We start from the raw sequence: 55,122 nt of genomic DNA, 5'->3' as shown, positions 1-55,122 counted from the left end.
CCTCGCGACCTGGGTCCTCTCCGCCCTGAAGAAGTCGGTGGCCTACGCGCGGAACCCGGTGGTCCGGGACCGGCTCGACGCCGCTTTGGCGGATGCCGTCACCCTGGACATGCCCGATCCCGGTCTCGTGTACGACCGAGTCAGCGGAGCGGGCATGATCTACGGCCGGGTGGCCGACGACCATGGGCGTCGGCGGTTCTGGGAGGCGGCGAGCCTCTTGAAGGAGGCGTGTCACGACGAGCCGCGAGTCGCCGGTTCGTCCCAGGACCGGATCTGCTCCGTCATCGCCGATGCCGTCTCCGATCTGCATGCGGGACGCTTCGCCGCCGCCTGCGGCACCCTCCGCGCGGCCGCGAGCGAACGGCTCGACCGCCGCCATGGCGACCCGCATGCCATCCGGCGCGCGATCGCGGAGCTGGACGCGATCGTTCCCGAGGACCCGGAAGAGGAGACGGCCCCTGGTCCCAGACCCTGAGACCAGGAGTCGGCAAGCAACGACACGCCACGGGATCGACCGACTGATCGAACATGCGTCCGGGGCCCGGATACGTAAGGAACGAGGGCAATAATTTCTTGACGGCACCCCTGAGGGCGGTAAGGTACTGCGTTTGTTCCTTCTCTCGAGGGCGGCATGCTCAATCACGGCACCGGCGGGGAGACGGTCGGCTCCTTTCCGTCGACTTCCGCGGCCGAGCGTCCGGATCGTCCCGCCGAGCACGGCCGGCGTCCGGCCAAGGCACCCCCTTCCGTCGAGGATTCGACGCCGCCCAAGGTCTTCCCGAGGGGTTTCAAGACGTTCACCACCGACATGGTCCTGGAGACGCTGCGGAAGTCCGGGCCGAGCACCCGCATCGAGATGTTCGAGACCGTGTTCGGACCGGACAATCTCGGCGCCTGCGACAATCCGAGCTCATATCTGCACAAGGCCATTCGGGCTCTCATGCCCGGGAGGGTCGCGGAGTGCGGGTATCGGAACGGATCGAAGATCTACCAGCTGACGGATCAAGCTCCGCCGCCCGCCGGCGGCCTGTTCTCGCCACCCCCTGCCGTGTTGGCCGAAGGCGAGAGCGTGAACGGAACCGCCCTCCCGCCGCAGGATGCCGACGGGTCTCTCCCCAGGGCCGGAGCTGCGACGCTGCTGCCGGTGCCCGCCGACGACATCATCCGGCGCGGCTCCAGGTCTCCTGTCGACGCCCCCCTTCGCGAGGAGGCCCGTCGCTTCGTCGAGATCTCGGTCGCCGGCGCCTTCCTGTTCATCCGCTGCAGCGACGCGGCGGAAGCCGAAACCCTCGTCGCAGGCATCTTCGCCGCTCCGACGGCGCCGCTGCCGGATGGTGCCCTCGTCGCCGGCTGGCGCGCGGACCTCGCAGCCATGGCCTTCGCATCCTCTCCGGAACGACGGGCCGTCCGGTTCGCGGGGCTCGACGTCGCCAGGGCCGAAGCGGCGTTCACCCGGATCGTGACGGACTACGAGCTCGGGATCGGCGAACACGCGACCGCGATGCGGGTCGTGATCGACGCCCTTTCCGGCGCCTCCATGCCTTGCAGCTCCGACAAGGCATGGGTCGAGGATGCGTTCGGCGCCTTGCGCATGCAGATCCCCAAGGCCGTCGCCGCACCCGGCCCGCCCCCGGACCAACGGCTCGACGCAGACCAAGGGGCAGGGGTCTTCACGCCGAAATGTCCGTCCGAAGCGCTGAAGTCGCTCGCGCTCCGGGCCTACAGGGCGGACAGCCCCGCTGGCCAGATCATGGGGCGTTACGCCCCGCTCGTCCGCGCACTCTTCGACGGCGGCCATTCCTCTCCCGAGATCGCCCGGACGTTCATCGACGAGGGCATGCGGATCCCCGTCGACATGGCCATCGCGCTCGTCGAGCGCATCCGCACGCGAGCCGATTAGAACGCCGATGACCTGCAGCGGAAACCCGCGCCCCCGGATCGCGATGATCTCCCGGGCCGAAGCCTTGGCGTCGCTCGCGTCCGCCCCGCCGGAAGGCCTGACGGCGAAGGAAGTCTACTTCGCGGCCCGACCGCCGACCTGCGATGTCGACCACGCGATCAGCGGCTCCTCATACGCGCACCGGACCCTCGAGGCGCTCGTCGACGAAGGTCTCGTCGAGAAATGCGGTCTCGAGGCGCGCCCTCGGCGCTTCCGCGCGAAGGCCGGCATGATCCCCCGGGAAGCGGACGGCCCCCCGATGGGCCGGCCGGCGGCATCGCCCGAACGGAGCCGGCGCCTTGCTGCCGCATCGGCGGCCCCCGTCGCCGGCCCATCCGTCGGGCCGCGACCGGACCGTCCGGCAGACAACGGGCCCGACCGGATCGCCGACGCCCTTCTGCGCATGCTCCAGGCGCCGAAGCCGGGCTCCCGAGCCGAGATCGTGAAGATCCAGGCGGCCGAGGGCATATCCTGGGCCCGGGCCGCCGGCCTCGACGACCTCGCGATCGCCGCCGAGATCGTCGCGGCAACGGGCCTTGCCGCGAGCCCAGGCGAGATCGTCCACCTCGTGGCGGGCATGCCGACCCGCGCGGATCGGATGGCAAGCTAGAACAGGCGCGTCAGCATTCTGGGTCGGTCGGATTCCGCTGCGATGCGGTAGAGCTGGCTCGGCCTCTTGCCCGTGCCCGAGGAATTCGTGCCACCCTTCTTGGCGCCCTCGATCTTCACGAGGCCGGGGATCGCGTCGAACTTCTTCCGGAACGCGCCGTCGTCGATGATGCGGCCGGTCACCTGTTCGACGACCTGCTTGTACTCCGCCAGCGTGAACGCCTCGGGCAGCAGGAAGGCCGGCAGCGTCGAGTAGGATGCCTTGGCCCGCACCCTTTCGACGGCCGCGGCGACGATCTCCGCGTGGTCGAACGGCAGTGGGGGGAGCGCTCCTACGAGGACTCGCTCGAACCGTACGCCCGATCGCCGTTCCGCCTCGTCCGCGATCGACGTCTGGATGAGGGCGACGTAGGCGACCGCGATCGACCAGCCGCGCGGGTCCCGCTCCGCTCCGCCGAATGTGCCGAGCTGCTCGAGGTACACGCCGTCGATGCCCGCCTTGTCGCGCAGCGCACGCTGGACCGTATCCTCGAGCGTACGATCGATTTGCGGCCTGACATACGCGCCGATGAGCGTGGCAGTCCCCGCGAAGGGTTCCTTGTCCCGCGGCAGGAGAAGCACGCGAAGGCCACCTTCGCCCAAGGTAAGCAGCACGCAGTCGACGCTCGTATCCGGCTTCTCGTAGTCCGTCGCCAACCGGGACCTCCCGTTCCAGCCGCCCCGCACGAGGGGCTTGACGGTGCTCGCATACGGCCTCGCCGATAGCAACTTCCAAATAGCAACTTGCTTTTTGGAAGTTGTGGATCTACGTCTCCGTCAAGGAGGACGCGAGATGGCCGCGACCGAAACAGCCTCGGCGGAGGAGATCCTCGCCGTACCGAAGGAATGGCCGGAGCGGCTTTTCAGCGCCGCTGCGACCGTGGACACCGAGTGGCGTGGCTTGGCGAAGCGTTGGCACCCGGACCGCAATCCCCGCGACCCGCAAGCCGGGCCGGTGTTCCGCCACCTCTGCGACCTCCATCGCGAGGCGGAACGCAGGATCGGCGGCGGCGTCTGGCGGACGCCGGGAATGGTCCGGTTCGAGTCCCTCGACGGGCGCGTCTTCTCGATGCGCTACCGCCGCTGCCGGTCCATGGCGATCGGCGACCTCTACGCCGGCCGCACCAACATCGTCTTCGCGGTGGAGCGCGACCACGCCGACCTGTTCGAGAACGCTCGCCGCACCCTGACCGCGCTCCGCTACGCCGACGGCGCCATGGAGGCCGAGTTCTCCCGCAACGTGCCGCGCGTCGTCGAAAGCTTCGAAACCGCGGACCGTCTCGTGATGGCGGTCACCGTCTCGGCGGACCTCGTCCTTCTCGACGACCTCGCCGCGCATTTCGAAGGTGCGCTGGAGCCGCGCGCGGCGGCCTGGATCGTGTCGGGCCTGTCGAACATCGCCTGCTGGCTGGCGTGGTCCGGTCTCGCCCACGGTGCGATCTGCCCCGACACCGTCATGGTCAGCCCCCGGCATCACTCCGTCGTGCTCGCCGGCGGCTGGTTCCACTCCGTTCCTTTCGGAGCCGCGTTGCTGCCGTCGCCCGAATTCGCGGTCCGCCACGGCCGTGCGGCCGTCGGGCACGACAAGAAGGCCACGCCGCGGCTCGACCTGGAACTGGTACGCGCCGTCGGCCGCGCAGCCCTGGGCGACCCGGACGGCAGCCGTCTTCTGACCGATCCCGCCGTTCCGCGCCCGATGGCCGAATGGCTGGTCCTGCCTCCGGCCGACGACGCCTTCGAGGACTACCGGTCCTGGGAGCGCGCCCGGGAGGCGAGCTTCGGAGCCCGCCGCTTCGTCGAGATGGACGTCGACGTCGACGCCCTCATCCGTCAACGAGAGGAGATCTGATCATGGGCAACGGACGTTGGGACAGCGGCTCCTGGGCCCAATACCGGAGCGTCCACGTCGACCCCGTCCCGAGGGCGCAGCGCTTCTCCGCGGGTGCCGATCCGGCGAACGACCCGGCGAAGTTCCGGGTCCGCGAGAGCCGGATCAGCGCCGCGAACCCCCGGCCCACGCCCATCGCTCTGGGCTGCGACATCACGGGCTCCATGGGGATACTCGCGGAGTCCCTCATGGAGGGAGGCATGGACCGGGCCATGCGGGAGATCTACGCCCGCCAGCCGGTGACCGACCCGCACGTCATGGTCGCGGCCATCGGCGACAGCAAGGGTGATCGCGCGCCCTTGCAGATGACGCAGTTCGAGGCCGACATCCGCCTCGCCGACGGCGTCAAGTCGCTCTGGCTGGAAGGAAACGGGCAGGGGAACGACGGGGAGTCCTACGGGCTTCTGCCCCTGGCCCTGGCGCTGAAGACGTCGTGCGACGCGATCGAGAAACAGGGGCGCCGGGGTATCGCTTTCACGTTCGGGGACGAGCCCGTCCATTCTTCGTACACGAAAGCCGAGATCGAACGCGTGCTCGGGCTGCGGATCGAGCGTCCGGAGATGACCGCGGCGGAGATCTACGCTCTCGCCGCAAGGAACTGGGACATCTTCCACGTCGTGATCAAGGAAGGCAGCTACGTCCGCAGCCAGGGAGGCCTGCGAAGGGTGCTCGATTCCTTCAGTCAGGTGTTGCCGGAGCGGGTCATCGAGCTCGACGACTACCGGCTCATGCCGGAGGTCGTGGTGTCGACCCTGCAGGTCATCGGCGGAGCCGACAAGACCGCGGTCGCGGCGAGCTGGGGCGGCAGCGCGACGAAGACCATCGGCGCCGCGATCAAGAACCTCCCGGCCGTCCGGGGCCGTCCGTCCGCCGGCGGCCTCGCCCGCTACTGAGGAGCACGACGATGCCCGCATCGAGAGAGGCCCCGGTACACGCGGTGATCGGGGCCGGCTACGGGGACGAGGGCAAGGGTGTCGCGACCGACGTCTTGGCCGCCCGCTACGGCTCGGACGCGGTCGTCGTCCGCGCCAACAGCGGCGCCCAGGCCGGCCATACCGTGACGACGCCCGACGGCCGCCGCCACGTCTTCCACCACGTCGGCTCCGGCAGCTTCGCCGGCGCCGCCACCTTCCTCGGGCGCCGCTTCGTCTCGAACCCGATGCTGCTCGGCCGGGAACTCGAGGACCTCGCCCTGAAAGACGTCCGCCCGCGCATCCAGGCGGACGCGCGGGGCCTCGCCTCGACCCCTTACGACGTGATGCTCAACCAGTTCGTCGAGACCGACCGCGCTGGCGGGCGGCACGGAAGCTGCGGCATCGGCTTCGGTGAGACGATCGAGCGGAATCTCCGCCCCGAGTTCGCCCTCGCTCTCGACGGGCTGCGGGATCCGGCCGCGCTGCGCGCCGGCCTGGACCGCATCCGGCGCCTCTGGCTGCCCGAGCGTGCAGCCCGGCTCGGCATCGCGCTCGATGCCGAGCGCGAGAGCCTCGTCCATTCGGACGAGATCCTCGAGCGGTACGTCGCCGACGCCCAGGGCTTCCTGGCCTCCGTCGATCTGGTCGGCGACGCCACGGCCCTGCCGGACGCACCCCTGATCTTCGAGAACGCCCAGGGCCTGCTTCTGGACCAGGACCGGGGCGCCTTTCCCTTCGTCACCCGCTCCAATACGGGCCTGCGCAACATCCTCGAGACCATGCGTGAGATCGGCGCAGGCGAGGTCGACGTCGTCTACGCCACACGCGCCTACGTCACGCGCCACGGCGCCGGGCCGCTGGCCTGGGAGGAGGCGGAGCAGCCCTGGCGCGGCATCGTCGACCGGACCAACGTGCCCAATCCCTGGCAGGGCACGATCCGCTTCGGCCTGCTCGACCTCGACGTCCTGGCGGGCGCGATCCGCGCCGATCTCGGCGATGCCGCCGACGTGAACGTCCGGCCGCGTCTGGCGGTCGGCTGCCTCGATCAGATCGAGGCAGCCGCACGCTGGGTCGAGGGAGCGGAGGAAAGGTCCGGAGGCGAGGAGACGCTGCTGGCGGCCTGCAGCCGCCGGACCGGCATCGCGGAACTGCAGCTTTCCCGCGGAGCGGACAGGACCCGCACGAGCTCGGCGGCCTTCGCCCTCTGACAAGCCACGCAGGCCGGCGCTCAGTGCACGCCGCCGGATCCGCCGGCGGTCGCGCCTTCGCGCAGGCGACATCTCTCCGCGCGCGGGCGCAGCACCTCATCCAGCACCCGAGCCGAAGCGCGTCCGACTGCACGGGACAGCGTGGCGAGGTCGACGGGGCAGGGCAGGCAATCGGCCTCCTCCTCGCAGGCTGCGTCGATCTCCTCCTGCAGTGCCGACAGGTGGACGCCCGGAAAGGCAGCCTCCCACCAGACCCGCTCCGGCGCGTCCCAGGGCAGGTCGTAGAGCCGCTGGAGCCCGTCGCAGACGCCGCTGCCGCGGATGTTCCGCAGGAGCCCGCAGACCACCGCGTAGGAGGGCCCCCGGCCGCTCGCGGGCCCAGGTGCGAAATCGATGGCCCTGGCCGCCGGATCGCCGACGGCCGTGGCCGCCCCGAAGGCCGCCGCGTCCATCGCCATGCGCAGCAGGTCCTCCTCCGGGGCCGACAGGACCGCCGGGCCGACGACGACCGGGACGACGTGGACGTCGCGCGCGGCACGTCCGCCGAGGCGCCGCCAAGCCGCGATGCACAGGGCGTGCAGACCGTCGTCGACCTCGGGAAGGTAGCAACCGCCGTCGGGTTCCGGTCCCGGCACCACCCGATCGGCCTCCAGCACCGCCAGATGGATGCCCACCAGGACCTGGGAAACCGCGTCGGCTGCGGCCTGCGAGCGGGGGTGCAGCCGGTCCGTCCTCACGGCGGTGCGGCTCGGCGGCGCCGCGAGCGGCGAGCCGTGGCGCACGAGCGCGCCCGCCATGACGTGGAGCAGCGCCGCAGCCCCTTCGGATCCCTCCTCATGGGTTTCCGCGACGAGGCCACCCACCGTGTTCCACAGGAAGAGGAGACCGGCGCCGGCATCGACGTGCCTGAACAGGAGGAAGGGATGCCGCGTCTCGAACCGGCCGGACGCCAGGAGCGCCGAGGCGTCGCGGAAGGCCACCCCCGCCGCCTCAAGCGGATCGAGGACGAGCAGGAACACGCCGCCGTCGCCGAAGGCCTTGGCGACGGAACGCGCCACGACCGGACCTGAGACGATCTCCGGCGCCTCCAGCAGGCGGTAATGCTCCTCGCCCCGACGCCTTTCCCGGCTCGGTACCGGGCTGCGGGCGGCCGGGGCGTCGTCCGGCGCTTCCATGTCCGCTCCTTCGTGTGAAGAAACGATCCATCGGATCGGGAGGCTTGTCGAGAGCGAAGGGGGTTCCAGGCTGCTTCCGGGATCAGTCCTGCCGGGACGCGAGCATGCGCGCGCCGCGGTGTGCGACAGCGCTCGCGATGCGGCGCCTGACTTCCTCGGGAGCCTGGGCCCACGTCGAAGGCGCAGGCTTGGCGGCGAAGGCGGGTGTGTCGAAGCCGCCGCCACCCGGCGAGAACGGGCCGAGGTCCGGAACCGCCGAACCCGCCGCGGCCCCCTGCACGCGGGCGATAAGCGCCGGGAGAAGCGTCGGCGAGAGGTTGGTCAGGTCCGGAAGGGAACTCTGCGTCGCGACGGGCAGGCCCAGTCGCACCGGCATGCCCAGGGATGCGGGCGGGAGATCGGGAAGCGAAATCCTCTCGGGCGATGCCCAGTAGATGGCCCCGATCACGGCCGCGGCCCGCATCGCCTTGAACAGCATGGGATTTCCTCGACCTCGACTGCTCCACAACGCGCAGCAGCGGGCCGAGGTCCGGAGACCCTATCGGGCGCCCGGCAAAAAATTGTTAAGCAGTCTGTTGGTGGCTTAGGCCGCCGTATCCGCCATTGCTGCGAAAGCGTGGCCGGCGGGTTTGGCGTGCCAAGGTCCGAGCAGGTGCGACTTGTTCCCAGAGCCGCTGGCAGGGTGGCCTCCTCCAGAGCGCGACTGCTGCGGAGGCAGTGCAGTCGCAGCACGGCGGACGCTCGCCGCGGCTACGCGGACGCGGCTCCTTCGAGTGCGTTCCCGGATGTGCGGAGGGGCTGGACATGGGTCCAGCCCCTCCGTTCCGGTCAGTTCGATGCCTGGATCGTGCAGATGACGGGGCCTCTTACTGGAACGTCACGTTCGGCGAGTCGATCGTCAGGCTAGGCCCCGCGGAACACGGGAAGCAGTCCAAGTAGATCGTGGTGGTCCAGAAGGCGCTGGGCCGACCTTTCGACAGCCCGAAGGTGAACCCCCTCTGCTCGTACTGCTGCATCGTTACAAGGCCCGTCCCATCGAGGGCGTTCAGCGAACCCCACTGCTTGTTCGTGATCTGAAGTCTGCCGGAGAACCTCATCGACGAGTGGATGTCGGCCAGAGCTAGGTAGAGGTCCTGCTTGTCCTCAAGCACCCAGTTCTTGACGTGGAATCCGTACGAATACTCGTTCGACCCGGTCACGAGGGCCGCGACGACGGTGGCCGGCGTGGACGTGTCCATGCCCGTGCAGGTGACGTCGGTCGGCGCGACCGTCCCGGCGGGGCCGTCCGGATCGATCCGGTACGTGCCGTCGCCGGTACTTCCGACGTAGGCGTAGCGGCCTGCCGGCTTGGTGTAGGCCGCGCACGACTGCGCATAGGTACCGTCGGCGTAGTGGCGCGTCTCACCTCGTTTGACGATGGCCAGCGGCGCGTTCGGCGTGGTCAGCAGGTAGGTCAGAGAGGCGGACCGCCGCAGGCCGTTCGTGGCCGTCACGACGATCTCCTGACCTTCGACCGGCAGGGTGATCCCGGCCTCGACCGTCAGCCTGCCCGACGCGTCGAGGCCGTAGCCTGCCGGCAGCGACGATTCCGAGTAGGCCAGAGTCGGGTGGTAGGGATCGTTGGCCGAGGCGGGGAGCTGGGCCGAGTACGCCGAACCGTCGTAGGCGTCCGACAGCAACGTCGCGGTCGTCGAGGGGGCGTTCCCCCGTGCCACGGCATCGATGGCGAACTCGCCGACCGTGATCTCCGACGTTCCGGTGTTCCGCAGGCCTTGCGGTCGACGGGCACGACCTCCTTGGAATGCGCCTCAGCGAAGAGCCGTTCGATCGTTCCGGGCAGCGCCGCCGCGCCGACCTGTCTGCGTTCCATCGCGGTGAGCATCATGCGGTGCCGCAACTCGACCTGCGGAAGATCGGCGCTTTGAACCCGCTCGACGCCCTCGATCCTCTCCCAGGGCACGAGTTGCCCTGCGTCCAGGGCGGATCTCGGGTGGGGACGGGTGGCGACGAACATCACCACGCCGCGCGCGTCGAGCGAAGGATGCCGGTAGGCGTGCCCGACCCTCGGCAGGGCATCGTCCTGGGAACCGTCCAGGCGACCCTGGTAGATCCCGACCCGGGCGAAGTCGCCCTCGAAGGGAGGCGGAAGACCGGTATCGCGGATCCACCCGCCGTACAGCAGCACCGCCGCGTCGTCTCGAAGCCTGGGGAACTCCGCCACCAGCGCCGCCACCCGGGCGGGGGCGCCGACCATGGTCAGCTCCTCGAGATTCTCCCCGACCGAGGCGGCGCTCATGCCTGCGCGAAAGCCTTCCGCCACCGTGTGGACGTGGTCCGTCAACACCGCCATGCCCTCGTGGCCGACGTAGGCCGCATATTCGGGAATGCGCTCGACGAGCCGTTGCGCCAGCCACCGGGTGGCCAAGCGCTCGACGGAGGAGCGCTTCGGGCGTCCTTGGGCCGCGGGCTTCGTCTGGCCTGACATGTCGGGCTCCTGCCTGTCCCGTCCCCCCGGGATGCTCACCCGAGGCTATGGACGAGCTCCGCAAGTCTCAAACCGCGGCGTTCCGGCAAGCTGGAGTTAAGCGTCGCGGAAGGAGCCGTGGGACGGTGCCGCGTCCAGCCGTGACACCGGCCCTGGGCGGTTCTACTGGTACGTGAACGAAGACCGCCCGACGACGAGCAGAATGAGCAAGCCCGACCCCGACACGCTGATCGACGATCCCGAAGTGGTCGGCTACGCCGGCGTCGTCCTCACGTCCGCACGCGTGTGGCAGGGCATGTTCATCCGGCGCGACGCGTTCGACCGGGTCGACGGCATCCTGGAGCGGCTGAAGCCGGGCATGCGGGCCAACGGGCTCGATCCCGAAGATCCGAACGTGTTGGTGAACGCCCTGGCCGCAGGCGTGGCCGACGCCCTCCAGTTCGGCCGGGGCAGCGACTCCGGCGCGTTCCTGGCCGCGATCTCGAAGATCAAGGGCGCCCGCTACCTTCTGATCCGCGCACGGGACGCCGAGGGCGGCGAGGGGCTGATCACGACCGTGACGCCGCTTCTGGCGGCGTCCCCGCGGGCGGCCCGTTCCGTGTTCGAGAGCCAGCCGGACGTCCAGGCCATCAAGGTTTCGACCTTCATGGAGGCCATGGGACGGAAGCCCGGCCCCAACCACTAGGATCCGACGCCGAAGAGCCCGTCGCCGAAGGCGGCCGCGCTCGGCGCGGACGGAGGCGGGGCACGTTCCAGGGCCGGGACCCGCTCCCGGCCCTCTCGATTCCGGGGAGAGCACGAGACATGTCCGACGCCGTCGTCCTGCGTGCCGTTTCGGTCGCCGAGCTGTCGAACGAGGACGCGTGCATCGAGCACGCCGCCCTGGCGTCCGAGATCGCGGAGCACGACGAGCGCTACCACGGCCAGGACGCGCCCATCATCTGCGACGCCGAGTACGACGCGCTGCGCCGTCGCGCATCCGAGATCGAGGCCGCTCATCCCGGCTTCGCGGCCGAGAGCACGGTCGCCGGCAAGGTCGGCGCCAAGCCGTCCTCGAAGTTCGGGAAGATCGTCCACGCCGTACCGATGCTCTCGCTCGACAACGCCTTCGCCGACGAGGACGTGGCCGAGTTCGCCATCCGCATCCGACGTTTCCTCGAGCTGCCCGGCGATGCCCCGCTTCCCTTCGCCGCGGAGCCCAAGATCGACGGCCTCTCCCTCTCGATCCGGTACGAGAACCGCAGGCTCACCCATGCGGCCACCCGCGGCGACGGGGCGACGGGCGAGAACGTGACGGCCAACGCGCTGACGATCCAGGACATCCCCGACGATCTGCCGAAGGACGCCCCCGACGTCGTGGAGATCCGGGGCGAGGTGTATCTGAGCAAGCAGGACTTCGCCGAGATCAACGCCCGTCAGGAGGCGGCGGGCAAGCCGCTCTTCGCGAACCCCCGCAACGCCGCGGCCGGAAGCCTGCGGCAGCTCGACCCGAAGATCACCGCGGCGCGGCCGCTGAAGTTCTTCGCCTACTCGTGGGGCCAGACCAGCGGTCCGATCGCGGAGACCCAGCACGGCGCCCTGGCCCGCTTCGACGATTGGGGCTTCCACGTGAACCCGTTGACCAAGCTCTGCTCCACGGTCGAGGAGATGCTGGAGGTCTACCGGGCGATCGGCGCCATGCGGGCCGATCTCGCCTACGACATCGACGGCGTCGTCTACAAGGTGGACGAGCTCGCGCTCCAGCGTAGGCTCGGCTTCGTCTCGCGCGCGCCGCGCTGGGCCGTGGCGCACAAGTTCCCGGCTCAGCAGGCCGAGACGGTCCTCGAGGCCATCGAGATCCAGGTCGGCCGTACAGGCTCGCTGACGCCGGTGGCGAAGCTGCGCCCCCTCACGGTCGGGGGCGTCGTCGTGTCGAACGCGACGCTCCACAACGAGGACTACATCCGCGGCCTCGACAGCGAGGGGCGGCCGATCCGGGAGGGTCGTGATCTGCGCGTCGGAGACCACGTGGTCGTACAGCGGGCGGGCGACGTCATCCCCCAGATCGTCGACCTCGACCCTTCGAGGCGGCCGGCGGGCTCGGTACCCTACGAGTTTCCGAAGCTGTGCCCCGTCTGCGGAAGCCACGCCGTCCGCGAGGCGAACCCGAAGACGGGCCGCGAGGATTCCGTCCGCCGCTGCACCGGCGGTCTGATCTGCCAAGCCCAGGCCGTCGAACGGATCAAGCACTTCGCCTCCCGCGGCTCGATGGACATCGAGGGGCTGGGCGACGAGCGTATCGAGGACTTCCATCGCGACGGCCTGCTGCGCACGCCCTCGGACGTCTTCTCCCTTCGCCGACGCCAGGAGGCTGGCGAGATCGACCTGACGGCCCGCGAGGGCATGGGCAGGACGAGCGTCTCCAATCTGTTCGCCGCCATCGACGCCCGACGCACGATCCCGCTCGAGAAGCTGATCCACGGCCTCGGCATCCGGCACGTGGGCGAGACGAACGCGAAGCTCCTCGCCAAGGCCTACCGGAGCCTTCCAGCCGTCCGGGAGGCCGCGCAGGGCTCCGACGCCGTCCAGCGGATGGTCGACCTGATCAACGGCATCGGTCCCGTCGTAGCCGCGGCCGTCGTCGAGTTCTTCCGGGAGCCCCACAATTCGGAGGAGGTCGATCGGCTCCTGACCGAGGTCGAGACGACGGCTCCCGCGGCGGCGAAGGAGAGTCCGGTGACCGGCAAGACGATCGTGTTCACGGGCTCCCTGGTGCGCATGTCCCGCGAGGAGGCCGAAGCCATGGCGGAAGGGCTGGGCGCAAGGACCGCAGGCACGGTGTCGAAGAAGACCGACCTCGTCGTGGCCGGCCCCGGGGCTGGGAGCAAGCTCGCGAAGGCGGCTCAACTCGGCGTTCAAGTGATCGACGAGGACGGCTGGTTCGACCTGGTCGGGGGCGACCGATAGCCCGAACCCGGCGGTGGAGGGCCGACACGGGCGCTAGCTCACGCAGTCGGCCGTAGTCCGATCTGCGACAGGGATCACGAGGGCTGCAGCAACTCGAAGGTCACCCTGCAGCGGGGCCCCTCGTTCACCGAGCTGACCCGGCGCAGATATCCGTCCGTGCTGGTCGACATCCCGGAGTCGATGTAGATGAGCTTCCGCGTCGATAGCTTCGCCTCGAGCCTGTAGTTGCATTGCCCGTTCGACTGATCAAGAAGTATCGAGAAGGGCTTCCCGAAGCTGATCGGCTGCGACGGCAGGAGCTTGTCCTCGCTCTTGTCGACGAGCTTCCTGTATCTGACCGTGTGGGTGGTGGAGCAGAACTGCTCGCCATCGGCGTAGCGATAGACGACGACGGTCCTGCCGCCGTCCGCGATGTCGTAGTCGGGTCCGGCGCCGTGGAAGCGCTGGGGATAGCTGAAGTCACACCCCGGTCCTGCGTGGGAGTGCTCCACGCGCTTGGCGATCTCGTCGTTCGCCAAGCTGATCCGCTCGGTCCAGGGACAAGGCCGTTTCGTGGCGCACCCGGAGGTCTGGTGCGGGATCACGGTATGGAACTCCTCGTCCCCCTCCACCTTGCTGGTAAGGGTCTGAGCGCCCGTCACGACGGCCGCGATCTTTGGAAGCAACAGGAGCTTGAGCGAAACCGAGTAGGTCTTCGTTTCCGTGGGCTTCGTCACGAAGCAGTGCCAGCACTCGCGTGGCTTCGTGATCCCGGCGGTCAATTCGATGGGGACGTGCGCGAGGTCGTTCTCTTTGAAGAGGCTGGCCAGCATCTCGTTGGGGATCACGACCTGGGTGTCGGTGCCGCCGACCGGAGTGACGGCACCTGCCGGCAGCTCCTTTCCGTTCACGGAAACCCGGAGCGTCCGCACCTCCTCGTTCGGAGCATGACCGAAGCCGACGCCCCGGATCTTGATCTTGTAATCGTCCAGGCCGTGGATCTGGGAAAGCCCGGAGACCGAGCTGATCCAGAAATCGACCTTCCTGGACAGGAAAGAGAGGCGGTTGGTGAACTCGATCAGGTTCAGGTTGGCCACTTCGGCGATGTCGGCCGCCGTGCCGGGCGCTCTGTTGGCAGCGTCTATCAATCCGTCGATCTCGTCCGTGATCTTCTGGAACGCGGGCGAGATATCCTTCAACGTCTTGTCGCGCTGATCGCCGATGGCGATTTCCAGGTTCCTCGTGGCGACCCGCAGCTCGTTGCCGACCTTCGAGAGGAGCGCGTCGCCGCGCTGCGCGCCTCTGTCGATGACTTGGTTGGCCCTCGACTCCGCTTGATCGATGAGTTTCGAGGCGACGATGCCGCCGCCGGCGATCGCGAGGGGTTCGAACAGGGCCTGAGCCGCTCCCGCTTGGAGCGACAGCGCGGCCGCCAGAACATGGATGATCGTCTTCCTCATGCCCGCCCCCCGGCCATCGTTCCGGGGTACGATAGCCGGACCGATCCTCAGGCGGCCAGGGCCTGCTTGACCTTGCGGGCGAGATCGCCCGACGAATACGGTTTCGCCAACACCGCGGGCGAGCCGTCGTTGGCGGCCGGGCCGACGTGCCCGGAGCTGGTGGCGAAGAGGATCCTGAGTCCCGGCTTCAGCTTGCGCGCCGCATCCGCAAGACGGATCCCGTCCATTCCCTGTAGGCCGAGATCGGTGATCACGAGTTCGACGTCGTCCGCCCGCGCCAGCACGCCGAGCGCCTCCTCCGCGCCGGAGGCGGTGAGGACCTCGTAGCCGAGCTGTCCGAGCATCTCGCCCGAGATCTGCCGTACGGCCTCCTCGTCGTCGACGACCAGAACGCGTTGGCGGCGCGTGGCGTGCGGCACGGGACCTTCCGGGACCGTCGCGGAGGGTCTTTCGGCGGAAGCCGGCAAGTAGATGGAGATGATGGTGCCGCTTCCGATCTGGGAGCGCGCCGAGACGCGGCCGCCGGCGCTCTCCGCGAAGGCGAAGACCTGGGGCAGCCCGAGGCCGGTCCCCTTGCCGACGGGCTTCGTCGTGAAGAAGGGTTCGAAGATCCGCTCCAGCACATCCGGTTCGATGCCGGACCCGACGTCCTCCACCTCGACGACGACGAAGCTCGCATCTCCATGGCTTAGCGTCGCAGCCGCCTCGACGGCATTCGCCCGCCGGGTCCTGATCGTGACGCGACCGCCCGCGGGCATCGCGTCGCGTGCGTTCAGGGCCAGATTGAGGACGGCGTTCTCGAACTGGCCCGGATCGACCTTCACGAAGGGAACGTCCTCGCCGAGTTCGGCGACGAGGATCACGTTCTGACCGAAGGTGCGGCGGAAGAGCTCGGCCAGCCCCTCGACGAAGACGTTCGGATCGACGGACTGGGCCCGCACCGGCTCGCGCCGTGAGAAGGCGAGAAGGCGACGCGTCAGGTCCGCCGCCCGCACGACGCCGTCGTCGGCCGCGTCGAGATACGTGCCGACGTCCTTGCGCCCGTGATCCAGCCGGCGACGCAGCAGGTCTAGGTTGCCGCGAACGATGCTCAGCATGTTGTTGAAGTCGTGGGCGATGCCGCCGGTGAGCTGGCCCAGGGCGTCCATCTTCTGAAGCTGGCGGACCTGCGCTTCGGAGGCGTCCCTGGCCTTGAGAGCCGCCGCGAGTTCCTCGTAGAGGGCGAGCCGCCGGACGGCTGCCAGGGTGACCGCCAGCGTGGCCAGGATGCCCATGGCCGCGGCTGCGACGATGAGGAGCACGACGCCCCGCCAATCTGCGAGCGCCGCATTCTCGTTCACGCTCGTGGTGACGAAGACCGGGAAATCGGCGACCGCGTTGAACGCGATGAACCGCGGTTGTCCGTCGATCGCGGACCGCGCCTTGTATGATCCCGAGACCTGGCCGGCCGACAGCAGGCGGAGCGCCTCGGTGTCGAGCTGACGGCCGACGTCGGAGGTGAGCGGGCTTCGCGCCAGGAGCGTCCCGTCGCGGCGCCAGAGCGCGACCGAGTACCCCTCGGGCAGCTTCATGTTCTCGTAGAGGCTCTGGAAGTAGTCGAGATCGACCGACCCCACGATGACGCCGGCGAACGAGCCGTCGCGCGCCGCGAAGCGTCGGGAAACCTGCAGCACCCACCGCCCCGTGACCTTGTTCTGGATCGGTCGGCCGATGAACGGCTCCGTGCCGGGATTGTCGCGCGCGTGCTGGAAGTAGTCCCTGTCGGCGACGTTGATCTGCGGCGTCGGCCAGCGCCGGGAATGGCTCACGAGATCGCCCTTGGCGTCGATGGCCAGGACGGTCGTGAACCGCGCGATTCCGGCGACCCGCATCTTGAGGCATTCGTGGATGTCGAAGCCGCTCAGGCGTGGACGGAAGTCGTCCGCGGTCATGATCTGGTCGGTCCCGACGTCCTCCACGATCCGGTCGAGAACGATGGCGACGTTCGAGAGGGCGCGTGAGGAGGCCTCGGCCAGGACGACGTCCAGAGCCGCGATCTGGCGTTGCGCCGAGACGGTCTCGTGGCTGCGGAATCCGAGAACGAGCAGGACGGCGATCGCCATGATCGACGCCGCCGCCACGCCGCCGCAGACCTTTGCGAAGAGGGTCGGCCTCGGGAAGCGGGTTCCGCGACCTTTGAACAACGGCATCGACACGGGCCCGGCGCGAAGGAACGGCCACTCCATGGCCGTGGATTCGGGCAGCTTAGAGACGCGTCGGGCTGGGACTAGGGCGGTTCCGCAACACTAGTGGGGCGAAAACGAGGGCGCCGAGGCCGGTTCCTGCATGCCGGGCACGTCGTCGAGATCCGCATCGGGGTCGATCACGTACTCGTCGGACCCTTCGCGCTCCGGTCTTTCGAGAGCCGCTGCAGGTCCCGCACCATCCCCTTCAGCTGATCGGGGCTCGCCCGGTCCAAAGGCTTCTGGATCCCAGCGTCCGACGAATCCGTGCGCTCCCATGGCGAGTAGCCGGTCCTCGATGGCTTCATGGGCGTGTCCCTCCCGTCGGGCGACTGCGTAGAGCGCGTCATCGTAGCTGTCGGTCCTGTCGAGCACGGGTCGGTTGGATAGCAGACCCCAGAGGTCCTTCTCGGGGAACCAGAGGGTAGCCTGCAACTCCGCCGCGTTCATTGCAATGCCGTTGCTCTCCAGTATCCCGAGCGCTCTCTCGACGACGCTGCGCATCCATTTGCGCGTGCCCCCGCTCGACGGGACGTCCACGGGATCGCCGAGCGCCTGTTTGATCGCTTCGGCCGCGCCGGGCCATTCGAGCTTCGATTTGTAGGCCGAGAGGTTGTCGTTCGTTTCTCCCTCCCGCGCCATCGCCTTCCTCATCCGTTCCCAGAAGCGTGCGAGGTTCCGGCAGAGGTCGAGAAGCTCCGCCGGATCGAGGGCGGACAGGGCGTCCGGCTCGAATTCGATGCCGTCCTCGCGCATGCGGTCGACGACGGCCTCCGACAGGCCCCGGAGCGCTCCGGCCAAGCGGTCGACCTGCTTGACGGTCACCTCTCCGCGCAGCAACGTTCCTGTATACCGACCCCATGTCCTTGAAAACCAAAGGTCGACCGTCAGAGGCTTTAGGTTTCCTCTGAGGTTCTGATAGAATCCGCCGCCGATCTTGGGGCCGAAGACCATGGACCCGTACACGGCCTCGTCGGCGAGCTCCTTCCCTCCGATGACGATGCCGTTCCGCTTCCCGGCCTCGCGCAGTTCCTTCATCGTGAACTCGGTGTCCAGGAAGCCTCCGAGCGCCGCGACGTCGCCGTCGAAGATGGCGAGCATCTGATTGAAGCGGTCGAGGTTGCCCCGTACCGACGCCGCCTTGGCGCCGTAGCCCTTCGGCAGGAAGCAGCCATGCCGCAGGAAGTGGCGGTACTGCTCGAGGGCGTAGCGGATGTTGTCCCGCACCACGACGTTCTGGGACGTGATGGCGGTCGCGGCGAAGAAGACGATCCTGGCCTCGTCGGCCGTCCTGAACCGGCCTTCGGGAACGGCACGCGCGGCCGCATCCGATCCGATTTCCGGGTGAAGGACGGACGCGATCGCGATCGCACGCTCGATGGCGTCGGAGTACCAGTGAACGGAGTTGCTGCCGGGACGCACGAGCGCCGCGGCGACTTCGGCCGCCATCATCTTGGCGATCTTCTCGTCGCCCTCGGGGGAGGGACCGTTTAGCGGCCCGCCCAGATCGAGAAGCGACTGCTGCAGAAGGTACCGCGACACCTCCGAGACCGTCTTCAGCTTCCGTCTGGGGCGCCGACCCTGGTCGAGATAGGCGCCGGCGAACGCACGCTTCATCGGTACGCGCTTGATTCCGACCGGCCGCAGGCGCCTGGGCGCCACGCTGCGGGAACCGTCGTCCACTCCGTCCACCACAGCCTGCATCTCGCCGCCGACCCGGTCCCTGCGGAACCGTCGGGTTCCTTCCTCAAAGCAACCTCGCACAGTCCCTTGAAACGCGCCATTCCTTCCCGGTTGCGGCTTTCGGGACGCCCGCCTAGCTTCGTCGCGTATCGACCGCTTTCCGGATCCGCCGCCAGCCCATGCGCATCCTCGTCTCCGGTCCGCCGGCGGTCGGCAAGACCCGCCAGGGCATCCTTCTCTCCCGAGAGCTCGGCCTGCCGCACGTCTCGTCCGGCGCCCTGATCCGCGAGGCGGCCGCTGCCGGCGAACCGGTCGCCCGGCGCCTGCTCGACATCGTCGCCGACGGCTCGCTGGCGCCGAGCGAGGAGATCACCCGCCTCGTTCTGGAGCGTCTGTCCGCCGAGGATTGCCGCGACGGCTTCGTGCTCGACGGCTTCCCCCGCAAATGGCAGGAGGCGGAGGGGCTGCTCGACCACCTGCGGCCGGATGCCGTGTTCGTGCTGAAGGCCGATGCTACGATCCTGCGGGAGCGCCTCGACACACGGATCCGGCAGGGGAGGGCGGATGACGATCCGCGCGCCCTGCGTCGCCGCATGGACGCCTACGAGCAGGAGACCCGCCGCGCGCAGCTGGTCTTCAGGCTCGCGTGCGTGCCGGTCCACGCGATCGACGCCGCGCGCGAGGCGGGCGACGTCTCGAGGGATATCCTGTCCAGGCTTCCCGCGAGGGAGCCCGTGGACGCTTCCGCCCCGTGCTTCTCCTGAGGTCCGCGTGGACGCCGACAGCCCCGGGACGGGCCGCTACGAAGCGGTCGCCTGCACCTCTCTCGCCGAGATCGTTCTCTGGGTGCACGGCGGCACGAGGACCATGCTGGGTTTCGCCCGCACGGGCGTCGAGGAGGGCCACGGAGCCGTTCAGGCGATGCACCGGGCGGACGCTCGCGTGCTGGCGGCGGCCGAGGTCGCGGACCGCGAGAAGACGACGTTCGGCTTCTATGCCAACGAGGTCCTGCGGGCGAACCTGTGGCCGACGCACTGTAACGACGGCGACGAAGCGGCCGAGCAGATCGAAAGAGTCCGCGAGGGACTGGCCATCGCACTCAGGAACGAGGACCCGTTCCGCGCCGCCGTGGAGTTCGAGCAGCGCATCGGGACCACCTGCGACGTGCGCCTCGTTCGCCTGTTCGAGGACACCCTGCCTTGGGTGGCGGAGGCCGCCGCGACCCCGTCGACGCTGAACCTCGCCGCAGCTCAGCGCGAGCGGCTGTTCCTGGCAAAGTCGCCGATGGCCGCGGCCTTGAAACGGACGATCTCGACGCCGCCCGCCGAAGAGCCCACCGGCCCGAGGCCCTGATCGGCCTCGCCTAGGGGGTGGGAGCGGAAGCCCGGGAGCGCGCGTCCTCGACGGGACGCTTCTCCACGAACTCGAAGACCGCACCCGGCTCCGCCGACCGGTAGTATCCGCCGAACCCCACGACGAGGTCCGACATCACGAAGTCGAGGTCTGCGGTACCCGAGAGCACGGTGCGCTCGCCGGCGTAGACCGCCGCGCCTTCGTGGAACGGGATCGCAGGTCCGTAGATTTCGAGCAGACCCAGGTAGCAGCCGGACGTGTTCGAGACCGAGTAGCGGGTCGACCGGCCGTCGTCCCCTAACCGGCTCGGTGGAAAACCCATCGACGCCAGGGCCGCTTCGACGCGTGCCGGCTCCACATGCCCCAGAAGCATCACCTTCACATCGCCGCTCATGGAAGCTCCTTCGCTGCGGGGCGTCCGCCCTGTTTTCCGGATCGGGTTGCCGTCGGCTCGAAGGAGCGGAGCAACTCGGCGAGCTCCGGCTCGCGGACCATGCCGGCCGCCGCCGAGCAGTCGACCCAGGTCCGCTCGCGCTGACCCGCCTCCGGCCACGCGTCGAGTTCCTCGCGCACGAGGAGCGGGAACACGTTCACCACGCAGGGGACCGACTTCCGGCCGATGACCTTGTCGTACCCGAACGAGCCGAGAGGCTCACGCTCGATCTTCCCCTTCACGCCGGCCTCTTCGAAGGCCTCCACGGCGGCGGCCTTGTGGGGTTTGCACCCCTTCATCGGGTTGCCCTTCGGAATCACCCAGCGACGCGTGTCCCGCGACGTGATGAGAAGCACCCGTACGCCATCGGTGGCGACCCGATAGGGGATCGCGCCGTACTGCCGGGCCTGGCCGCTCCGGAGACATCTCTTCGGCTTCATGGGCATGGATCGAACTTGGATCCGATCGGTGCTTCAGGCAACGGCGAATGGTCATGCCTGATCGTCACATGCTGAAGGGATTCCGAAGCAACGGGCGTAATCCAGTAGGCGGCCCTTTTCAGAGATCGGGGAGGCGCGCCACCAGCTTTCGGCAGGGTCCCGCATCCGCGCTTGCCAAGCGTTCCAAAAGGCCTCGACAAGAACTGCGCCGCTCGGCGTGGTCCACCTGCCGTCGACGTCTTTCGCCTTCCAAAGAAGGCTAGGCGGCCGCCGGGACCGCGTGACGCACGTCGCCGATCCGCAGCGTGCTGTCAGGCAGGACGAAGGTCTCCGGCCCCGGCCGAATGCCGCTCTCCATCCAGCGAATGCAGGCCGCGATCTGGAAGGATACGATCGGCGGCACGGCGTCGCCGATCTGCCGGTAGCTGTTCTTGAGCGCGCCGAGAAAGCGGTAGTCGAACGGAAAGCCTTGGAGGGCCGCCATCTCTCGGACCGTCAACAGCCGGTCCATCTCTGGATGGGCGTAGCGACCGTTTCCGAGATGCGAGCTCTCCCGCATGATCGTCGGCGCCGGCCGGCTCCATGCCATCCGGCCGTAGGCGTCCGGGTGGTGGTTGAGGAGGTCCGCAGCGGCCTTGGCCGCCATGCCCGGCGTCAGAAGCTCGGGCTTGGTGCGAACGAGATCGGTCCAGGACCCTCCGTCGCGCGGGACGGCGCCGAGGCGCGCGCGGACCTCCGCCCCCATCGCCGGCGACCGGTCCATGGCGTCGGCCGGCATCGAAGCCCGCGCGGCGGCGAGCCGGCCGAGGGCGCTACGGACCGTCGTCGCCGCCTGGGCCGGCTCGTATCCGATCCACAGATCGGCCGGCGTCATTGGTTCCGCCACGCGGGACGCGACCAGGAGGGCTCGCTCCCTAAGCTGCGGCAGCCCGTAGGCCGTAAGGGTCGGGACCTCCGTCGCGACGCCGTAGCCGAGCGCGCGCAGCCGTTCCGTCAGACGATCGGAGTGGTGCCTGAAGGCTCCCAGAAGGAACTCGCGCGCGTTCTCCATGACGAGGTGGCGCGGACGGAAATAGGCGACGAAGTCGCCCACACGCCCGACCAGGTCGTTGCGCCGGCCGTCGACCAGATGGTTCGCGGGTTTGGCACGGGAGAAGTCGGTGCAGGGCGGGCAGGCGGACAGCACGTCGAGCCGCCCAGGCGCGAGATCGATGCCGCAGGTCCCGAACACGACCTCCCTGAGTTCGCTAGGTTCGAGGAGCGCAAGATCTGCGCGGTACGGCTCTACGCCGATGTTCGCCCGGTAGGTCCCGTTGCAGCCCGTGGAGCCGGCGCTCGGCTTGCCGCGCTCCAGATCGACGGCTCCGACGATCGAGAACCCGGCGGTCCTTGCGAAGCCGCAGGACATGCCGCCGCCTCCAGAGAAGAGGTCGACGACGGTGGCGGTTTCGCAGTCGGGGTAAGGTCGCATGCCGTTGCTCGGCTCCGGCTCGGCCGAAAGGGCGCGACCGCACCGCGCGGGAGCGACTTCCATTCCTTCGGAGGCTCGAAGGTGACCGCGAAACGAAGGAACGACAATAGGGGTCGAGTGATCGATTCCCTTCGCCGAGGCTCGGGTGCGCGTCGGGGCGTGGCCCGATGTACGCTCCTTGATGATTGCCTGCTCCCCGTAGCGTCAGCTGCCGAGGCCGAAGTTCGCATCAGGGCGCGGGCACGACGCCGGGGCAGGGGAAGTGAATGGCTCGGAGGGCGTCCACCATCGAAGGTTCGGCTTCCGCGATCACGCCGAAGATCACCTCCAAGCGGGCCAGCGACCCCGACGCGGTCTCGCGCACGGCGTAGACGCCGGGAAATTCCGTGCGGACGACCTCGAACTCGGGCGCCGCTTCGGGGGACCCGAACAGAAGGGCGTAGGCCCCCCTGGCACCCTCCAGCGTGTCTGGAACCATGACGCGCGACACGAGATCCTCGATCGCCGTGCCGGCGTGGGCCTTCGCGAGGGCCTGCAGCCGCTCGCGGCAACCGTCCCCCCAGGGATGCCGGAAGCGTCCGTCGCACATCCAGTTCGCCCACTCGTCGAGCGTGATGGCGACGAGCGGACGGACGTCCGCCTCCGGATTTCGATCCGACGCGAGATCGAGCATGTCGAAGAGGGTGTCGTCGCCGACGAGAGGATTGAGAGCGACCCAGGCCCGGGATGCGGCGATCGGAGAGGCCATAAGCCGCTCCAGACGGGTCACGGCTTCGTCTGTCTGCGGGATCGCCCAAGTGCCCATGTTCGCTCTCCTTCGGAGAGGCTACTGTCGTGTCGCCGCCCGCAAGGGACAACCGCCGACCATTCCTTCGTCGACAGATCGCGATGTCGCCGCTAACGTCGGGCTACCCTTTGTCGGAGCTGCTCGATGTCGATCCACGTGTGCGTGCGCGTCTACGCGAACGGCGAGGCGAAGGAGACGGTAAGGGACGCCGAGGGCCTTGCCTCTTGGTTGGACTACAACCGCGGGGCCCGACCCGGGAACGCGTTGTTCGTCGACGGTGTCTGCGAGGAAGGTGACGAGGGATATCTCAACAGGGCCGCCCTTGAGATCGTAGCGGCCGAGCTCGCCTCGGAAACGCAGGCCGGGCATGTGCGGACCCCGGTCGCCCTCTCGGGCGGCCGGTACCCCGACGACCGACCTCGGCGCAGCTTCCGTCTCCGGGCCTCGGCTACCCCTGCGGTCGTCTGAGCGGCGGTGCGGGAACAGCCGGCTGCACCCTCGGGAGAAAGGTCGGCAGCAGGAGAATTCCGGCGACCGACCCTGCGGCCATCGCGAGCAAGAGATTCTGCAGGATCAGATTGCGGTAGGGTTCGTCGAGGGTGTCGTCGGAGAGGGCGACGGCGAGCGGCACCGTTTCTCCGAAGAGCGTCGGCCTGAACGCGACAGCCATGGCGAAGCCCGCCAGGGCGCCTGCCGCGGCGGAAACGATCCGAAGCACGACCCAGCTCCGTTATCTCCATGGACCAATACTACAATAATGCGGGCTGTGAGTCGATCCGGCGAAATCGATAGATGCGGCTGGCGCGATGGCTAAACTAGCGCAGTCGCGATGCGTCTATCTCTGCTTTGTATGTATATTATTGGATCGCTGCTCGTCTACGCGTAAATAGCCCGATCACTCGCCTGCACATCGTGACGCGGGCTGTCCAACGCGGGGGTGGGGGAAAGATTTGCTTGTGCAGTCGGCGTTGGCCAATGCCATTTCCTGCTGGACGGGCATCTCGTACTACGAGGTCCGAAGTCCGCCTCGGAAAACGATTGCTTGCGATTCCGCCGACGATCTGCCCGTCTCCGGCTTTCCCTTCCTTGGCCGCCATCGGCGCTCAAGGGCCGTCCGAGCCGATCAGGCCGGCCGCCCGCGAGGGCGGGCGCAGCCCGGGATCGAGGGCCACCCGATCGCCGGCGATCCTTCCGTCGAGGAAGCCGTCGTCGAGATCGTTCGGCATCCGCCCCCGCTGGTCGCGGAACCTCATCCCGAGCCTCTCCAACTCGGCTTCGACCAGGGCGTCCTTGAGGACGACGATGCCTTTGCCCGGTGGCCGAGGCGGTTTGAGCGCACGGATCCTGCGGGCGAGGGAATCCGCCATCCCGTCGAGGAAGGCGCCCCTGCGCCGACGCCGGACGTTCGGCCGGTACAGGGCCCATTGCTTGGCGGCCCGGGAGAGATCGTCCCGCATGGCCCTGGAGCAGATCGCCAGGAGATAGTTGGCTATCTCCGACTCGTGGGCGAGCCCGAAGAAGAAGATCCGCACCGGATCGGCCCCGGTCGGGCTCACCCACGTTCGGCAGTCGGTGAGATGGGCGATCGCCTCCGCCACCAGCCAGATGCGCTCGCCGATGTCGGCCTCCAACGCTGTGTCCTCGCACGTGAACGGCGTCGCCCGGATCTCGACCTCGTCCATCGTGAGGTCGTTGTCGGCGAGCAGCTGCGCGACCTTCGCTGCGGCCTCGACAGCCTCGGCCTCGGTGCATCCGCGATCGACGGTCCTGTTCCGCAACTGCCGGATGCGGTCGAGGATCTTGTTGCGCCTATCCGTCACCCGATCGTTCCTCCGCGCCCCGCGATGCATCGGCGGGGCGCCCACGTGAATTCATCGTCGGGAACTGCCCGCTCGAGCGCGCTCGGCTGGCATATGCCCCTGCACATCCGCCCGACGCTTTGCATCCTGCGCTCCGCGATCCGGCTCACCTCGTCGACGAGGCTACCTGCGGGAAGCCGAGGCGGCCGAAGGCATACCCGATCATTCGGCGACGCGATCGGTCAGGTGCGGGCCGACGCAACGCCTCAGTTGCTGAAGGCGCATGACATATCGGTCTCTCGACCACGGGGAGTGAGGCGATATGAAATGTCTTCGCCTTCCGATTCCGGCTTCTTCACGACTGCGAGCTTCGTGCTCCATCCGTTTCCAAGTGCTTTAGCTACTTGCTTGGGCGTACCCCAAAACCCCACTTTGAATCCGGAAATGCCATTGGAGTGGCCAAAGAAGAGAGTGATACGGGTAACGTCCAGTCCGCGGTAGGGCCCCGCTATGTCGACCTGAACTTCCGACCAGTCTTCTTTCTTTTCGACTTTGCCCGCATAGAGTGTGTTGTATTTGAGGGGAACCCACGGCTTCTTCGGAATCCACGTATCCGTGCCGCGCAAACTAGCCGAGCTGCTGTAGAACCTTTTGAAATTGCTCGACATTCGGCATTCCTTCTCGATGCCCGCAAGCAACGGAGTCAGGTCCGAGTGTTGGCTCCTGAGTGTGCACCCTTTATCGATTCTCCAATCCTCTGCTCTGAAATGGCCGAGGCGATAGACGCCGTACATCCGAACTCCGTCCTCGATGCTGTAATCCTGAAACTCCTCCTTTTCTCCTTTCTTCACCAATTTGGAGCAGGAGCCGTCGCCAGCTTGATGCATGCATACATCCCGCAATGCGGTTCCCATGCAGTACGGGTTCGCTGCCCAGGCATGTATCGGCGATGCTGCAAGGGCAATGATCGCAAGGGCAAATTTCGCTGACACCGGTCGCTCCACTGCTATCCGCAAATACGACTGCGCACTTCGCCCCGGACCTGTCGTCACGCGGGGCGCCTGAATCATTCCCGCAGGCCACGCGGCGCCGCTGCCGCCTCGCGCCACCGCTCGGCTTCCGTGAGCCGGGTGCGCTCGATCTCCACCCCTTCCCCGGCCGTCGCGGCCATCCTGAACCACGCTGCCGCCTGCAGGAAGCCATCCGCCCCCACATCGCCTGGGACGGGAAGCGACATCGCGCTTCTCAGCCAGGGCAGAAGGGGACAGAGCCGCTCCAGCGCCTCCGCCTCTCCGGCCAGGAAGTCGCCCTCGTCGAGGATGTCGCCCACCTGCACTTGGACGCTGCCGACGAGATCGGCGAGGGCTACGGCCAACATGCGCAACGGCATCCGTCCCAGCATGTCGACGCAATCGCCGCGCAGCGGCTCACCCGCCGCCTGGGGCGAGCAGGCCAGGACAGCGTGGAGGAGCCTGCCGTCGGGCCAGTGGAAGCCGATCAAGCGGTCCCGCCCGACCCGCGCCGCTCCGAAGCTCGCGAGGACGTTGCAGCGGCCGAGCACGTAGAGGTCGGCGAGGGAGCCGAGCGCCTGCGCGCCCTCACGCGGATCGAGGCCGCTCTCGCTGAGGCTGAAGTACAGGCGGATCAGGTCCGATCCGGCGAGCCGTCCGTCAAGCCAGACGGTTGCGGGATCGGAGCCGGACCTCACGGACGCAGTGCCGTCTTGCCGATGCCGAACGAAGCTTCGCAGGCCCCGACGATACCGGCACGCCGGCACGCGAGGGTCCAGCGCCCGTCGCGCCCGATCGGCCCGGGTCCGACCCGCGCCGGCATCATCGGGCCGGCCTCGGGATCCTCGTCCGGCCGCGACCGAGCCTGCGCATCAGTGCGCCCTCTCCCAATCGTCGGCGACTTTCGCCTCGACGACCAGCGGCACGGCGAGGTCGACGTCGGGAGCCGCCGCGCCGGCCATCACGTCCGAGACCACGCGCATGGTCGCCTCGGCCCCGGCCGCAGGCACCTCGAACACCAGCTCGTCGTGGACCTGCAGGAGCATCCGGGCCGAAAGCCCCGCCTTCAAGAGCGCGCCCTCCATCCGGATCATCGCGCGTCGGATGATGTCCGCGGCGGTCCCCTGGATCGGCGCGTTCACGGCCTGCCGCTCGACGCCCATGCGCTCCGAGGCGTTTCCGGAGGCGATGCCGGGGTAGTGGCAGACGCGCCCGAACAGAGTGCGCACGTATCCGTGCTCGTGGCAGAACGCCTTCGTGCCCTCGACGTAGTCGCGGATGCCCGGAAAGCGTTCGAAGTAGCGTGCGATGAACTCGGCCGCCTCCTGGCGCCCGATGCCGAGCCGGTCGGACAGCCCGAAGGCGGAGATGCCGTAGACGATGCCGAAGTTGATCGTCTTCGCCCGCCGCCGCATCTCGCCCGGCACCGCGTCCACCGGCACGCCGAACATGTCGGAGGCGGTCGCCGCATGGATGTCGACGCCCTCCGCGAAGGCCTCCCGCATCCGAGGGACGTCGGCGAGGTGGGCGAGCAGACGAAGTTCGACCTGCGAGTAGTCGGCCGAGAGGATCCTGTGTCCTTCCGCGGCCACGAATGCCGCCCGGATCCGGCGCCCTTCCTCGGTCCGGACCGGGATGTTCTGGAGGTTGGGGTCGCTGGAGGACAGACGGCCGGTGGTCGTCGCGGCGAGGGAGAAGGTCGTATGGACCCGGTCGGTGCCGGGATCGGCCGCCGCGAGCAGCGCATCGGCGTAGGTGGATTTCAACTTCGCCGTCCTGCGCCAGTCGAGAAGACGGGCCGGCAGGTCGTGGCCGGCCGCGGCGAGATCCTCCAGGACGTTGGCCCCGGTCGCCCACTGCCCGCCGGGCGTGCGGCGTCCACCGGGAAGGCCGAGCCGCTCGAAGAGGACGTCGCCGATCTGCTTGGGCGAGCCGATCTGGAAAGGGCCGCCCGCGAGCCCGTGGATCTCGGTCTCGAGGCGCGCGAGCGTGCTTCCGAAATCCCGCGACAGGTGCCCGAGGGCGGCGCGGTCGATGCGCACGCCGGTCGCCTCCATGCGTGCCAGGACCGGCACCATCGGAAGTTCGAGCTCCTCGTAGACCCGTTGCGCGGGCGTTCCGTCGAGGCGCGGCTTCAGCACCGCCCAGAGCCTGAGCGCAGCGTCGGCCAACTGCCCGACGACCGGCGCGGCGGCGCGGGGAGCGACCGACTCGGCAGGGATCCGGCCGCGGCCGTGCCCCCGGAGAACCTCCGGATCCGGGGCGGCGCCACCCAGATGTCGGGTGGCGAGCTGCGGCAGTTCGTGCCCGGTCAGTCCGGATTCGAGGGCATACGACATCAGGCCCACGTCGTCGGCCGCCGCGATCGCGAAACCGAGGCGCCCGGCCGCCTTCGAGGCCCCCTTCAGGTCGTGTCCGACCTTGCGCACCTCGGGATCCTCCATGAGCGCCGCGAGAGCGCCCCAGGCCTCCGCGGCGTCGATCTGGCCGGCGGCCAGCCCGCCGAACAGTCCGTCGCCGGCAGCCCTGTGTTCGACCGGCACGTAGACGGCTCGCCCAGGCTCGACGGCCAGCGAGAGGCCCAAGGCGCCCCCGTCCCCCCGATGCAGATGGAACCCGAAGCGGCCGGCCGCGCGCGCCGCCGCGACCCAATCGTCGAGCTGCCCGCGGGTCTCGACGATCCCGTACGCGTCGGGCTCGGTGGCCGGAAAGGGCGGCAGGGCCGGACCGTCGCCCGCGGGCACCGGAGCGGACGCGGCGGCGAGATCGGCGTCCGGAGCCACGCCGTCGGCATCGACGGAGAGTTCCTTCGCGACCCGCTTCGCCAGGGCCGGCAGTTCGAGGGCCTTCAGGTAGGCGACGAGGCGCCGTCCGTCCGGCGCCGGCAAGGCCAGGGCGTCCGGATCGACCGGCAGATCGACCGCGCAGTCCAGCTCGACCAGCCGCCGCGACAGACGCGCGCCCTCGGCGTTGGCGAGGATGTTCTCGCGGCGCTTCGGCTGCTTGATCGTCGCCGCCCCGTCCAGGAGCGCCTCTAGGCTCCCGTATGCGAGGAGCAGTTGCGCGGCCGTCTTCAGACCGATGCCCGGCACGCCCGGGATGTTGTCCGAGGCGTCCCCGATCAGCGCCAGCGCGTCGCCGATCCGGTCGGGCTGCAGACCCTCCCATTTCGCGACCACCGCATCGACGTCGAGGTTGCGCTCGGGCCGGTAGCCGGGTTTGCCCTTCGATCCGCTCTCGGCGTCGTAGAACCGGACTCGCGGAGAGACGAGCTGCTGCAGGTCCTTGTCGGCCGAGACGATCACGACCTCCGCGCCCTTGGCCTCGGCGTTGCGCGCGTAGGTGGCGATCAGATCGTCGGCCTCGGTGCGGTCGAGCTCGATCACGGGCAGCCCGAAGGCGCGCACGGCGGCGCGGACCAGCGGCATCTGGGGACGGAGGTCCGCCGGCGTCTCGGACCGGTTGGCCTTGTACTCGGGAAAAAGCTGTCGCCGGTGGGACTCCCTGGAGCCCTTGTCGAAGACGATGCCGAGATGGGTCGGCACGACGCCCGCCGCGCCGTCGCGCACGAACTGGAAGAGCTTGGCGAAGAAGAGCCGCACCGCACCCGTCGGCAGACCGTCTGAGGGGCGGACGTTGTACTTCGGGTCCTGGTTCAGCGACTGGTGGTAGGCGCGGAAGACGAACGAACTCGCATCGACGAGGACGAGCCTGGATTCCGGACCGAGAACGAGGGTGCTGGACATGTACCTGCCGAAGGAATGGAATCCAGAGCGAACATCGCTTGGATCCGACTCCTTCGCAACCGAAGACGGCGGGGGCGCGCGCCGCTTGGTTGACGCCCCCTTTCTCGCGGCCCTGGTGGCCGTGGTCTAGGGGGCCGGCGAGAGCGTGGGTTCCGGAGCGTCCGTTTTGGACCACGTCCAGCTGCCGGCACCCACGTCGTAGACCCGCACCGAGGTGCCGTCGGCGAGGGCCATGTCCCGGCCGCGCCAGACGTCGACCTGCAACGGCACGCCGGCGATCTCGATCTCGTAGAACGCCGGATCCTCGGCCGCTTCGAGGATGCGGGCGAACTCGGCGTCCGCGTCGAAGGCCGGCAGGGGTTCCCCGGAATTGTCGAGGGTGATGAACACGTCCGCGGCGGCGTAATGGAAGGTGTCCAGGATCTTGCCCTTCGAGATGGCCTCGACGAGGTCGTCCTTCTCGAAGGCGGGCATCGCGAACCCGTTCCAAAGCTGCTTCGTCAGCCAAGCGGGGACCGGGCTCTCATCCTCCGCCCAGTCGCCGGCGACCCAGCCCTTCTCGCTGGCGTGGAGGCGGACCCGGTCCTCGTCGGTCTCGGGCCTGAAGCCGGCCTCGAACTTGCTCAGGGCCGCCGCGTGCATGAAGCCTCCGCCCTCAGGTGCGTAGTGCACCCGCCCGTCGACGACGTCCGACACGCGGACCGTCGAGTCGGGGTCGTCGCGGCGGATGAAGATGTCGCCCCTCTGCATCGGTCTGCCTCGTGATGTCCTGCGCCTTTGCCGGGGGTCGTCGACTTACGGTGTGGGCGAGCCCGCGGAGTCGGCGACGGGTGTGGCCGACTCCCAGCTGTAGTAGCCGGACCCCAGATCGTAGACGCGCACCCGTGTGCCGTCGGTCCGGAGGATGTCGCGGCCGCGATAGATGGTGGCCTCCAGCGTGACGCCGTCGACGTTCACTTCGAGGAGATCGGTTTCCCCGGCCTCGGCCAGGATGCGCGGCAGCAGCACGGCGGGATCGAAGGACGGCATATCCTCGCCGGCGCTCTCGAGCACGATGAAGGCATCGCCTTCCTCGTGGAAGAAGGCGCCGTAGAGCATGTTCTTCGCGATCGCGTCGAGCAGATCCTGCTTCTCGAAGGCGGGCATCAGCCAGCCGTTCCAGTACGAGCCGTTGAGCCACGCGGGAAGCTGATAGTCGTAGCCCCAGCTCTCGAGCGTCACGGCGCCCTTGTCGTAGGACAGCCGCTTCGCCCGTGCATCCGGCGTCTCCACCTCGAAGTCGGCCCCGAACTTCTCCGCCGTCGCCTCGTGGACGCGGCCGCCGCCCTCGCCGGCGAAGCTGACGATGCCGTCCTTCACGTCCCCGACGCGGACCACGAACGTCGGCTCTTCCCGGTGGGTGTAGATATCGCCCCTGCGCATCACGGCCTCCGCTGTCCCGTCATTCTCGCACCCCGGGACGAAAGAGGCCAGAACGGGACTGCCGCCTCCCGGCGGTCGACTCCCGTCGCCCGCAGCCATGCTGCCCGGGACACGGGGGGGGGCAGCATGCCCCGCTGCGACGGGTCCGGCGATTTCGAAGACCTCGACGACGCGGACCACGAGGTCGAGGCGAGCGGCAGGGCCGGCCGCCACGTCGGCCTCGAGGCGTCGTCGCGGCCGGCCCGAGGACACACCCACCAACGAAGTAGCCCCACCGCCGGAACCGCTCACGAACCGCTGCGATTGCTCCCCGGACCGAGCCGTTCGAGGGACGAATGAACCTGTTCGACAGCCTTCCGGGCCTCCTCTCGTCGGCGACCGCCGTCGACGGAACCCTCGTCGGAAGCTCGTTGCTCGTCGCGTCCGGGCTTCTGGCCGCCTCGTCCGCCGGCTTGTTCTGGACCCTTCGGACCATCGGCGGCCTGCCGCCTGGGGCCCGCGACATCGCCGCCCGCATGGCGGCGAAGGCGGAGATCGGCCGAGTGGCCACGACCTCGTTGCACGATCTCAGGATCCGGACGCCGCTGGAGGTCCTGACGATCGACCATCTCGTCAAGACGGGCGGCGGGGCGGTCGTGGCCGGAAGCGTGCGGCTCGATGGCGAAGTCAACGGGGGTGCCCGGGACCCGATCTGGCACGTGCGCCGCGGCCGTGAGACCCTCACGATCCCGAACCCGATGCATCAGGTTGCCCAGCGCGTCCATGCCATAAGGCAGGCTTCGCAAGGTGCGCTGCCCATCGTAGGTCTCGTGTTCTATGCGGGGCAGGCCAAGTTCGCGAACGGGGCTCCCGAGGGCGTCGTGCCGATCGCGCGGGCGGGAGCGAAGCTCTCCGAGATCGCGGTCGGGATGCCCGCCGCCGCCGACCGCGGGAAGGCCTGGACGCTGCTTTGCGACCGGCTGCTCCGCCCGCGGGTGGAGCAGCCGGCGTGGCGGGCCCCCGCTCCGAGCGCGAGCGTCGTCAGGCTGGATACGAACCGGCGCACGGCCTCCGCCGCACGGCGACCCGCAGGACCTGGCGGGACGGTCTTCGCCTTTCCCGGCAGCGCACCGACCCGCGGCTGACCCCTCAGGGTCGCGGAGCGCCGGGGGCGAGGTCTGGGAATCGGACCGCGATCACGTCCGTCAGACCGAGCGTCTGCGCCCCGAACCGGCAGGCGTCGTCCGCAAGTGCCGCCAGCGCCGGCCCGTCGTCGGCCTCCGTCGAGTACCTGCGGCCGCGCGAAAGAGTGAAGGCGTCGAGAATGTCGCCGTTGGATGCTGAGAAGACGAACTCCTTGCCGGATGTGACGGTGAGATTGGAGCAGGGCCATTCGGAAGCGAAGGCGTCGACTTCGTCTCTGTCCACCTCGACGACGTATCCGCCGCCCTGCATGTATGCCCGCATCGATCTCTCCTCTCGTTCCTTCGATGCTAGACACGGGCCGCGAAAGTCGCCACGCTGGCGCTATTCCTTCGATGGAGATCGGAATGTCTGCGGCATGCATCGTAAGACGGCTGACGCCGGCCGATGCTGAAAGCTTTCGCGCGCTGCGGATCGAGGCTGTCGGGACGACGCCGTATACCTTCGCGGAGGAGCTTCCGGCCGCGATGGAGCGTGGGATCGGTGCCTACGCCGCCGCCCTGGCCGAGGAGGCCGAGACCCGGACCTATGGCGCTTTCCGGAACGGCGAGCTCGCGGGTTTCGCGGCCTCGACCCGCAAGCGTCCGCCCTTCGAGTTCATCGCCAAAATATCCTCCGTCTTCGTGAAGGCCGAGCACCGACGCGTCGGCGTCGCCCGCGACCTTTTCGCGGCGGTCGAGGAGGCCGCGCGCCGGGAGGGCGTGACGAAGTTGACGCTCGCCGTCGCGGTCCAGAACGCCGAGGCCCGCCGGCTCTACGAGGCACTCGGCTACGAGGCTTACGGCATCGAACCTTGCGCGATGCGGACCGGGGGCATGTTCGTCGATGAGGAGCTCCGGGCGAAGTTCCTGGCGCGGCCGGATCCGACCGGACGGATCTCGGTTCCGGGCCTCGTCCGGGAAGCCTGCGTCGCTCCGGCGAGGCATCCGGCGACCGCGCGGCCCATTCCAGGCATCGAAGCCGGCATTCCGGCCTGAGCCTGCCAGCCGAAATTCTTTCCGGGGCCGCCTTATGGATCGGCGGATCCGGGGTATCCTGGTCTCGTCCCCACACATCGAGAGAGACCATGCCGACAGCTCGCGGAGACGCGCGCGAGGTCGCGGCCGAGCGCCGCGGCTACCGACGCGCCTTGAAAGCCATCAGGGACCACCACGCCCGCCAAGTCGATCCGGCCACGAACGCGAACCGCCTGGACAACCTCGCGACCTTCGAGGTCCGCGACAGCTACGTGGGGGCGGTCCGGGCGGCCTGCAGGAAGCATCTCGGTGTCGCACCGTGAGGCTTCCTACTTTCGGCGCCATGGCCCAATCTCCGGTCGCGCAACCGCCGGAGACGCCGATGTCCGACGACCAGGAACTCGATGCCGCGGTCGCCCGGCGGATGGGCCATCCCGAAGCGTTGCGGGCGACGGCCTTCGACTGCCGAGGCCTGCCGATCGAGATCGCGCTGCTCGGGCCGCGGGAGCATGCCGACGAGCACGCGGTCACGATCCACTACAACTGCGATCCCGACGAGCCGACCCGCGGCACGAGCGAGTTGCACCCCTACGCCACCCTGGCGGAGGCGACTGCGGGCTACGAGGAAGAAATCGCCCGGATCTCGGCCGAACTCGCGCAGGTTCCGCGGCCCTGATCCACAGGCCGACGCCGGAGCGCCCTGCGACCTCAAGGCGGTGGAGTGGGCTACTGGCCGCCGGGAACGGCATAGTTCTGTTCACGTTTTGGTCTCATCCTGGGATCTTCGAGCCCGCTGCGATGGACCGGCGACATGCGCTTCAGCCCGGCGATCCTTGACGAGATTCGTGCCCGCATACCCGTCTCGCAGGTGGCAGGGCGGCGCGTGACGCTCAGGCGGTCGGGCCGCGAATGGAAGGGCCTGTCGCCGTTTCGGCAAGAACGCACGCCTTCGTTCTTCGTGAACGACGGCAAGCGTTTCTATCATTGCTTCTCGTCGGGCAAGCACGGAGACGTGTTCCGCTTCCTCATGGAGACCGAAGGAATGACGTTCCCGGAGGCGGTCGAGACCCTGGCCGCCGAAGCCGGCGTCGGGTTGCCGGAGAGGCGCGCCGAAGGCTTCGTCGGGCGCAGCCGGCGCACGGGGATATTGGACGCCCTCGGCGTCGCCGCCGGGTTCTATCGGAACGCGCTTGCCGGCGACGAGGGTGGGGAAGGCCGGTCCTTCCTGGCGCGTCGCGGGATCGAGGGATCGACATGTGACCGTTTCGGCATCGGATACGCCCCTCCCGGCTGGGACCGGCTGCGGGCAGGTCTGCTGGAGTTGGGCTACGACGACGCCATCCTGGCCGAAGCCGGTCTCGTGGGCACGGGCGCCCGCAGCCTGAGCGCATACGACCGCTTCCGCGACAGGATCCTCCTGCCGATCCATGACCCGGCCGGCCGTCTCGTTGGCTTCGGGGCCCGTGCCCTGTCCGACGACGGGTCTCCCAAATACCTGAACTCGCCCGAAACCAGGGTCTTCCGGAAGAGCGAGCTCCTGTTCAATTTCCACCGCGCGCGCTCGGCCGATCCCTCGCAGCCGCTCGTGGTCGTCGAAGGCTACCTCGACGTGATTGCCCTCGACGGTTCGCACTGGCAGCGGACGGTCTCGCCCATGGGGACCGCGCTGACGCGGGAGCAACTGCATCTCGCGTGGCGGCTGTCGGATGAACCGGTGTTGCTGTTCGACGGAGACGACGCCGGCATCCGCGCCGCTGATCGCGCGATCGATGCCGTTCTTCCGGAGCTTCTTCCAGGCCGGTCCGTCCGCATCGGGCTGCTGTCCGACGGCGATCCCGACAGCCTCGTTCGCGACGGCCGCCTCGACGAGATCGCGGAGGCCGTCGACGGTGCGCTGCCTCTCGTCGAGGCGCTCTGGCGGCGCGGCGCGGACGGCGTCGGCGGTGCGACCCCCGAGAGGCGGGCGGGTTTCGAGAGCAGGCTCCTCGCATCGGTCGACCGCATCCGAGATCCCATCGTCCGACGTCACTACGCAGACGAGTTCGCAAGGCGCCTCGGCGCACCGCAGTCCGGGCGGGGTTCCCCGGAACGGAAGCCGGATCCCGACGAGATCCTGGCCCTGACGCTGATCGAGGCCCATCCCACGGTGGCGCGGCCGCTGCGCGACGATATCGAGGCTGCCGGCTTGGTCGGCGCCGCGGCGTCCGACGTCGGCGGCCTGCCGCCCGAGGAAGGCTGGCTGGCGGGTCCCGACGTCGATGCCGAACTCGTCCGGACGCTCCTCATCGAGCTGCTGCGGGTCCTGCGGCAACGGGCGCGCCTGCGGATCGAGACGGCCCTCGACGCCGCCTGATCCTTCCGGGCCTGTCGCAATTGCTCCTTGCGGGCGGCCCCGCTATCCGGTCGAGCGGAGACGGAGCGCGATGGAAATCTTGGATCTGCCGGTCCACCGGACGTCGATCGTCGCTCCTTGCGACGTGATCCGCCGCGCCACGGGCAAGGACGAGCGCGTCTCGGTCGCCTTTCCCATCGAAGTCCCGCTCGACAGAGGCGCTGAACTCGCGACCGCAGCGCGGTTCCAGGGGATCTGGCCGCTGACGCGCTTCACCTTCGGCCATCTGGAGGGACGCGACAACTGCGACGCCGACTATCTCCGTTGCGGCGACGCTCTGCTGGCACCCATCCAGGTGCTGGGCTTCAAGCACATGTTCAAGGCGAGCGTGACCCGGGAGTACGGCCGCTTCGAACTGAGAAACCACGATGCCTTCGTGGATCTGGCCCTGACCGCCGACGACCCAGACGGCCTTCTCCTGAGTTGGTCCGCGCCGCATCGCGTCTCGGGCGCCAGGAACCACTATTCGGGGCGGGACGGAACCCTCGTCCTGAACGACGACTTCCGCGGCATGTTCGAGTTCGATCGGTCGTTCTCCGACCGAATCCGACGCTTCGTCCGCGCCAACTTCGTGATGCGGTCCGAAGGGCTCTTCGCCCGCATGCCGCTCCCCTCGTGGCGGTTGCACGACGGGATGATCGGCCTCGATCCCCGGCCGATGAAGATCGAAGGCTGGACGAACTCGTTCCGCCTGGACCGGCTGGCCGAGGTCCATCGGATGGCCGAGCACTTCCTGGGTCGGAAGGCCGCCGCCGCGATCGCGGCCCCCGCGTCGTCGGTGGTCCATCTCGACGACGTGCCGTCCTTCGTCGGGGACGACCTCGGCCCGACGAAGCGGGCCGTCACCCATCTTCTCTCCGAGGCGGCTCCCTTGCTCCCGCAGCTCGCACGGACCGCCGTCCTCGACTGGCACGCGGCCATCGCCGAATCCCTCGGGACGGACGCCCAGCAGGCGGAGGCCTTCGTCAGGTTCTCGGAGGCCGTCGAGGCCGCTCCCGCGTCGGTGGAGGGCGACGCGTGGCTGAAGCGGTCGGCCGGCCTGAGGTGGCGGCTATGCGAGATCGATCTGCCCAGACTCAGGCCCGACGCCGCCTGGAGGCCGCGCGCGGCCTGACTTGCCGGGTCAGGGGCGGTAGGGCGCGACCGGCTCGCTTTCGGCCGCCGGGGGCGTCCACTCGCAGTAGGCGGCGAGCACGATCTCCCCGGCCAGGAAGCGCCTCGCGAGCTCGACGTCGTCGGATTCGGCCGGAACGACGTCTCGGAGCCGATCCCAATTCACGCTCCGGCCACCTCCAAGCATGCCGTGCTCGAAGCGTTGCCGGGTGCTGTCCGGCACGAAGAAGACGGCTTGCGAGAGATCCGTCTGCGCGTGCCTGATCGCCAAGCCGGGTTCCTGGCCCCAGGGCAGGTCCGCGACGCACCGCGCCACGCCTTCGAACGGAGCCTTCCAGCGGGCGTAGGCTTCCGCGCGCCGGACGAGTTCCGGGTTGGGCTCATAGTCGAGATCGAAGAGCTTCTCGCCCTCGGTCCCCTTCAGGTCCGTCGCCGACACCGTCATGGCCGAGCCGTCCTCGAAGGGCACGCGGACAGGGGAGCCGGCCTTCGGGATCATCGGTGCCACGCCCCAGGATTCGAACGCCCGCGCGAGTTGGCGTCTCGTGAGATAGGTGTGATGCAAGGCGCTCTCCTGGCGGTACGCCGACGCTAGGGAGCCCCTCCGCAACCCGCAAGCGCCGGCAGGTCGCCAAGCACTCGGACCCCGCCCGCGCAGTGAGGGCAAGCCCGGCGGCGATCCCGCCGCGGTGGGTGCGAGGCGCGCCGGGTATGCCCAGGCAATGTCGGCCGGCAAGCGGGCCGGCGGCGGATGGGGCCCCTGGATCCGTACGGCTCCCAGGGTCAGCGGGGAGCCGGGGAGCGCGCGGCCAGGTCGACGCGAGGAAGGGCGCCTTCGGGATCGATCAGCTGCCTGAGGCGCAGCGCCTGGGCCGCATCGAGCGTCGGGCCGCGATGGATCCAGCCGGCATAGGGGATCGCCAGCATGCCGTCCTCGGTCCGGCTGACGGGCCCTCCGGGTGCGCGGAACAGCTCGGCGAGCCCTTCCGCAGCGGCACGAAGGAGCGCCTCGTCGGTGAAGCGAAGCCTGATCTCCGGCGGTTGCTCGCCCGAGATCCTGGGCCTGACCGAGAAGCGCACGGCCCCCTCAGGAAACGACGACCGGACGACCGCCCCGATCTCGGCCGCCCGTCGGACTTCCATCACGTCGTGCCATCCCGCGGCCACGACGGCGGGATGGAGTTCCTCGAACCACACCGCGTTCGCCTCATGGATGGCGTCGATTCCCGCTACCGACATCGCCTTCGCGGTCAAGGCGGCGTCCTCCTCATCGGGGGCCGCCCACGACATGCCGTCGGCGTCGAGACGCCAGCCCGGGACCACGAAGTCCATGCACCGCAGCGCATCCGCCCGCGCGTCCGAGCGCGGGCGTCCGGCGACGGAGACGACCTCGAAGGGGTCGGGCCAGCCGAAAGGGTTGTAGGCTGCCGGCCCCGACGCGTATCGCCCGTCGCGTCCCCGGTCCGCGCGACGCTGCAGATAGGACGATCCCGAGATGGGACGGTCGCCGGCGACGCGGGGTCCCGGGGCGACGCCCGCCTTGTCCAGGGCCTCCTCGACCCGGGCGAGGATGGCTCTCCACCGTCCGACGTCGGGAGCGGTCTCGGCGTAGAGGACCAGCGTCTTGCCGGCCTGCCGGTTCGCGGGGTCCCCCAGACGCGCGAGCAGCGAAGGGCCGGCCACCTTGGCCTGGAGGCGCGCCTCGGCGGCGATCGGGAGAAGCGCGTCCCAGGCTTCGGCGACCTGCCCGGGATCGACCGAGACGTGGATCTTCCAGCCCTCGTGCCCGGGACCCTGCTCGACGCGCAGATCCGGCCTCCTGAAGTCGAAGCGGATCCAAGCGTCCACGTGCGCCATGGACGAGGGCATCGCCGAGACGGCCCATCCGGGCCCATCGACCGCGAAGGCTCCGGCATCGTCGCCCGGCAGCACGGCAGCGTATCGGAGGGCCGCCAAGTCCTCCGGCGCCGGCACGGCGGCCGCAGGGGCCGCGGCGAACCTCGGATCGCTCGGATATTCGGACGCGTCGACTTGGTAGAGCTGCCCGAGCCTCCGGCCGAGCCAGGAGAACTCCATCGCGTTGACGAACGGAAAGAGGACGTCCGGGTCGGGCCACCCGAGCAGGAGATCGTCGAGAGGCACCGGCATCGGCGCGTTCCTCTCGAGCTCGACCAAGCGACGGGAGAGCCGGGCCATGTCGGCGTTCGCGAGCAGCGCATCCCGGCGTCCGGGCTGCCTGACCGCCCCCGCGTTGGCCAGTAGGGTCTCCAGATCCCCGTGCTCGGCGATGAGCTTGGCGGCGGTCTTCAGCCCGATGCCGGGCACGCCGGGCACGTTGTCGGTCGCATCGCCCATCAGCGCCAGGACGTCCCCGAGGCGCTCTGGCGACGTCCCCTCCCAGGCGGCCGCCACGGCTGCGGCATCGAACAGGCGGGCGGGCCTGTAGCCGCTGCGGCCGGGGACGCCGTACTCGAAATCGAAGGCGTAGATCGTGGGGCCGACGAGCTGGAGAAGGTCCTTGTCGGACCCGACCATGAGGACGTGCGCTCCCCTGGCGCTCGCGGCGGTGGCGTAGGTCGCGATGAGGTCGTCCGCCTCGTAGTTCTCGGCCTCGATGCAGCCGTAGCCGAACGCCCGCACGGCGTCGCGGAAGAGGGGCTTCAGGAGCTCGAGATCGGCCGGTGGTTCGGGACGGTTCGCCTTGTAGCCCGGGAAGAGATCGGACCGGTGCGAGCGACGCGAGTGGTCGAAGAAGATGCCAAGATGGGATGGCCGGGTCTCGCCGAAGCCGGTCTCCAGAAAACCGAGCAGCCGCTCGCAGAACTTGCGGATCGCCCCGTTCGCGAAACCGTCGGACGGGCGCGTGTTCCGGGCGGGGGCCGCCGAGAGCGCGAGATGGTAGGCTCGGTGCATGAAGAAGGAACCGTCGACCAGTGCGACGACGTCTCCGGGGCCGGTCGGTGCTTTCTCTCGTTCCATCGAATCGAAGCCAAGGCGGTGGACAAGCTTCTCACTCCTTCCGACATCGCCTGCGAATTGCAATCCCGGTGTTGTGACTTTCGGAGCCGTGGTCCACCTTTCGGACGCGGAAGGAACCACCCCCTTGGCGAGCTACATTCCTCAACTCTTCAGAAGGAATGCACCCAGCGCTTCGAACGCGCCGCCGCCGCTGCATCCGGATCTGCGCGACGACGAACTCAGGCGCGTCGCCCAAGCCCACGTCGACCTGGACGCTCCCGCGATGGCCCGCAGATACGGCCGGGCCATCGCGAACGCGCGGCTCGCGGACGTCGAGAACGGGCGGCTTCTCGTTCTGCATGTCGCCCGCGAGATCCAGGCCCGCCTGTCCGTGCCCGTGCCGGGGTTCGACCCCGAGCCGGGCGATCCCTTCGAGACGGTCAGGCGCGCGACCTCCATCGTCGCCGAGGACTTCCTCACGATCGCCGCGCGTTGCCGCACCGCCGCCCGCGGCCCGGCCCGGCTCGAAAGTTCGGCCCTCCTCGTCGGGGCCTTCGAGGCTCTGGCAGAGGCGAAAGTCGCCTGCGGCATGCTCGCGGCATCCTTCCATTTCGACCCCGTGGCGGCGTTGGCCGCGGACGAGGCCGATTCGCGCCTGCGCGAGGCCCGCACGCAGCTCGAGGCGCTCGGCCTGGGAGATGGCAGCGACGATGCCGAGATCGAGCGGCGCGCCCGCATCAGGCTGCTGCGTCACGCGAGCGTCGATCTCGAAGCGGTCGGGACTGCCGAACTGCGTCGCATCGAGCGCCTCGCCGGCAACTGGTTCCTGCTCAACTCGTCGATGAACCTTGCGGTCGGCCGCAGGGTCCGCGGCGAGGCGCTCCTCGCGCCGCTGTCGTCCCGGGACGCCCTGAACCTCCGCCGCGCCGGAGCGGCTGCGGCCACCGCTTTCGCGGCCTTTCGGGATGCGCCCGGCTTTCTCGGGCTCCTGCGTCAGGTCGCCATGTACGAACGGCATCTGCTGGCGGCGCGGACCGGTTCGCCCGTCTTCGACGGTTCGCCGCTCTCGAATCTCGTTCTTCGGATCCGCGAGGAGGTCCGGAGCGGAACCGCGACCTTGCCCGTGCTCGAACTCCGGTCCGAGCCCGGGGGCATCGCCGGCCGGTTCGACACCGGAGACCGCCCCGGCATCGCCATTCTGGACGACCTGCCGACGCGCATGTCCCGTCAGTACCCCGACGCCGTGCGCGTCGTTCCGCTGCCGGTCGATCAGGCTACCCTTCCGCACATCGACGAAGCTCGACGTCTCGGGGTGGGGCTCACCTTCAGGACGTTGGGTGACGCTCTTGCCTGCGTGGAGATCGGCGACCCGGAAACGGTGCGGCTCTTCTTCTCGGGAGAGTATGCCGTCGCCAACCGCATCGGAGGCGGCGTTCCGGAACCGGGCGGCCCCGCCCCTGGCTAGGACGCCGCGGAACTTCCGGGTCGCGCCCGCGCGAGGTCGTCCGCGAACTGCTAGAGGGACACGATGCCCCGATGCACCGCGATGGCCACTGCGTGGGTCTTGTTGGCAGCGGTGAGCTTCTGCTGCGCCTTCTTGAGATGATGCTGGACCGTCTCGATCGAGAGGCCGAGGATGGTTGCGGTCTCGCTGGCGGTCTTCCCTCTGGCGGCCCAGGACAGCACGTCCCGCTCGCGTCCCGACAGCGCCTTCGTCGACCGGGCGTTCTCGATGATCGCGAAGTTGCCGACGTTCAAGGTGGAGAGGCCGGGCGACAGGTCCTGGAGCTTCTGCTCCCAGAGAAGCGCCATCATCCGGAAATAGTGGCCGTAGCGACGCGAGACGTCCGGCAGCAGGAGCTCGTTCTCCTTCCAGTAGAACGAGCAGAGGCTGCGGTAAGGTGAGCCCTTCGCGTCGACGAGATGAAGAGGAAGGACCAAGCCGTCGAGATATCCGTGGTCCCGGGCCGCATCCATCGTCCTGCGCGAGCCGGACAGCCGCGGGCCATCGGGCTCCGGAAGCACGATGTCGCTCCACATGAACGGCGAATTGGAGGTCAGAGCGCGTTTGACGCACGGGTCGACGTCGAGAAAGCCCTCGGCGAAGTAGGTGCTCTGCCACTCCTTCGAGACGGTCATCAGAATGCTTTCGGACGTGCTGGCGACCGTCGCGCCGTTCACGAACGTGAAGGATTCGAACCCGGCCTTGCCGACGGCCGACTGCATGATGTCGCCGAGAGCCTGGATCGAACCTGCTCCTTCGACGGCGGTCATCGCGTCGTCCAGGTCCTGCAGCAGCAACGAACTCAAAGATACTTCTCCGCTTCGCGGACCTTTTACGCCTTCGCCAGAGGATGGCACTTCGTTGGAAGATGCTCGACCCGAGCCTGCGCCGCCCGCCGTCATTAGCGCGGTCGTGGCGGGTCCGACAGCGCCTGAAGCGGGCAATCGGGCAACAGGGTGAAGACAAAACGACCGTGCCGACCGCTCGGCGCCTTCGTGGAGCCGCCCGACTGCGACGGTCGGACGCAAGCGCGTCCCACCGCATCCGTCGGGAGCGATCGCGCGCGTCCGCGCGCGTTGCCCTTTGCGGGATCGGCGGTCAGTCTTCACCGAAGAGGAGCCCGAGATGGTCTATTCGGTCACGACATGGCGCAACGGCACCGGCGGCTTCATGGCGGTGTCGGTCGCACCGCCCGTCCACCCCGGCCTCCTCGAGACGGCGTTGAAGGGCCTGTCCACCGCCCACTTCTTCATGGACGACTCGGAGCGCATGGCCCAATTCGCGCGGGCGATCTCCGAGGCCGACGACGCGCAGATCGAGCTCGGACGTCTCCAGATCCTTCACGTACTGAAGGAGATCGCCGAGCGCATGGACAGGATGCGATTCGACCACCCCATGTCGGTCGGCGCCTCCGATCAGATCGGCGAGGCGCTGCGGAGCGTCGTGGAAGGCATCGCCGGCGACGTCGTCGATCTCCTCCGGCAGGCGGACGAGACCCCGCGGGACAAGGGCACGCTCCGCTACCTCGCCGGCGCTCTGCAGACCCTGGCGGAGGCGAAGCGGTTCACCGCGCTTCTACACGAGGCCGATCCCCGGAACGCCGAGTACGCGGAACTCGCCGCCGACGCGGCGGGGCACTTCGAGGCGCGCGCCCGGGATGCCGACCGTCTGCGCACGACCGTCGGGCCACGCTACGGGCACGTGACCGAGATGCTCCCCGCCTCGACGAGGATCGCGACCGAAGCCGATCACCGCTTCACCCTGCAGGCCGAACTCGACGGGGCGATCCTGACGCCGGACCATGTGCTGCGGACCATGCAGGACTGCGGCGATCGCGATACTCTCTGGCGTGCCAGCCAGGGCGGCCTGCGCGAGAAGGCGATCAAGGACGGCAGGCACGTGGTGCTCCCTGCCCGCGACGCGGCGGCGCTGCGCACCAAGGCGGCGGCGATCGTCACCGCCTTCAACGCCCTCTTCAACCAGCCCGGCTTCCTTGCGCTCCTCCGGCAGGGTTCCGCCCTGTCGCGCTGGAAGGGGCTGAACGGCATCCACGACGCCCACGACCCCGCCGTCGAACACGAGATCCGCGAATCGCACCGCGGGTCGCGGCGCGGCCTGTGGCGGCGGGACGAGGCCGAGCTCCGGAAGGAACTGGACCAGCTCCCCGCCGACCGGGAGCGCTGGCGGACCGAGGGCAGGAAGCACCTCTCGGCTTCCTTCGTCCTCGAGGAACTCGTGTCCGGCGCCCTCAGGGGCCATCTCGACGGCACCAAGCCGGTTCTGGTCCTTCGGACCGACCCCGCCACGGGGGCCACGGTCGGGACCTTGCGCGGCGACGACGCCGGGAGCGTGCTCGCCATCTACCGGGACGGTCTCGTGGGCTATCCCGGAGCGGTCTTCGCGGTCACCCTCGACGCGGTCGAGGTGGCGGCCGGCCTGCCCGATCTCGCCGGCATCCGCGATCAAGCCTGGGTCGGCGGTCCGCGCAAGGGCACGAACTACTACAGCCTGGAGGACGCCCTCGGCTGCATCGCGGGCGGAGACGCGTACTCCCAGACGTTCTTCTTCGGCCGTCAGGTCGCGGTGGTCGATGAGACCGGGACCGCCTGGGAGCCGCCGCAGCCGCCGGCGACCTTCCGCCCGGCGGCCTAGGACCGGCGCGCGACAGAGTTCTCCACGAGGTCGAGCATCGCCTGCGCGGCCCTCCGCTCGGCTTCCTTCTTCGAGCCCCCCGTGCAGGATGGCGTGACGAGGTCCCGTCCGTCGGCGCGGAGATGGGCGACCGCCGCGAAGGTCGGCGCATGGGATGGCCCGATACCGCTCACCTCGTAGCGGGGCATCGGCCAAGCGCGCCTCCTGCAGATCGTTTCAAGGCGGGTCCGTGCCGTGACGTCGGCATCGACGCCGGACCCCGGAGACGCGACAGCCGCGGCCACCGGCGCCCTGGGCTGTTCGAGCCCCAGCTGCGCCAGCATGGCCACGGCGGCCGCCTTCTCCGCTTCCTTCTTGGACCGGGCTGTCGAAGGCTGCGATCTCAACGACCGACCATCGATCCGAACCGTCACGACAGCTGCGAAGACGCGGTCGTGCGGCGGACCTCGCTCCGCGACCTCGTACGTCGGCGCCAAGTGGCCCGCCTTCGCGCAGTGCTCCTGTAGCCGGTTGCGGGGATTCAGCTCCGCCCCCGATGACGTAGCGGCCGCAGGCGGGGCCGGAGCAGGGGACGGCGCAAGGGGCGGCCGCGCCTCGGGAACTTCGATCCCCGCGACCGCCGCGACGAGATGGACGCCGGCGGCGTGCTGCGCCCCCTTCCGGGTCGGCCGGACCACGAGCGGCGTGACGAGTTCGACCCCGTCGACCGTCATCCGGCCGGTGCAGGCGAAGACGGGGGCGTGCGGTGAACCGGACCGCTTCTCGGCGAAGTCGGCCTGCGACCAGCCCAGGGAGGCGGTCCCGTAGGCCAGGACGTTGTTGGCCTCGTGCGGTGCGGCCGTGAGACGCTCGACGACCGCGGCGGCCGTGCGTCCGCCGAGGATCAGCAGGCGGGCGATCTCCTTGGGGGTGAGCAGTTCCTCGGCGATGCGCCGCACGCCCTCCTCGACGACCGCTTCGGTCGCGGCGGCAGGATCGGCTGCGATCGCACGCACCACCCGCCGAAACTGGAGATCGTCCGCCTCCCTGATCCCGCCTCGGGCGATGATGGCCGTGGCTTCGCGGGCGTAGCGCCTCCTGTAGGACGAGGTCAGACGGTCGGCGGACGCGTTCCGCTTCGCCTCGATCTCCCCCGCGATCGCCTCGATGGCCGCGGCCGTATGGGGCGCGGGGGCGCCGTCGAGGCTCGCCTCGACCATGCGCTGGTTGACGAGATCCACGTACCGACGGAGCGGCGAGGTGAACCATGCGTAGGCTGGCAGATTGAGGGCGTAGTGGCCCTTCGGCTCGGGTCCGACATACGCCTTGCCCACGACCCGGGGGAAGCCATCCGTCCGGACGTCCGCTCGGACGTCCGCGGCCACGCCCTGGAGCGTCTCGAGGATCTGCGCCCGGGTCAGTCCGCTTCGCGCCTCGTGGTTGCGGTAGAGGAGCGGGATGTTCCTTTCCGCGGCGAAGGCCGCGAGCTGCGCGTTCGCCAGCACCATGAGCTCGCTGACGATCATCTCGGCGACGTGCCCTTCGCCGGTCAGGAGGATGGCGGATCCTTCCTCGTCGAAGGCGATGCCTCGCTCGAGATCGTAGAAGGCGATTGCACCGGAGGAGCGGCGCCGCTCGAAGAGGCCGTGGGCGAGATCCCTCGCCTGACCCAGCATCTCCGCGAAGATGCCGTCGCGGGTCCGGACGCTCCGACTGGCCTCGTCGTAGGTCAGGCGCCCCAGGCTGCGGAACGTCGTCTTGGCGACGGACGTGGAGACCGTACGGAAGGAGCCGTCCAACAGGATCGTGACCAGGAAGACCGGCTTGTCGGCCCCGGGCGTGAGGCTCGCCGCCTTCATCGTCTCCTCGGGCAACATGTGCTTGGCGACGCCGCCAGGCCGGTAGCTCGTCTCCACACGGTGCCGTGCGGTCTCGTCCGCATGGCTGCCGATCCTCACGACCTCGGTCAGGCGGGGGAACGCGACCTGTACGGTCCAGCCTCTGCCGTCCCTCTCGATCCAGACCGCGTCGTCGAGATCGGCGGCTCCGACGGGATCGACGGTGACGCCTCTGAACGGTTCGGTCATGCAGCCGGCTCCCTGGAACCGGACCCGGGCCGATCGGGCCGGGAGCATCCGCTTCCGAACGGCCCCGCCCCGCGGACCGGCGCGTCGTCGGTTCGCGGGGCGGATCCGCCGCCGGGCATGTGACGGCAAGGAACGTCGGCTGTCGAGATCGCGCCCTGCCGGTTCGGCCGTTATCCCCGGGCACCGCCCTCAGGCCGAGGGCGTCGCGGAGCGATCGATTGCTTCAGGGGCGCGGCCCGTCGGAAGGAACAGCCGGCGTCCAGGGCGCCGGCCCGAACTGGGCGTCGTAGATCTCGAAAGGCAGCCGCTCGTGCAATCCCCCGTCGACGAGCACGGGCACGGCGGGGGCGAATGGCTCGACCGCATGCATCATGCCCTGGGGCGCGGGCCAGACCGTTACCTCGTCGCCCCAGGCGTTGACGATCGTCTTCGGCCGACCGACCGTCTCGTAGGGCTCGTACCGGCCCATCGCCCGGTAGCGGAAGGTCCCGTCCTCGGCCACTTCCGCCTCCGAGCATCGGACCATCGACATCGTGCGCAGGGATCGACCGGACAGCTTCCCGACCTCCCGGTTGTGGTCTGCGGCCGCCTTGGAGAGCGCGTCGACGGTCTCCCGCGTCAGGTAGACCTCGCCACCGACGACGTAGACGGGCAAGGCGCTCTTGAAGGGGGGAGGTTCGAGATCCAGCCTGCCGGGCCTCACCAGGGCGGCGCGCAGGGTGACGCCGCACTCGGCTTCGGCGGCGAGGTTCGTGGGATCGTAGGCCTCCAGCCAAGCCGGATGGTCCGTGACCACGTCGTAGTCCACGTCGTCGTCCCACATGCCCTGCCACCCGCCGACGCGCATCTCGTGCGGCGACAGCCCGAGTTCGGCGAAGACCGCGCGGAGCCTGCCGAAGAGAGCTTCCGGGGCCACGGGCTCGTGCAGGGTCACGGCATCCTCGCCGCTGACTTGGCGATGCGATGAGTACCGCAGGTGCGGCTTGCCCGACAGCACCACGTGCCAGTGGAGCCTGCCGTCCTCCAGAGGACGCACGCTGAAGCCCGTCGACCCCATGCGATTCCTCTCGATCCAGCCCGCGACCTCCGCGCCGGCGTAGCGGGAGGTCCGCTTCAGTCCCGCCGCCTCCATCGCGGCCTTGATGCCCTGGACTGCCCGGATGCCTGTCACGTACATGGCGCTCTCCCGATGGATCCGCGGCCGACCGGCAGCCACGCGCATCGCATCTCCGTGGCCGGAACTCCGCCGGCGCGTTCCTCAGGTCCTTCAGCGCGGGCTCGGCCCGGCATGATCCGGCTCGGCCTTCGCCTCGGGTCGGCGCGCGAGAAAGCGCTCGATCATGACCCGCACCCTCTCGAGCGAGTCCGGATCCTCCAGTCCGATGCGCGCCAGCGCCCGCGCTACCTCGACCTCCTCCTCGGGAAGCGCGTCCTGGAGATCGACGCGCAGATCGTAGGCGGGGTTTTCAACGTCGTGATCGGGACGGACCGGGGTCGGCTCGAGCTGACCCATTTGGCGCACCCAGCCCCCGAATCGCGCGACGAGGGCGCGGAGGATCGCGTCGTTGCCCGGAGCTCGGGCGATTTCGACGATGGTGTGCGGGTGATCCAGCGTCCGCCGGAAGGTGAGATGGTGCGCGTCGGTATAGACGCGGAAGGGCTCCTGGAAGGCGGGCGAGGTCCGGATGGCGTTCCATTCCGGCCCCCTCTCCGGGAGCGGTACGACGGCGTGACCCAGTGCCTGCAGCGTCCGGCAGACCGTCTCCGTCGAATGACGCCCCGAGAGGATGCCGAAGTACGTCTCCATCGCCGTCCGCTTCCGTTTTTCGCCGGTTCCTTCGATGCTGGCACGGTAGCGGGCATCCGCGAAAGAACGAAGCGGGGCCTGCCTTGGACTTCCCGGACGACGATGCCTCGGCGCCCGCCGCCGACCCGTTCGTCGGCCGCGACGATCAGGACGAGCTCCTGGTCCGCTTCGTCGACGGGCGCCGGATCGAAGGATCGCTGATGCGGGTCGCCGGCATGACGTTCCTGCAGGTCCGCGACGGAACGATGATGGGCCACGCCGAGGGGCCCTTCGACCCTTCCGAGATCGCATCGATCGCCGTGCTGCGGACGCGGCAGGAGGTCTTCGACGCGCGCTACGAGCGCCAGCGGGGCGATCCCGTCCCGGGGCAGCTCGTGCGGACGCGCGACGGCTACGAGACCCGACTCGACAGGCTCGCCAAGGCGGCGGCCTACGCCGAGGACGGCAGACGCCGCAGGCAGATCCGCGCGCAGTTCGACGACGTCGCCGACGAGATCGCGCTGGCGAAGACAAAGCGGAACTGGCTCATGTCCGTGGCGTCCTGGTATCGCTACTCCAATCAGGAGCCGACCAAGATCGACCTCTCGGGCGGATGCATGACGACCGCGATGACCTTCCAGAGGCCGCGGCCTCAGGACTTCGACCCGGACCCGAAGGTCCGGCGCGCGCGCGTCCCCGTACCGGAACAGGTGGCGGCCGACCCGCTCTCGACTTGGAACATGATGCGGGTCCTGCGGTCCTTCGGCTACGACGCCAGGGCCTCGGTCTTGGGCGACGTCACATGGGACGCGGCCGGTCTGCTCGTGGACTTCCCCGGGGGCCGGGAGAAGGGGCGTTTCTCGGTCGAAGGCAAGCGCGACGCGTCGGGCGCCATGACGTGGACCTACTTCTGGGACGGGAACGGCAGCGCCGCGGACAACAGGCGGCGCATACGCTGTCAGAGCGGCGGCGAGTACCGGACGTTCCGGAACATCCTGGCCTACGGAGCCTTGATGCCGGGCTTCGTCGACAAAGGAGCCGCGACGTATCGGGCGGACGTCCTCGTGGACGACCCCCAAGCCGTCGCCGCGTGGCTCGCGGCACATGCCGAGGGCCGGGTGGCCCGGAAGCTCGCGCGCGAGACCGACGTGGGCTGGCACTGCATCGCCGTGTTCACCGACGCCGAGACGGTCGTGTCCTTCAGGGCGGACTGGCGTTGCGAGCTGGCGACCGAGGAACGCATACGCGACCTTCGACGTGAACGGCGGGACCGACGAGAGGACGTCGTTCCGTCTCCGGTTCCTTGACGCCAGGACCCTTGTCCGGTTGCGCCGGATCCCGAGCCGACCGACAATGACCTCATGGAAGGAACGGCGATGACGGAACGCAGCTCTCGGACCACGGTCAGATACGGGTTCCGGCACTCCGAGACCGGTGCGCTCGTCCGGCTGTCCACGGAGGTCAACGGGCCGAACAGCTACGCCTGCGGGGAGACGCGCACCGCCCTCAGCGGCAACGCGAAGGATTCGATCTTCGAGCTCGACGACCCTCGGCAGGCCGCGATCGTGCTCGCGACCGACGTGCCTTGGTACAACAGCGGTCCGGACAGCCCGTCCTGGGGAGACTTCGAGGGCATGGGTCCGCTCGTTCCGGTCCGTTTCGACACCGTCGAGACTTTCGACGCGCGCTACGCGGACCCGGTCGAGATCACCCGGTCGACGGCGGAGACCGTCCTGCCCCGCACGATCGTCGTGGATAAGCTCTCCTCGTCGCGCCGCGCCGTGAGCGTGTTATCGCGCCGCTACTTCGGAACCCTTCCGCCTGACGGCACCGACCACGTGGAAATGGCCGCCTTCTCGGTGCCGTCCACTCTCTCGTGCGAAGATCTTCCCGGTGCCGTCCTCATGCGCGACGGCGAACGGCTGCCGATCGGGACCGTGCTGGACGCGGTCGAAGTTCCCGAGGACTACCCGGTATCGGACTACGGCTCCGCCGACATGCCCTCGGACCGTAGGGCCATCCTCGTCCTCTTCGATGCATGGTTTGGGCGACCCGATCCCGTCGACTACGCCGCCTGGGAGCGGGTGCCTTCGCCCGCTGCCGCCGGTCCCCGCCCCTGATCGACGCCGAGCCCGCCAGCATGGATCGCGTGGCGGTACGCGCGGCACGTCGACCATGCGGGGCTGCGCTCGAATCGGCCCGCATCCGGGTTCCCGCCCCGCCCGAAGTCACGGAGCCGCCGACGCCGAGGGCTGTCTGAGGAGACCGGACACATGAACCGCCGCGACCCCGCCTTCCAGTATCATCTATCAGTCGAGCCCGACATCGTGCCGGGACTCTCATTCGCCAAGCAGACGCGGACGACGAGCTCGGCCGGCGCCAGGGGCGAGGCCGCCGGCGAGGGCATCTATACGACGCACAATCCCACGTATTGGGACCGGCAGCTGGCCTACGAGAGCGTCGGCGCGCTGCCGTCGACCCTCTATCTCGTGAAAGTCTCGGATCCGAGCGAGACCGACATCTGGTCGCCCCACCAGGACCTGTCGCCGCCTGGGCACGTGGTCGTGCTCGCGAAGATCCTGACGATCGATCCGGACAGACCGCTGGACATCGGGCGGGCCGAGCACTTGGTCGACCGATGGGTCGCGGGGAATCCTCACCTGCTCGATCCAGGGTTCGACGTCGAGGCCTCCGTCTCGCCCTCGCCGTGAGCGACACCCCGGCGTCTTGCGCACCGACACCGACGCTTCCACCATGCCCGTCGGCGGGCGGCGACGGCATGCGCCACGAGGCTGCCTCGGAGGTCCGCGAGCGCGTCGCCGCCCGATACGAGAGCGTGGACCGGGACTGGCGAGCGGCCAGGCCGACCCTCCTGTCTCCGCTCACTGATCGATCGGCCGCAGCCGAATAGCCGAGGAGCGACGCGATGAAGGTGTTGAGGCCGCAGATCGTCGATGGACGGATCGTCGTGCGGGAGGGCGGGTTGCGTCCGCCGGAGACTGGGAGCGCCCTCTGCTCCTTCCACGGTCTCGTGGGGAACCGCCACGGCCTACTCATGGGAGGACCCTCAGGCAACGCCTGCGCTCTGACCTTCGCGCACGCTCCCTGCCGGATGGAGATGGAGGACGACGTCCCGGCCTGGGATCGCTGCCGCCACTACAACACGCCCGCCCGCAAACCGGAGGTCGACGCCGTGATCGATCATTGCGTGGTCGTCACGACGGGACCGGGATCGAGCGAGTTTCCGGCGGCGGACTGGTTCGCCAGCGTGATGGGAAGGCCGTACCGGCCCGCGAACTAGCGGGCGAAATCCGAAACTTGGCAGCTGACCGCGGAGGGCTACCGATGACCCTAGACAGCCCTGCACGCTGTATGCTGCGTTCTTTTCCGTCGAGTGGGCCTTCTATATGTGGGTCAAATGGCCGGGCTTTGAAATTATATATTGCGGCATTCGATTGTAGCTACTGTCAAAGATGCGCATACCGATGCCATTAGCGCCGATGGCGATGATCGGGCTACTCCGATGCCTAGATTGCTACGTTCCAGGCAGCTTTCTATCGAAGTGAACTATTGCTATCATGGTTGGATGAGGATCGCCCTCCCTGGCATACAGGTTGAACGTATAGCTCTGCGCTCTTGGTATGCCCACTACACGAGCAAACTTGTTCTGGTTGCTATTGTTTGGCATCCATTTTCCCGAAACTCTTATCCGGAATCCTTTCGGATTAGCTTGAAAGGCACTCGGGTTGTTCAGCGGTTGAGCTACTGGCGCGTCTTTTCTTTCCTCCCGCCCTACTTCGTGATCGAGAACCCAATCATTAGTTTTGCGGTTGAAAAACCACAATTCGACATAACTGTATTCTGCTCGGTCTCTATGGAGTGTATAGCGTGAGATACCTACGCCAGGAGGGACGTAAAATTCAAGGGAACTCTTTCCGTTCTCTGGAGACGGCGCGGGTTCGGGCGGGAACAACGTTCCGAAGGCGCTTATGATAGGATCTTTATACGCAATGACCAAAGGCACCAGGGCAGTGAGTATAGCGAGCAAATAACTCATCCATCTCCGGGACATCGCGACTTCGACCTCTCCGATCCGATTGCGCCGTTTTCATTAACCGCAACATGATCGATCGACAACAATGGCCGGATGCCTCAGCTTGCGTTGCACGGCATGAATGGCAATCTCTCATGGAGTATCCGGCTCTGCACAAGGCGTAGAAGACCACATCCGGCACAATTCGCACAGTGCGAAGAGGCGCCAAGTATCAGGCTACCGATCGCTAGGCAGAGGCCCGCCGAGTCCAAGTTCCGGATCTTAAATTTTCGATCCGTAACCGAAGTCAATTTATAGGAGACAGCGAGATCGCTCTCACTTGATTTCGACCCGCGTCCTCGAAGGTCGCCTTGTAGTTCCCAAAGTCGTAGGCGTTCCCTGCCGTCAGGCCGAAGACGCAGGACATTGGACCCGCCTCCTTGTCGAAGTTCGCCATGTCGGGCTTCATGCCCCTGGCGTCGGCCGGGTACCGCAGCTTCTTCGAGAAACGCACCACCTCGCGAGCCACGTGATCCTGCGCGCACAGCGCTTCCAGCGTCATCGCGCGAGGAGCGGACATCGGCGCCTGCAACCCGAGGCAGAACGCAAGGGCACCCGCGATCTTCGCACCCGATCCCATCTTTGCCCCTGTGGCGTGAACAGCGCTCCGGCGGAGTGCCTCACTCGAAGCCGCCGCCCACGGAAAGTCAAATGCTCTCGCCCAGGTCAGCCGGCGAAACGCGATGAATCGCTTCCCTGCCACTTCGTAGGGCCGCCTAGGTCCGGCGCCAGAGGCGACATCAGTTGGCTGCCTGCAGCGACGCGCAGCCTTGAGCCCCCAGAACTCCGAAATCGCTGGTCTGCCCCCGCTCACGCCGCGTGGCCTTCGGAAGGGTACCGGAGCCCGTGGCGACATCGCCGAGGCCGCCGGGCGACGACGGCCTCTTCCACGCCACATACCGAACGAAGTGCAGCGTGAAGGCTTTGAGGGGCTTCGGCCAGAAAACGAGCCGCAGCGTCCCCATGACCGACCGCTTGAGGACCAGCGGCTGCTTCGAGCGGCGGCCGTAGAGCAGCATCGCCGACTCGGCGGCCTTCTGCCCGGTGGCGAGGTCGACCTTCGTGTCCGCCCACATCACCTCGACAAGGATGCTGCCCGGCCGGTGGACGAGTTTGTAGCCTCCCACGCGCGTCACGTCCGGCCGCAGGCCGACCTCCTTCACCCGGGGCTTGTCGTCGCCGATGCGCACGTTGCCGATCTCGGGTGTGTAGCCCTCGACGCCCTTGTCCGGCGTGTGGTCCTCGTAGCGGAAGACGAACTCGTTGCCCTTGTGGGCGACCGGCACCTTCTCGATCAGGACCCTGGCGTCTTCGGGGTCGAACGAGCCGCCGTCGTCGAGGAGGCGTTCGAGCGCGGCGTTGATCTCGAATCGGTCGTTGATCGTGACCATGGAGGCGCTGGCCCTTCGGTTGCCGGGCTGCCGCGCCTGGGGAGCGGAGTCCGCGGTATACGGATCTAGATCGCTGTCGCGGCAATCATAGGGCTCGACCGGTGCCGGTCGCCTCCCAAGGGTCCGGCCGCGGTCCTTCGCCCGGTCAGGCTGCCGGAGGCCTGGGGGCGGCCGCGAGTCCCGCCAAACGATGCATCTGCCCGTCGGCCAACGGATCGTCGGGATCGTTCCAGACGAAGCCGGCCTGGGCGTACCACTTGGCCACGCCGAGATGCAGAACGCCGTCGCGGGTCAGCGCCGGCTCGACGTGAAGCGTGATGCCGCGTTCGTCCGCCAAGTCCACGATCCGCTGCAGAAGGCGTGAGCCGATTCCGACACCGCGGCGGGACGGATCGACGTCGAAAGAGACGATCGCGAGCGCCTCGGAATCGCCGCCGAACGCCGGTCGCGCGATCGACACCCGCGCTTCCGGAGTCTCGGCCAGCACCTCGGCGACGTCGGCCAGGAAGGCTTGGTCCGGCCGGTCCGGGGCGCCGTCCTGCTGATGAGAGGAGCGCATCAGGCGGCCGGCCGCATCGAGGGCGCCGCGGCCTCGTCGCGGGCGAGGATGTCGCGCTGGTCCTGCAAGGTGGTCGCGAAGCCGACGCTGCCGTGCATGTCGCATCGGGCAGGCGCGAAACCGAGGCTCTCGGCGAGACCGCGGGAGGCGGCGTTCGCCTCGTCCATGCGGGCCTGGACCGCAAGGTTGTGGTTCTCGAGGAGGTGGAGGACGACGGCGCGGACGGCTTCCCTGGCCACGCCGCGTCGCCGGTGCTCGGGCGCGACGTACCAGCCGACCTCCGCCGTGTCGCGCCAAAGGCCACTCAGGTGGACAGTGCCGAGCGGAGCGCCGCCAGGATCGCAGATCAGCAGCGCGCTGCCGAAGCGGGTCACCGATCGCGCGTAGGCGGCGACCTCCGCGGGGCTCGGGGGCGCTCCGTCGTAGCGGTGCGGGAACAGCCAGTTGAACGAAGGGTCGTCCCAGAGCCGCACGATGTCGGCCTCGTCCTCGACCGTGGGGAGCCTCAGGACGAGGTTCTCGGTCACGATCGGGTCCGAAACGGTGCGGGTCCTGCTGTCCATCTGGCCGACGTCCATTGCTTCACTCGCCTCTTACGGCATGCGGTCGCAAAAGCCTTCAGGTATCGGACCCTCCTCGGCCATCGCATGCGGATCGTTCCAATTCTATCCTTCCGGGCAGGCTGGTCTTGAGGTTTGCGGAAGGAATGGCTTGCCCGAAGTACCCGTCATCGAAAGGATGGCCGGGAACCCGAAGAACAGAAGCGACGATGGCCACCCGAAACGCTGCGCCCACCTCCGAGCGGTCTGCCGCGATCGACGCGCTCCATGCGGCGACCGCACTCTACACTTCGATACCGGTCGTCGAGGCCCTGCTCGACCGGATGGGCTGGCCGGATGGCGACGGCCGGCTCCTCGATCCGAGCGCGGGCGATGGTTCGTTCCTCGTCTCCGCCTTGCGGCGCATCCCGACCCCGGCGGGCGACCTCGACGCCTTGGTCCGCGTGCAGGGATGGGAGATGCATCCCGAGGCGGTCGAGCAGTCCCGCGAGCGCATCGTCGACCTCCTGGTCTCGCGCGGCTGGAACGAAGACGAGGCCCGCCGCGGCGCCGCGGCCGTCGCTCACGAAGGCGACTTCCTGACCGCCGACCCGCAGGGCACCTTCCGGTTCGTCGCCGGCAACCCGCCCTACCTCCGCTGGGGTCATCTGCCTCCCCTCCTCAAGGAGACTTGGTCGCCGGTCCTGCCGGACTTCGCCCGCGGAGACCTGCTGCACGCCTTCCTGGATCGTTCGGTCGCCATCATGCCCGAGAACGGCGTGGTCGGCCTCGTCACCTCAGACCGCTGGCTCTTCAACGCCACGACCACCGGTCTGAGACGCACCATCGGCCTCAAGGCCGGTATCAGCCATCTCGCTCGCCTCGACGCCGCGACCTCCTTCCACCAGCCGAAGACGCGGCGG

55 protein-coding genes (2 of these 55 cut by a window edge) are annotated in these 55,122 nt (G+C 68.7%); 25 read left to right on the top strand and 30 right to left on the bottom strand.

All coding sequences use genetic code 11. The features are described 5' to 3' along the window. The 3 genes from MFF56_RS22385 to MFF56_RS22375 form a co-directional block, all read left to right on the top strand. On the top strand, positions 1–475 hold the 3' portion of the coding sequence (locus MFF56_RS22385; RefSeq protein WP_238231161.1) for a hypothetical protein. 251 nt of this gene lie to the left of the window's left edge; the window shows 475 of its 726 coding nt (coding positions 252–726); its start codon lies off the left edge, out of view; the stop codon is at positions 473–475. A gap of 156 nt (positions 476–631) precedes the next feature. Then, positions 632–1,900 carry a hypothetical protein gene (locus tag MFF56_RS22380; RefSeq protein ID WP_238231160.1) on the top strand — a complete coding sequence of 423 codons (1,269 nt, stop codon included), beginning with the start codon at positions 632–634 and terminating at the stop codon, positions 1,898–1,900. A 43-nt stretch (positions 1,901–1,943) separates the two neighbouring features. Beyond that, complete coding sequence (locus tag MFF56_RS22375; RefSeq protein WP_238231159.1) at positions 1,944–2,549, top strand: helix-turn-helix domain-containing protein; 606 nt, start codon at positions 1,944–1,946, stop codon at positions 2,547–2,549. On the opposite strand, the gene MFF56_RS22370 is transcribed toward MFF56_RS22375, so the two are convergent. After that, on the bottom strand, positions 2,546–3,244 hold the full coding sequence (locus MFF56_RS22370; protein WP_238231158.1) for an NUDIX hydrolase: 699 nt from the start codon (positions 3,242–3,244) through the stop codon (positions 2,546–2,548). The two genes, MFF56_RS22375 and MFF56_RS22370, sit on opposite strands and share 4 nt — an antisense overlap. Positions 3,245–3,380: 136 nt before the next feature. Between MFF56_RS22370 and MFF56_RS22365 the strand changes: the two genes are divergently transcribed. From MFF56_RS22365 to MFF56_RS22355, 3 genes are read left to right on the top strand one after another with little or no spacing between them, the layout of a single operon-like run. Next, the gene (locus MFF56_RS22365) at positions 3,381–4,436 is read left to right on the top strand and encodes a J domain-containing protein (protein WP_238231157.1); all 1,056 of its coding nucleotides are present in this window, start codon (positions 3,381–3,383) and stop codon (positions 4,434–4,436) included. A gap of 2 nt (positions 4,437–4,438) precedes the next feature. Then, positions 4,439–5,368 carry a hypothetical protein gene (locus MFF56_RS22360; protein ID WP_238231156.1) on the top strand — a complete coding sequence of 310 codons (930 nt, stop codon included), beginning with the start codon at positions 4,439–4,441 and terminating at the stop codon, positions 5,366–5,368. An 11-nt stretch (positions 5,369–5,379) separates the two neighbouring features. Beyond that, positions 5,380–6,597 carry an adenylosuccinate synthetase gene (locus MFF56_RS22355; protein ID WP_238231155.1) on the top strand — a complete coding sequence of 406 codons (1,218 nt, stop codon included), beginning with the start codon at positions 5,380–5,382 and terminating at the stop codon, positions 6,595–6,597. A gap of 20 nt (positions 6,598–6,617) precedes the next feature. On the opposite strand, the gene MFF56_RS22350 is transcribed toward MFF56_RS22355, so the two are convergent. The 3 genes from MFF56_RS22350 to MFF56_RS22340 form a co-directional block, all read right to left on the bottom strand. Then, a complete protein-coding gene (locus MFF56_RS22350; RefSeq protein ID WP_238231154.1) occupies positions 6,618–7,772 on the bottom strand; it encodes a hypothetical protein in 1,155 nt (384 codons plus the stop codon). Positions 7,773–7,854: 82 nt separating this feature from the next. Beyond that, positions 7,855–8,250, bottom strand: a complete 396-nt coding sequence (locus MFF56_RS22345) for a hypothetical protein (RefSeq protein ID WP_238231153.1) — start codon at positions 8,248–8,250, stop codon at positions 7,855–7,857. 388 nt (positions 8,251–8,638) lie between these two features. Further along, positions 8,639–9,487 (bottom strand): hypothetical protein, encoded by an 849-nt coding sequence (locus MFF56_RS22340; protein ID WP_238231152.1) that lies wholly within the window; start codon positions 9,485–9,487, stop codon positions 8,639–8,641. An 86-nt stretch (positions 9,488–9,573) separates the two neighbouring features. On the opposite strand from MFF56_RS22340, the gene MFF56_RS22335 reads away from it, so the two are divergent. The 3 genes from MFF56_RS22335 (at position 9,574) to ligA (ending at position 13,203) form a co-directional block, all read left to right on the top strand. Continuing rightward, complete coding sequence (locus tag MFF56_RS22335) at positions 9,574–10,254, top strand: hypothetical protein (protein WP_238231150.1); 681 nt, start codon at positions 9,574–9,576, stop codon at positions 10,252–10,254. A gap of 205 nt (positions 10,255–10,459) precedes the next feature. Next, positions 10,460–10,942, top strand: coding sequence for a hypothetical protein (locus MFF56_RS22330; RefSeq protein ID WP_238231148.1), 483 nt, complete (start codon positions 10,460–10,462; stop codon positions 10,940–10,942). Positions 10,943–11,061: 119 nt separating this feature from the next. Further along, positions 11,062–13,203, top strand: a complete 2,142-nt coding sequence (gene ligA, locus MFF56_RS22325) for an NAD-dependent DNA ligase LigA (protein ID WP_238231146.1) — start codon at positions 11,062–11,064, stop codon at positions 13,201–13,203. Between the two features lie 74 nt (positions 13,204–13,277). Here ligA and MFF56_RS22320 read toward each other — a convergent pair whose 3' ends face one another. The 3 genes from MFF56_RS22320 to MFF56_RS22310 form a co-directional block, all read right to left on the bottom strand. Next, on the bottom strand, positions 13,278–14,642 hold the full coding sequence (locus tag MFF56_RS22320) for a hypothetical protein (RefSeq protein WP_238231144.1): 1,365 nt from the start codon (positions 14,640–14,642) through the stop codon (positions 13,278–13,280). 47 nt (positions 14,643–14,689) lie between these two features. Then, on the bottom strand, positions 14,690–16,744 hold the full coding sequence (locus MFF56_RS22315) for an ATP-binding protein (RefSeq protein WP_238231142.1): 2,055 nt from the start codon (positions 16,742–16,744) through the stop codon (positions 14,690–14,692). A gap of 183 nt (positions 16,745–16,927) precedes the next feature. Continuing rightward, positions 16,928–18,568: a hypothetical protein gene (locus tag MFF56_RS22310; protein ID WP_238231140.1), complete on the bottom strand. Its 1,641-nt coding sequence runs from the start codon at positions 18,566–18,568 to the stop codon at positions 16,928–16,930. A 158-nt stretch (positions 18,569–18,726) separates the two neighbouring features. On the opposite strand from MFF56_RS22310, the gene MFF56_RS22305 reads away from it, so the two are divergent. Together MFF56_RS22305 and MFF56_RS22300 are read left to right on the top strand one after the other, a co-directional pair. Then, positions 18,727–19,311, top strand: coding sequence for an adenylate kinase family protein (locus MFF56_RS22305; RefSeq protein ID WP_238231138.1), 585 nt, complete (start codon positions 18,727–18,729; stop codon positions 19,309–19,311). Positions 19,312–19,318: 7 nt separating this feature from the next. Further along, positions 19,319–19,900 carry a hypothetical protein gene (locus tag MFF56_RS22300; RefSeq protein WP_238231136.1) on the top strand — a complete coding sequence of 194 codons (582 nt, stop codon included), beginning with the start codon at positions 19,319–19,321 and terminating at the stop codon, positions 19,898–19,900. A gap of 10 nt (positions 19,901–19,910) precedes the next feature. On the opposite strand, the gene MFF56_RS22295 is transcribed toward MFF56_RS22300, so the two are convergent. The 4 genes from MFF56_RS22295 to MFF56_RS22280 form a co-directional block, all read right to left on the bottom strand. Beyond that, positions 19,911–20,294 (bottom strand): hypothetical protein, encoded by a 384-nt coding sequence (locus tag MFF56_RS22295; RefSeq protein ID WP_238231135.1) that lies wholly within the window; start codon positions 20,292–20,294, stop codon positions 19,911–19,913. Then, on the bottom strand, positions 20,291–20,773 hold the full coding sequence (locus tag MFF56_RS22290; RefSeq protein ID WP_373324152.1) for an NUDIX hydrolase: 483 nt from the start codon (positions 20,771–20,773) through the stop codon (positions 20,291–20,293). Before MFF56_RS22290 ends, MFF56_RS22295 begins: the two co-directional genes overlap by 4 nt. Positions 20,774–21,032: 259 nt before the next feature. Beyond that, positions 21,033–22,244: a DNA cytosine methyltransferase gene (locus tag MFF56_RS22285; protein WP_238231131.1), complete on the bottom strand. Its 1,212-nt coding sequence runs from the start codon at positions 22,242–22,244 to the stop codon at positions 21,033–21,035. A gap of 229 nt (positions 22,245–22,473) precedes the next feature. Further along, positions 22,474–22,992, bottom strand: coding sequence for a hypothetical protein (locus MFF56_RS22280; RefSeq protein ID WP_238231128.1), 519 nt, complete (start codon positions 22,990–22,992; stop codon positions 22,474–22,476). A gap of 183 nt (positions 22,993–23,175) precedes the next feature. Between MFF56_RS22280 and MFF56_RS22275 the strand changes: the two genes are divergently transcribed. After that, entirely contained in the window at positions 23,176–23,499 is a 324-nt protein-coding gene (locus tag MFF56_RS22275) for a hypothetical protein (RefSeq protein ID WP_238231126.1), read from the top strand. On the opposite strand, the gene MFF56_RS22270 is transcribed toward MFF56_RS22275, so the two are convergent. The 7 genes from MFF56_RS22270 to MFF56_RS22240 all read right to left on the bottom strand — a co-directional run bounded on the left by MFF56_RS22270 (position 23,480) and on the right by MFF56_RS22240 (position 31,008). Continuing rightward, positions 23,480–23,749 carry a hypothetical protein gene (locus MFF56_RS22270; RefSeq protein WP_238231124.1) on the bottom strand — a complete coding sequence of 90 codons (270 nt, stop codon included), beginning with the start codon at positions 23,747–23,749 and terminating at the stop codon, positions 23,480–23,482. The two genes, MFF56_RS22275 and MFF56_RS22270, sit on opposite strands and share 20 nt — an antisense overlap. A gap of 385 nt (positions 23,750–24,134) precedes the next feature. After that, the gene (locus MFF56_RS22265) at positions 24,135–24,851 is read right to left on the bottom strand and encodes a DUF7168 domain-containing protein (RefSeq protein WP_238231123.1); all 717 of its coding nucleotides are present in this window, start codon (positions 24,849–24,851) and stop codon (positions 24,135–24,137) included. Positions 24,852–25,096: 245 nt separating this feature from the next. Next, on the bottom strand, positions 25,097–25,822 hold the full coding sequence (locus MFF56_RS22260) for a hypothetical protein (protein WP_238231122.1): 726 nt from the start codon (positions 25,820–25,822) through the stop codon (positions 25,097–25,099). A 74-nt stretch (positions 25,823–25,896) separates the two neighbouring features. After that, the gene (locus tag MFF56_RS22255) at positions 25,897–26,538 is read right to left on the bottom strand and encodes a hypothetical protein (protein WP_238231121.1); all 642 of its coding nucleotides are present in this window, start codon (positions 26,536–26,538) and stop codon (positions 25,897–25,899) included. A gap of 174 nt (positions 26,539–26,712) precedes the next feature. After that, positions 26,713–29,586, bottom strand: coding sequence for a DNA polymerase I (polA, locus tag MFF56_RS22250; protein ID WP_238231120.1), 2,874 nt, complete (start codon positions 29,584–29,586; stop codon positions 26,713–26,715). Between the two features lie 126 nt (positions 29,587–29,712). Beyond that, positions 29,713–30,336, bottom strand: a complete 624-nt coding sequence (locus MFF56_RS22245) for a DUF3450 domain-containing protein (RefSeq protein WP_238231118.1) — start codon at positions 30,334–30,336, stop codon at positions 29,713–29,715. 45 nt (positions 30,337–30,381) lie between these two features. Beyond that, positions 30,382–31,008 carry a hypothetical protein gene (locus tag MFF56_RS22240; RefSeq protein ID WP_238231117.1) on the bottom strand — a complete coding sequence of 209 codons (627 nt, stop codon included), beginning with the start codon at positions 31,006–31,008 and terminating at the stop codon, positions 30,382–30,384. A gap of 335 nt (positions 31,009–31,343) precedes the next feature. Here MFF56_RS22240 and MFF56_RS22235 point away from each other — a divergent pair, with 335 nt between their 5' ends. Then, entirely contained in the window at positions 31,344–32,132 is a 789-nt protein-coding gene (locus MFF56_RS22235; RefSeq protein WP_238231115.1) for a nuclease-related domain-containing protein, read from the top strand. A 4-nt stretch (positions 32,133–32,136) separates the two neighbouring features. On the opposite strand, the gene MFF56_RS22230 is transcribed toward MFF56_RS22235, so the two are convergent. Next, positions 32,137–32,454, bottom strand: a complete 318-nt coding sequence (locus tag MFF56_RS22230) for a hypothetical protein (RefSeq protein WP_238231113.1) — start codon at positions 32,452–32,454, stop codon at positions 32,137–32,139. Positions 32,455–32,537: 83 nt separating this feature from the next. On the opposite strand from MFF56_RS22230, the gene MFF56_RS22225 reads away from it, so the two are divergent. From MFF56_RS22225 to MFF56_RS22205, 5 genes are all read left to right on the top strand, one after another. Next, positions 32,538–33,167 carry a GNAT family N-acetyltransferase gene (locus MFF56_RS22225; protein ID WP_238231111.1) on the top strand — a complete coding sequence of 210 codons (630 nt, stop codon included), beginning with the start codon at positions 32,538–32,540 and terminating at the stop codon, positions 33,165–33,167. 89 nt (positions 33,168–33,256) lie between these two features. Continuing rightward, the gene (locus MFF56_RS22220) at positions 33,257–33,469 is read left to right on the top strand and encodes a hypothetical protein (protein WP_238231109.1); all 213 of its coding nucleotides are present in this window, start codon (positions 33,257–33,259) and stop codon (positions 33,467–33,469) included. 59 nt (positions 33,470–33,528) lie between these two features. Further along, complete coding sequence (locus tag MFF56_RS22215; protein ID WP_238231107.1) at positions 33,529–33,822, top strand: hypothetical protein; 294 nt, start codon at positions 33,529–33,531, stop codon at positions 33,820–33,822. Between the two features lie 135 nt (positions 33,823–33,957). Then, positions 33,958–35,499 carry a DNA primase gene (gene dnaG / locus MFF56_RS22210; protein ID WP_238231105.1) on the top strand — a complete coding sequence of 514 codons (1,542 nt, stop codon included), beginning with the start codon at positions 33,958–33,960 and terminating at the stop codon, positions 35,497–35,499. 70 nt (positions 35,500–35,569) lie between these two features. Next, positions 35,570–36,652 carry a hypothetical protein gene (locus MFF56_RS22205; protein WP_238231103.1) on the top strand — a complete coding sequence of 361 codons (1,083 nt, stop codon included), beginning with the start codon at positions 35,570–35,572 and terminating at the stop codon, positions 36,650–36,652. Positions 36,653–36,661: 9 nt separating this feature from the next. Here the strand turns inward: MFF56_RS22205 and MFF56_RS22200 are convergent, their stop codons facing one another. Then, a complete protein-coding gene (locus MFF56_RS22200; protein WP_238231102.1) occupies positions 36,662–37,216 on the bottom strand; it encodes a hypothetical protein in 555 nt (184 codons plus the stop codon). Positions 37,217–37,434: 218 nt separating this feature from the next. Beyond that, complete coding sequence (locus MFF56_RS22195; protein ID WP_238231100.1) at positions 37,435–39,564, bottom strand: 5'-3' exonuclease; 2,130 nt, start codon at positions 39,562–39,564, stop codon at positions 37,435–37,437. Here MFF56_RS22195 and MFF56_RS22190 point away from each other — a divergent pair. Continuing rightward, positions 39,563–41,074, top strand: a complete 1,512-nt coding sequence (locus tag MFF56_RS22190; protein ID WP_238231099.1) for a hypothetical protein — start codon at positions 39,563–39,565, stop codon at positions 41,072–41,074. The genes MFF56_RS22195 and MFF56_RS22190 overlap by 2 nt on opposite strands. Before the next feature lie 50 nt (positions 41,075–41,124). Here the strand turns inward: MFF56_RS22190 and MFF56_RS22185 are convergent, their stop codons facing one another. After that, entirely contained in the window at positions 41,125–42,015 is an 891-nt protein-coding gene (locus MFF56_RS22185) for an autoinducer binding domain-containing protein (RefSeq protein WP_238231097.1), read from the bottom strand. A gap of 223 nt (positions 42,016–42,238) precedes the next feature. Here MFF56_RS22185 and MFF56_RS22180 point away from each other — a divergent pair, with 223 nt between their 5' ends. Beyond that, positions 42,239–43,765 carry an EMC3/TMCO1 family protein gene (locus MFF56_RS22180; protein ID WP_238231096.1) on the top strand — a complete coding sequence of 509 codons (1,527 nt, stop codon included), beginning with the start codon at positions 42,239–42,241 and terminating at the stop codon, positions 43,763–43,765. Here MFF56_RS22180 and MFF56_RS22175 read toward each other — a convergent pair. The 3 genes from MFF56_RS22175 to MFF56_RS22165 form a co-directional block, all read right to left on the bottom strand. Next, a complete protein-coding gene (locus MFF56_RS22175; protein WP_238231094.1) occupies positions 43,762–45,831 on the bottom strand; it encodes an RNB domain-containing ribonuclease in 2,070 nt (689 codons plus the stop codon). The genes MFF56_RS22180 and MFF56_RS22175 overlap by 4 nt on opposite strands. 223 nt (positions 45,832–46,054) lie before the next feature. Continuing rightward, entirely contained in the window at positions 46,055–47,008 is a 954-nt protein-coding gene (locus MFF56_RS22170) for a hypothetical protein (protein WP_238231092.1), read from the bottom strand. 90 nt (positions 47,009–47,098) lie between these two features. Beyond that, positions 47,099–47,638 carry a hypothetical protein gene (locus tag MFF56_RS22165; RefSeq protein ID WP_238231090.1) on the bottom strand — a complete coding sequence of 180 codons (540 nt, stop codon included), beginning with the start codon at positions 47,636–47,638 and terminating at the stop codon, positions 47,099–47,101. An 83-nt stretch (positions 47,639–47,721) separates the two neighbouring features. On the opposite strand from MFF56_RS22165, the gene MFF56_RS22160 reads away from it, so the two are divergent. From MFF56_RS22160 to MFF56_RS22145, 4 genes are all read left to right on the top strand, one after another. Next, positions 47,722–48,924, top strand: coding sequence for a hypothetical protein (locus MFF56_RS22160; protein ID WP_238231088.1), 1,203 nt, complete (start codon positions 47,722–47,724; stop codon positions 48,922–48,924). A 69-nt stretch (positions 48,925–48,993) separates the two neighbouring features. Continuing rightward, complete coding sequence (locus MFF56_RS22155; protein WP_238231086.1) at positions 48,994–49,737, top strand: hypothetical protein; 744 nt, start codon at positions 48,994–48,996, stop codon at positions 49,735–49,737. A 153-nt stretch (positions 49,738–49,890) separates the two neighbouring features. Then, positions 49,891–50,328, top strand: a complete 438-nt coding sequence (locus MFF56_RS22150) for a hypothetical protein (RefSeq protein WP_238231084.1) — start codon at positions 49,891–49,893, stop codon at positions 50,326–50,328. A 215-nt stretch (positions 50,329–50,543) separates the two neighbouring features. Next, positions 50,544–50,918: a hypothetical protein gene (locus MFF56_RS22145; protein WP_238231083.1), complete on the top strand. Its 375-nt coding sequence runs from the start codon at positions 50,544–50,546 to the stop codon at positions 50,916–50,918. Between the two features lie 234 nt (positions 50,919–51,152). Here the strand turns inward: MFF56_RS22145 and MFF56_RS22140 are convergent, their stop codons facing one another. From MFF56_RS22140 to MFF56_RS22120, 5 genes are all read right to left on the bottom strand, one after another. Beyond that, a complete protein-coding gene (locus MFF56_RS22140; RefSeq protein WP_238231081.1) occupies positions 51,153–51,674 on the bottom strand; it encodes a hypothetical protein in 522 nt (173 codons plus the stop codon). 283 nt (positions 51,675–51,957) lie between these two features. Beyond that, positions 51,958–52,290: a hypothetical protein gene (locus tag MFF56_RS22135; protein ID WP_238231079.1), complete on the bottom strand. Its 333-nt coding sequence runs from the start codon at positions 52,288–52,290 to the stop codon at positions 51,958–51,960. Between the two features lie 160 nt (positions 52,291–52,450). Continuing rightward, positions 52,451–53,101 carry a hypothetical protein gene (locus tag MFF56_RS22130; protein WP_238231078.1) on the bottom strand — a complete coding sequence of 217 codons (651 nt, stop codon included), beginning with the start codon at positions 53,099–53,101 and terminating at the stop codon, positions 52,451–52,453. 145 nt (positions 53,102–53,246) lie between these two features. Further along, a complete protein-coding gene (locus tag MFF56_RS22125; RefSeq protein ID WP_238231076.1) occupies positions 53,247–53,588 on the bottom strand; it encodes a GNAT family N-acetyltransferase in 342 nt (113 codons plus the stop codon). 71 nt (positions 53,589–53,659) lie between these two features. Further along, positions 53,660–54,223: a GNAT family N-acetyltransferase gene (locus MFF56_RS22120; RefSeq protein WP_238231074.1), complete on the bottom strand. Its 564-nt coding sequence runs from the start codon at positions 54,221–54,223 to the stop codon at positions 53,660–53,662. Positions 54,224–54,429: 206 nt separating this feature from the next. On the opposite strand from MFF56_RS22120, the gene MFF56_RS22115 reads away from it, so the two are divergent. Further along, positions 54,430–55,122, top strand: partial view of an Eco57I restriction-modification methylase domain-containing protein gene (locus tag MFF56_RS22115; protein WP_238231072.1) — the 5' portion only. The gene runs 681 nt beyond the window's last position; 693 of the gene's 1,374 nt are visible here — the first part of the coding sequence; its start codon is at positions 54,430–54,432; its stop codon lies off the right edge, out of view.

Source organism: Methylobacterium hispanicum (assembly GCF_022179285.1).
GTDB classification, from domain to species: Bacteria; Pseudomonadota; Alphaproteobacteria; order Rhizobiales; family Beijerinckiaceae; genus Methylobacterium; species Methylobacterium hispanicum.
The sequence above is the reverse complement of the archived record's forward strand: the minus strand, read 5'-3'. Positions and strand labels throughout refer to the sequence as shown.

Excerpts from the sequence above, each read along its gene's own strand:
- MFF56_RS22310 (WP_238231140.1), bottom strand. The coding sequence starts at position 18,568 with ATGCAGGCTGTGGTGGACGGAGTGGACGACGGTTCCCGCAGCGTGGCG.
- MFF56_RS22365 (WP_238231157.1), top strand. The coding sequence starts at position 3,381 with ATGGCCGCGACCGAAACAGCCTCGGCGGAGGAGATCCTCGCCGTACCG.
- MFF56_RS22335 (WP_238231150.1), top strand. The coding sequence starts at position 9,574 with ATGCGCCTCAGCGAAGAGCCGTTCGATCGTTCCGGGCAGCGCCGCCGC.
- MFF56_RS22220 (WP_238231109.1), top strand. The coding sequence starts at position 33,257 with ATGCCGACAGCTCGCGGAGACGCGCGCGAGGTCGCGGCCGAGCGCCGC.
- MFF56_RS22240 (WP_238231117.1), bottom strand. The coding sequence starts at position 31,008 with ATGCGCAGGGGCGATATCTACACCCACCGGGAAGAGCCGACGTTCGTG.
- MFF56_RS22215 (WP_238231107.1), top strand. The coding sequence starts at position 33,529 with ATGTCCGACGACCAGGAACTCGATGCCGCGGTCGCCCGGCGGATGGGC.
- MFF56_RS22195 (WP_238231100.1), bottom strand. The coding sequence starts at position 39,564 with ATGCACCGAGCCTACCATCTCGCGCTCTCGGCGGCCCCCGCCCGGAAC.
- MFF56_RS22355 (WP_238231155.1), top strand. The coding sequence starts at position 5,380 with ATGCCCGCATCGAGAGAGGCCCCGGTACACGCGGTGATCGGGGCCGGC.
- dnaG (WP_238231105.1), top strand. The coding sequence starts at position 33,958 with ATGCGCTTCAGCCCGGCGATCCTTGACGAGATTCGTGCCCGCATACCC.
- MFF56_RS22295 (WP_238231135.1), bottom strand. The coding sequence starts at position 20,294 with ATGAGCGGCGATGTGAAGGTGATGCTTCTGGGGCATGTGGAGCCGGCA.
- MFF56_RS22290 (WP_373324152.1), bottom strand. The coding sequence starts at position 20,773 with ATGAAGCCGAAGAGATGTCTCCGGAGCGGCCAGGCCCGGCAGTACGGC.
- MFF56_RS22145 (WP_238231083.1), top strand. The coding sequence starts at position 50,544 with ATGAAGGTGTTGAGGCCGCAGATCGTCGATGGACGGATCGTCGTGCGG.
- MFF56_RS22360 (WP_238231156.1), top strand. The coding sequence starts at position 4,439 with ATGGGCAACGGACGTTGGGACAGCGGCTCCTGGGCCCAATACCGGAGC.
- MFF56_RS22230 (WP_238231113.1), bottom strand. The coding sequence starts at position 32,454 with ATGCGGGCATACATGCAGGGCGGCGGATACGTCGTCGAGGTGGACAGA.
- MFF56_RS22130 (WP_238231078.1), bottom strand. The coding sequence starts at position 53,101 with ATGGTCACGATCAACGACCGATTCGAGATCAACGCCGCGCTCGAACGC.
- MFF56_RS22235 (WP_238231115.1), top strand. The coding sequence starts at position 31,344 with ATGAACCTGTTCGACAGCCTTCCGGGCCTCCTCTCGTCGGCGACCGCC.
- MFF56_RS22140 (WP_238231081.1), bottom strand. The coding sequence starts at position 51,674 with ATGAGTTATTTGCTCGCTATACTCACTGCCCTGGTGCCTTTGGTCATT.
- MFF56_RS22380 (WP_238231160.1), top strand. The coding sequence starts at position 632 with ATGCTCAATCACGGCACCGGCGGGGAGACGGTCGGCTCCTTTCCGTCG.
- MFF56_RS22190 (WP_238231099.1), top strand. The coding sequence starts at position 39,563 with ATGAAGAAGGAACCGTCGACCAGTGCGACGACGTCTCCGGGGCCGGTC.
- MFF56_RS22155 (WP_238231086.1), top strand. The coding sequence starts at position 48,994 with ATGACGGAACGCAGCTCTCGGACCACGGTCAGATACGGGTTCCGGCAC.
- MFF56_RS22170 (WP_238231092.1), bottom strand. The coding sequence starts at position 47,008 with ATGTACGTGACAGGCATCCGGGCAGTCCAGGGCATCAAGGCCGCGATG.
- MFF56_RS22175 (WP_238231094.1), bottom strand. The coding sequence starts at position 45,831 with ATGACCGAACCGTTCAGAGGCGTCACCGTCGATCCCGTCGGAGCCGCC.
- MFF56_RS22205 (WP_238231103.1), top strand. The coding sequence starts at position 35,570 with ATGGAAATCTTGGATCTGCCGGTCCACCGGACGTCGATCGTCGCTCCT.
- MFF56_RS22120 (WP_238231074.1), bottom strand. The coding sequence starts at position 54,223 with ATGGACAGCAGGACCCGCACCGTTTCGGACCCGATCGTGACCGAGAAC.
- MFF56_RS22305 (WP_238231138.1), top strand. The coding sequence starts at position 18,727 with ATGCGCATCCTCGTCTCCGGTCCGCCGGCGGTCGGCAAGACCCGCCAG.
- MFF56_RS22375 (WP_238231159.1), top strand. The coding sequence starts at position 1,944 with ATGATCTCCCGGGCCGAAGCCTTGGCGTCGCTCGCGTCCGCCCCGCCG.
- MFF56_RS22350 (WP_238231154.1), bottom strand. The coding sequence starts at position 7,772 with ATGGAAGCGCCGGACGACGCCCCGGCCGCCCGCAGCCCGGTACCGAGC.
- MFF56_RS22345 (WP_238231153.1), bottom strand. The coding sequence starts at position 8,250 with ATGCTGTTCAAGGCGATGCGGGCCGCGGCCGTGATCGGGGCCATCTAC.
- MFF56_RS22165 (WP_238231090.1), bottom strand. The coding sequence starts at position 47,638 with ATGGAGACGTACTTCGGCATCCTCTCGGGGCGTCATTCGACGGAGACG.
- MFF56_RS22275 (WP_238231126.1), top strand. The coding sequence starts at position 23,176 with ATGTCGATCCACGTGTGCGTGCGCGTCTACGCGAACGGCGAGGCGAAG.
- MFF56_RS22280 (WP_238231128.1), bottom strand. The coding sequence starts at position 22,992 with ATGGCCTCTCCGATCGCCGCATCCCGGGCCTGGGTCGCTCTCAATCCT.
- MFF56_RS22135 (WP_238231079.1), bottom strand. The coding sequence starts at position 52,290 with ATGGGATCGGGTGCGAAGATCGCGGGTGCCCTTGCGTTCTGCCTCGGG.
- MFF56_RS22320 (WP_238231144.1), bottom strand. The coding sequence starts at position 14,642 with ATGAGGAAGACGATCATCCATGTTCTGGCGGCCGCGCTGTCGCTCCAA.
- polA (WP_238231120.1), bottom strand. The coding sequence starts at position 29,586 with ATGTCCAGCACCCTCGTTCTCGGTCCGGAATCCAGGCTCGTCCTCGTC.
- MFF56_RS22225 (WP_238231111.1), top strand. The coding sequence starts at position 32,538 with ATGTCTGCGGCATGCATCGTAAGACGGCTGACGCCGGCCGATGCTGAA.
- MFF56_RS22315 (WP_238231142.1), bottom strand. The coding sequence starts at position 16,744 with ATGGCGATCGCCGTCCTGCTCGTTCTCGGATTCCGCAGCCACGAGACC.
- MFF56_RS22150 (WP_238231084.1), top strand. The coding sequence starts at position 49,891 with ATGAACCGCCGCGACCCCGCCTTCCAGTATCATCTATCAGTCGAGCCC.
- MFF56_RS22285 (WP_238231131.1), bottom strand. The coding sequence starts at position 22,244 with ATGCGACCTTACCCCGACTGCGAAACCGCCACCGTCGTCGACCTCTTC.
- MFF56_RS22330 (WP_238231148.1), top strand. The coding sequence starts at position 10,460 with ATGAGCAAGCCCGACCCCGACACGCTGATCGACGATCCCGAAGTGGTC.
- MFF56_RS22180 (WP_238231096.1), top strand. The coding sequence starts at position 42,239 with ATGGTCTATTCGGTCACGACATGGCGCAACGGCACCGGCGGCTTCATG.
- MFF56_RS22245 (WP_238231118.1), bottom strand. The coding sequence starts at position 30,336 with ATGCAGAGGGGCGACATCTTCATCCGCCGCGACGACCCCGACTCGACG.
- ligA (WP_238231146.1), top strand. The coding sequence starts at position 11,062 with ATGTCCGACGCCGTCGTCCTGCGTGCCGTTTCGGTCGCCGAGCTGTCG.
- MFF56_RS22185 (WP_238231097.1), bottom strand. The coding sequence starts at position 42,015 with ATGACGGCGGGCGGCGCAGGCTCGGGTCGAGCATCTTCCAACGAAGTG.